The organism is Erythrobacter sp., assembly GCF_036351135.1.
Lineage (GTDB): Bacteria > Pseudomonadota > Alphaproteobacteria > Sphingomonadales > Sphingomonadaceae > Erythrobacter.
Genome location: NZ_JAZBON010000037.1, coordinates 53,290 through 110,960, shown reverse-complemented (window position 1 = coordinate 110,960; position 57,671 = coordinate 53,290). Strand labels below are relative to the sequence as shown.

The 57,671-nt window shown below is 63.5% G+C and carries 44 protein-coding genes and 1 tRNA gene (1 of these 45 running past the window's edge); 23 read left to right on the top strand and 22 right to left on the bottom strand.

Going from position 1 to position 57,671, the window contains the following annotated elements; translation table 11 throughout:
• Positions 1-3 precede the first annotated feature (3 nt).
• Positions 4-483, bottom strand: coding sequence for a (2Fe-2S)-binding protein (locus tag V2I30_RS14760; protein WP_330662946.1), 480 nt, complete (start codon positions 481-483; stop codon positions 4-6).
• A gap of 81 nt (positions 484-564) precedes the next feature.
• Here V2I30_RS14760 and V2I30_RS14755 point away from each other — a divergent pair, with 81 nt between their 5' ends.
• The 3 genes from V2I30_RS14755 to gdhA all read left to right on the top strand — a co-directional run bounded on the left by V2I30_RS14755 (position 565) and on the right by gdhA (position 3,112).
• A complete protein-coding gene (locus tag V2I30_RS14755) occupies positions 565-903 on the top strand; it encodes a tRNA-binding protein (RefSeq protein WP_330662945.1) in 339 nt (112 codons plus the stop codon).
• 90 nt (positions 904-993) lie between these two features.
• The gene (locus tag V2I30_RS14750) at positions 994-1,602 is read left to right on the top strand and encodes a hypothetical protein (RefSeq protein ID WP_330662944.1); all 609 of its coding nucleotides are present in this window, start codon (positions 994-996) and stop codon (positions 1,600-1,602) included.
• A gap of 154 nt (positions 1,603-1,756) precedes the next feature.
• Positions 1,757-3,112, top strand: coding sequence for an NADP-specific glutamate dehydrogenase (gdhA, locus tag V2I30_RS14745; RefSeq protein WP_330662943.1), 1,356 nt, complete (start codon positions 1,757-1,759; stop codon positions 3,110-3,112).
• A gap of 98 nt (positions 3,113-3,210) precedes the next feature.
• Here gdhA and V2I30_RS14740 read toward each other — a convergent pair whose 3' ends face one another.
• Positions 3,211-4,197 carry a tetratricopeptide repeat protein gene (locus V2I30_RS14740; protein WP_330662942.1) on the bottom strand — a complete coding sequence of 329 codons (987 nt, stop codon included), beginning with the start codon at positions 4,195-4,197 and terminating at the stop codon, positions 3,211-3,213.
• A gap of 186 nt (positions 4,198-4,383) precedes the next feature.
• Here V2I30_RS14740 and V2I30_RS14735 point away from each other — a divergent pair, with 186 nt between their 5' ends.
• The 4 genes from V2I30_RS14735 to V2I30_RS14720 are packed head-to-tail and all read left to right on the top strand — an operon-like array spanning position 4,384 to position 10,371.
• Positions 4,384-6,780 (top strand): cyclic nucleotide-binding domain-containing protein, encoded by a 2,397-nt coding sequence (locus V2I30_RS14735; RefSeq protein WP_442896945.1) that lies wholly within the window; start codon positions 4,384-4,386, stop codon positions 6,778-6,780.
• The gene (locus tag V2I30_RS14730) at positions 6,780-7,652 is read left to right on the top strand and encodes a hypothetical protein (RefSeq protein WP_330662940.1); all 873 of its coding nucleotides are present in this window, start codon (positions 6,780-6,782) and stop codon (positions 7,650-7,652) included. Before V2I30_RS14735 ends, V2I30_RS14730 begins: the two co-directional genes overlap by 1 nt.
• A 13-nt stretch (positions 7,653-7,665) precedes the next feature.
• A complete protein-coding gene (locus tag V2I30_RS14725; RefSeq protein WP_330662939.1) occupies positions 7,666-9,471 on the top strand; it encodes a cytochrome c3 family protein in 1,806 nt (601 codons plus the stop codon).
• A 36-nt stretch (positions 9,472-9,507) separates the two neighbouring features.
• Complete coding sequence (locus tag V2I30_RS14720; RefSeq protein WP_330662938.1) at positions 9,508-10,371, top strand: metallophosphoesterase; 864 nt, start codon at positions 9,508-9,510, stop codon at positions 10,369-10,371.
• A gap of 65 nt (positions 10,372-10,436) precedes the next feature.
• On the opposite strand, the gene V2I30_RS14715 is transcribed toward V2I30_RS14720, so the two are convergent.
• The 7 genes from V2I30_RS14715 to V2I30_RS14685 all read right to left on the bottom strand — a co-directional run bounded on the left by V2I30_RS14715 (position 10,437) and on the right by V2I30_RS14685 (position 26,167).
• Positions 10,437-14,918, bottom strand: a complete 4,482-nt coding sequence (locus V2I30_RS14715) for a multiheme c-type cytochrome (protein WP_442896942.1) — start codon at positions 14,916-14,918, stop codon at positions 10,437-10,439.
• 20 nt (positions 14,919-14,938) lie between these two features.
• On the bottom strand, positions 14,939-16,885 hold the full coding sequence (locus tag V2I30_RS14710) for a hypothetical protein (RefSeq protein ID WP_330662937.1): 1,947 nt from the start codon (positions 16,883-16,885) through the stop codon (positions 14,939-14,941).
• Positions 16,886-16,889: 4 nt separating this feature from the next.
• Entirely contained in the window at positions 16,890-18,809 is a 1,920-nt protein-coding gene (locus V2I30_RS14705) for a heme-binding protein (RefSeq protein WP_330662973.1), read from the bottom strand.
• Between the two features lie 41 nt (positions 18,810-18,850).
• Positions 18,851-20,203, bottom strand: coding sequence for a multiheme c-type cytochrome (locus V2I30_RS14700; RefSeq protein WP_442896944.1), 1,353 nt, complete (start codon positions 20,201-20,203; stop codon positions 18,851-18,853).
• 398 nt (positions 20,204-20,601) lie between these two features.
• A complete protein-coding gene (locus V2I30_RS14695; RefSeq protein ID WP_330662935.1) occupies positions 20,602-21,741 on the bottom strand; it encodes an acyl-CoA dehydrogenase family protein in 1,140 nt (379 codons plus the stop codon).
• Between the two features lie 24 nt (positions 21,742-21,765).
• Complete coding sequence (locus V2I30_RS14690; RefSeq protein ID WP_330662934.1) at positions 21,766-22,968, bottom strand: acyl-CoA dehydrogenase family protein; 1,203 nt, start codon at positions 22,966-22,968, stop codon at positions 21,766-21,768.
• 223 nt (positions 22,969-23,191) lie between these two features.
• A complete protein-coding gene (locus tag V2I30_RS14685) occupies positions 23,192-26,167 on the bottom strand; it encodes a TonB-dependent receptor domain-containing protein (RefSeq protein WP_330662933.1) in 2,976 nt (991 codons plus the stop codon).
• Between the two features lie 295 nt (positions 26,168-26,462).
• Between V2I30_RS14685 and edd the strand changes: the two genes are divergently transcribed.
• The 6 genes from edd to V2I30_RS14655 all read left to right on the top strand — a co-directional run bounded on the left by edd (position 26,463) and on the right by V2I30_RS14655 (position 31,208).
• Complete coding sequence (gene edd / locus V2I30_RS14680; protein ID WP_330662932.1) at positions 26,463-28,277, top strand: phosphogluconate dehydratase; 1,815 nt, start codon at positions 26,463-26,465, stop codon at positions 28,275-28,277.
• 73 nt (positions 28,278-28,350) lie between these two features.
• Positions 28,351-29,004 (top strand): bifunctional 4-hydroxy-2-oxoglutarate aldolase/2-dehydro-3-deoxy-phosphogluconate aldolase, encoded by a 654-nt coding sequence (gene eda / locus V2I30_RS14675; RefSeq protein ID WP_330662931.1) that lies wholly within the window; start codon positions 28,351-28,353, stop codon positions 29,002-29,004.
• 77 nt (positions 29,005-29,081) lie between these two features.
• Positions 29,082-29,513, top strand: a complete 432-nt coding sequence (locus V2I30_RS14670) for a PA2169 family four-helix-bundle protein (protein ID WP_330662930.1) — start codon at positions 29,082-29,084, stop codon at positions 29,511-29,513.
• 54 nt (positions 29,514-29,567) lie between these two features.
• Positions 29,568-29,843: a hypothetical protein gene (locus V2I30_RS14665; RefSeq protein WP_330662929.1), complete on the top strand. Its 276-nt coding sequence runs from the start codon at positions 29,568-29,570 to the stop codon at positions 29,841-29,843.
• A 55-nt stretch (positions 29,844-29,898) separates the two neighbouring features.
• On the top strand, positions 29,899-30,627 hold the full coding sequence (gene gntA / locus V2I30_RS14660) for a guanitoxin biosynthesis heme-dependent pre-guanitoxin N-hydroxylase GntA (protein WP_442896943.1): 729 nt from the start codon (positions 29,899-29,901) through the stop codon (positions 30,625-30,627).
• Positions 30,624-31,208 (top strand): urea carboxylase-associated family protein, encoded by a 585-nt coding sequence (locus V2I30_RS14655; protein ID WP_330662927.1) that lies wholly within the window; start codon positions 30,624-30,626, stop codon positions 31,206-31,208. The genes gntA and V2I30_RS14655 overlap by 4 nt, the downstream gene beginning before the upstream one ends.
• Positions 31,209-31,233: 25 nt before the next feature.
• Here V2I30_RS14655 and V2I30_RS14650 read toward each other — a convergent pair whose 3' ends face one another.
• Genes V2I30_RS14650 through V2I30_RS14640 form a run of 3 tightly spaced genes read right to left on the bottom strand, consistent with a single transcriptional unit; the run spans position 31,234 to position 33,666 of the window.
• Entirely contained in the window at positions 31,234-31,962 is a 729-nt protein-coding gene (locus tag V2I30_RS14650) for a Crp/Fnr family transcriptional regulator (protein WP_330662926.1), read from the bottom strand.
• A 52-nt stretch (positions 31,963-32,014) separates the two neighbouring features.
• A complete protein-coding gene (locus V2I30_RS14645) occupies positions 32,015-32,893 on the bottom strand; it encodes a sulfotransferase family protein (protein WP_330662925.1) in 879 nt (292 codons plus the stop codon).
• Entirely contained in the window at positions 32,890-33,666 is a 777-nt protein-coding gene (locus V2I30_RS14640; RefSeq protein WP_330662924.1) for a Crp/Fnr family transcriptional regulator, read from the bottom strand. The genes V2I30_RS14645 and V2I30_RS14640 overlap by 4 nt, the downstream gene beginning before the upstream one ends.
• Before the next feature lie 158 nt (positions 33,667-33,824).
• Between V2I30_RS14640 and V2I30_RS14635 the strand changes: the two genes are divergently transcribed.
• Positions 33,825-34,940, top strand: a complete 1,116-nt coding sequence (locus tag V2I30_RS14635; protein WP_330662923.1) for a glycosyltransferase — start codon at positions 33,825-33,827, stop codon at positions 34,938-34,940.
• Here V2I30_RS14635 and V2I30_RS14630 read toward each other — a convergent pair.
• From V2I30_RS14630 to V2I30_RS14620, 3 genes are read right to left on the bottom strand one after another with little or no spacing between them, the layout of a single operon-like run.
• Positions 34,883-35,785, bottom strand: a complete 903-nt coding sequence (locus V2I30_RS14630; protein ID WP_330662922.1) for a glycosyltransferase family 2 protein — start codon at positions 35,783-35,785, stop codon at positions 34,883-34,885. The two genes, V2I30_RS14635 and V2I30_RS14630, sit on opposite strands and share 58 nt — an antisense overlap.
• Positions 35,782-36,933, bottom strand: a complete 1,152-nt coding sequence (locus V2I30_RS14625) for a hypothetical protein (protein WP_330662921.1) — start codon at positions 36,931-36,933, stop codon at positions 35,782-35,784. Before V2I30_RS14625 ends, V2I30_RS14630 begins: the two co-directional genes overlap by 4 nt.
• On the bottom strand, positions 36,930-39,005 hold the full coding sequence (locus tag V2I30_RS14620; RefSeq protein ID WP_330662920.1) for an HAD-IIB family hydrolase: 2,076 nt from the start codon (positions 39,003-39,005) through the stop codon (positions 36,930-36,932). Before V2I30_RS14620 ends, V2I30_RS14625 begins: the two co-directional genes overlap by 4 nt.
• A 186-nt stretch (positions 39,006-39,191) precedes the next feature.
• Between V2I30_RS14620 and V2I30_RS14615 the strand changes: the two genes are divergently transcribed.
• From V2I30_RS14615 to V2I30_RS14605, 3 genes are read left to right on the top strand one after another with little or no spacing between them, the layout of a single operon-like run.
• A complete protein-coding gene (locus V2I30_RS14615; RefSeq protein ID WP_330662919.1) occupies positions 39,192-39,710 on the top strand; it encodes a 2Fe-2S iron-sulfur cluster-binding protein in 519 nt (172 codons plus the stop codon).
• On the top strand, positions 39,707-40,693 hold the full coding sequence (locus V2I30_RS14610; protein ID WP_330662918.1) for an FAD binding domain-containing protein: 987 nt from the start codon (positions 39,707-39,709) through the stop codon (positions 40,691-40,693). Before V2I30_RS14615 ends, V2I30_RS14610 begins: the two co-directional genes overlap by 4 nt.
• Positions 40,690-42,855, top strand: coding sequence for a xanthine dehydrogenase family protein molybdopterin-binding subunit (locus tag V2I30_RS14605; RefSeq protein WP_330662917.1), 2,166 nt, complete (start codon positions 40,690-40,692; stop codon positions 42,853-42,855). The genes V2I30_RS14610 and V2I30_RS14605 overlap by 4 nt, the downstream gene beginning before the upstream one ends.
• A 10-nt stretch (positions 42,856-42,865) precedes the next feature.
• On the opposite strand, the gene ligD is transcribed toward V2I30_RS14605, so the two are convergent.
• The 3 genes from ligD to V2I30_RS14590 form a co-directional block, all read right to left on the bottom strand.
• Positions 42,866-45,349: a DNA ligase D gene (gene ligD / locus V2I30_RS14600; protein ID WP_330662916.1), complete on the bottom strand. Its 2,484-nt coding sequence runs from the start codon at positions 45,347-45,349 to the stop codon at positions 42,866-42,868.
• A gap of 1 nt (position 45,350) precedes the next feature.
• Positions 45,351-46,196, bottom strand: a complete 846-nt coding sequence (ku, locus tag V2I30_RS14595; RefSeq protein WP_330662915.1) for a non-homologous end joining protein Ku — start codon at positions 46,194-46,196, stop codon at positions 45,351-45,353.
• Between the two features lie 171 nt (positions 46,197-46,367).
• Positions 46,368-46,458 (bottom strand) — tRNA-Ser (locus V2I30_RS14590).
• Positions 46,459-46,555: 97 nt separating this feature from the next.
• On the opposite strand from V2I30_RS14590, the gene V2I30_RS14585 reads away from it, so the two are divergent.
• A complete protein-coding gene (locus V2I30_RS14585; RefSeq protein WP_330662914.1) occupies positions 46,556-47,560 on the top strand; it encodes a peptidylprolyl isomerase in 1,005 nt (334 codons plus the stop codon).
• Positions 47,557-47,874, top strand: coding sequence for a DUF1905 domain-containing protein (locus tag V2I30_RS14580; RefSeq protein WP_330662913.1), 318 nt, complete (start codon positions 47,557-47,559; stop codon positions 47,872-47,874). Before V2I30_RS14585 ends, V2I30_RS14580 begins: the two co-directional genes overlap by 4 nt.
• 6 nt (positions 47,875-47,880) lie before the next feature.
• On the opposite strand, the gene V2I30_RS14575 is transcribed toward V2I30_RS14580, so the two are convergent.
• A complete protein-coding gene (locus V2I30_RS14575; RefSeq protein WP_330662912.1) occupies positions 47,881-49,764 on the bottom strand; it encodes a methyl-accepting chemotaxis protein in 1,884 nt (627 codons plus the stop codon).
• A 148-nt stretch (positions 49,765-49,912) separates the two neighbouring features.
• The gene (locus V2I30_RS14570) at positions 49,913-52,003 is read right to left on the bottom strand and encodes a RelA/SpoT family protein (protein WP_330662911.1); all 2,091 of its coding nucleotides are present in this window, start codon (positions 52,001-52,003) and stop codon (positions 49,913-49,915) included.
• 127 nt (positions 52,004-52,130) lie between these two features.
• Between V2I30_RS14570 and V2I30_RS14565 the strand changes: the two genes are divergently transcribed.
• Positions 52,131-54,050, top strand: coding sequence for a PAS domain-containing hybrid sensor histidine kinase/response regulator (locus V2I30_RS14565; RefSeq protein WP_330662910.1), 1,920 nt, complete (start codon positions 52,131-52,133; stop codon positions 54,048-54,050).
• Positions 54,051-54,066: 16 nt separating this feature from the next.
• Here V2I30_RS14565 and hemF read toward each other — a convergent pair whose 3' ends face one another.
• Entirely contained in the window at positions 54,067-54,936 is an 870-nt protein-coding gene (hemF, locus tag V2I30_RS14560; RefSeq protein WP_330662909.1) for an oxygen-dependent coproporphyrinogen oxidase, read from the bottom strand.
• Between the two features lie 105 nt (positions 54,937-55,041).
• Between hemF and pdeM the strand changes: the two genes are divergently transcribed.
• From pdeM to infC, 3 genes are all read left to right on the top strand, one after another.
• Positions 55,042-55,746: a ligase-associated DNA damage response endonuclease PdeM gene (pdeM, locus tag V2I30_RS14555; protein ID WP_330662908.1), complete on the top strand. Its 705-nt coding sequence runs from the start codon at positions 55,042-55,044 to the stop codon at positions 55,744-55,746.
• A gap of 77 nt (positions 55,747-55,823) precedes the next feature.
• A complete protein-coding gene (locus V2I30_RS14550) occupies positions 55,824-56,189 on the top strand; it encodes a hypothetical protein (RefSeq protein WP_330662907.1) in 366 nt (121 codons plus the stop codon).
• Positions 56,190-56,295: 106 nt separating this feature from the next.
• Entirely contained in the window at positions 56,296-56,814 is a 519-nt protein-coding gene (gene infC / locus V2I30_RS14545) for a translation initiation factor IF-3 (protein WP_330662906.1), read from the top strand.
• A gap of 264 nt (positions 56,815-57,078) precedes the next feature.
• Here infC and V2I30_RS14540 read toward each other — a convergent pair whose 3' ends face one another.
• A protein-coding gene (locus tag V2I30_RS14540) for a GNAT family N-acetyltransferase (protein ID WP_330662905.1) crosses the window boundary here: on the bottom strand, positions 57,079-57,671 show its 3' portion. Its footprint extends 13 nt past the window's final position; 593 of the gene's 606 nt are visible here — the last part of the coding sequence; its start codon lies off the right edge, out of view; its stop codon occupies positions 57,079-57,081.

The window sequence follows — 57,671 nt, the reverse complement described above, 5'->3', positions numbered from 1 at the left end:
GCCTCAAGCCTCCTCGTCGCGCGGTTCGAGCTGGCCCGAGGCGACCTTTATCGCGCGGCGGATGCGGGTGTAGGTGCCGCAGCGGCAGATATTGCCGCGCATGGCTGAATCGATGTCGGCGTCCGAGGGCGAAGGGTTGTCGCGCAGCAGCGCGCTGGCGCTCATGATCTGGCCGGACTGGCAATAGCCGCATTGCGGGACCTGCTCGCTGACCCACGCCTTTTGTACGGGCGTCAGTTCACCATTCGGCCCGCCGATGCCTTCTATCGTCGTCACCTCACGTCCCTCGGCATCGGCGATCGGGGTCGAACACGAGCGCACCGGCTCGCCGTCGAGATGGACGGTGCAGGCGCCACATTGCGCGATGCCGCACCCGAACTTGGTGCCCGCAAGTCCCGCTTTCTCGCGCACCACCCACAGGATCGGCATGGCAGGATCGGCGTCGATAGAGACGCGCTCCCCGTTGAGGATGAAGTCGGCCATGACTGAAATTTCCCGTCGCGCTACCCGGTTGCTATCCGCAATCTATCGAAAAGACTGCGTCAAGGAAAGGGAGCGAGGACGATGGAGACGATTGCGATAGAGGATTTCGAAAAGGTCGACATCCGCGCAGGCACCGTGACGCGAGCAGAGCCTTTTCCAGAAGCGCACAAGCCCGCACTCAAGGTGTGGGTGGATTTTGGCAATAAGATCGGGGTCAAAAGAAGTTCTGCGCGAATTACCGAACACTACAAGCCTGAAGATTTGGTGGGGCGGATGGTTATGGCCATTGTGAATTTTCCGCCCCGCCAGATCGGCCCGTTCATGTCGGAAATCCTCGTTCTGGGCTTTCCGGATATCGATAGCGCAATCGCGCTGGCTGCGCCTGATAGGGATGTGCCGAACGGGGCGCGCCTTATCTGACGTCGCCCTGCGCAATTAACCGAAGTTAGTTTCGCTCCTTTACCCCAGCCGCATCATCTGCCAATCCTGCCGTACCGGGGGGTGAGGAAAATGGTCCTTGATGAAGGCCTTGTGAGCCTTTTTGGCGGTATAATCGCCGCGCTCATGGCTTTATACACTGTCACATCGGCGATGATCAAACGCCGGGTCGACCAACGAAACCGCGCGGCGGAATTGTTCGAAAATTTCTACTCTGGCGACTTCTACCGGTTTTCGGTGCTCCCGACATATCGCCTGCTGGTCAAACTTCGCGCGATGGACAAAGCGGAAAGATCGCAATATTTCGACGCGATCGTATGTGGCTGGGTTCCCTCGCACGACCCCAAAGTGGACTACGATCATTTCATCACGGTCGAGGAGCAGTCCCAATCTGCGTCGGTATCCCATTTCCGATATTTTCACCCGATGGAAGAGCATACCGAGCATGATGCCCTGACCATGTTTTTGTATTTCTGGGTGAAAGTCGACAAGCTTCTGTCGGCGAGGCTGATCGAACCGAAACTGTTCGTCGAGCTGTTTGCTTCATCCTTTTGCTATTACGATGAATTCATGAGTGAGCTGGCCGAGGCAACAGTTGCTAAGGCGTCTGCTGAAAACGCTCCTTCGTGGATTGGCGCGATACGCAGAATCGAAGCCCGGATCGAAAAGCTGGCAAGATAGGCGCGTGGTCCTGGTCTCGTTAGCTGCAATACGCATCATGCGCGGTCACTTTAGTGGGCGGCGAACAAGCTCTTGCGCAAGGACCGCTTTGCTAGGATAGAGACGCGAAAATCCAGATTTTAGGTCGCGTTGTTTTCAAAGGGGGGAAGAGACAATGCCGGTATCCGATCATGTAAATCTCGAACAGTTCATGGAAGGCGTCAAGAAGCGCAATCCGGGACAGACCGAATTCATCCAGGCCGTCCATGAGGTGGCCCAGGACATTTTCGATTTCATCGACGACAAGGAGGAATATCACGAGGCGCAGATCCTGCGCCGCATCGCCGAGCCCGATCGGATTGTCTCGTTCCGCGTTTGCTGGGAGGACGACAACCACAACATCCGCGTGCAGCGCGGCTGGCGCGTGCAGAACAACAATGCGATCGGCCCCTACAAGGGCGGCATTCGCTTCCACCCTTCGGTGACCGAAAGCGTTCTCAAATTCCTCGCTTTCGAACAGACCTTCAAGAACTCGCTCACCGGCCTGCCGATGGGCGGCGGCAAGGGTGGCTCGAACTTCAATCCGAAGGGCAAATCCGACGCAGAAGTCATGCGTTTCTGCCAAAGCTTCATGACCGAACTTTACCGTCATATCGGCCCGGAGACGGACGTGCCGGCGGGCGATATCGGTGTCGGCGGGCGCGAGATCGGCTATATGTTCGGGCAGTACAAGCGCATCACCAATCGCTGGGAAGGCGTACTGACGGGCAAGGCGCTCGAATATGGCGGCTCGCAGATGCGGCCCGAGGCGACGGGCTATGGCGCGGTCTATTTCCTGCGCAACATGCTGAAGCACAAAGGGCAGGATGTCGAAGGGCATACCGCGGTCATTTCCGGCTCGGGCAATGTCGCAACGCACGCGGCGGAAAAGATCACCCAGCTTGGCGGCAAGGTCCTGACCCTCTCGGATTCGGGCGGATTCGTTCACGATCCGGACGGGATCGACCAGGAGAAGATCGACTGGGTAAAACACCTCAAGAACGTGAAGCGCGGGCGGATCAGCGAATATATCGATGAATTCAAGAATGCGGAATATCACGACGGCAAGCGGCCCTGGGGCGTCGAGTGCGACCTCGCGCTCCCCTGCGCGACGCAGAACGAATTGAACGAGGACGAGGCGAAGACGCTTGTCGACAATGGCTGCAAAGCCGTGTCAGAAGGCGCCAACATGCCGACCACGCTCGAAGGCGTGAAGGTCTTCCACGATGCGAAGATCCTTTACGGGCCCGGCAAGGCCGCGAATGCCGGCGGCGTTGCTGTCTCCGGCCTCGAAATGAGCCAGAACTCGGAGCGCATCAGCTGGAACCAGGAGCGTCTGGGCGACATGCTGACCGAGCTGATGCAAGGCATCCACGAAAAATGCACCGAATATGGCGATCAGGGCGATGGCTATGTCGACTATGTGAAGGGCGCGAATATTGCGGGCTTCAAGAAGGTCGCCGACGCGATGCTGGCATTCGGAGTGGTCTGAGCCCCTTGCCAAACGACTTGAAAGGGCGCCTCGCGGGGCGCCCTTTTCTTTTCCAGTCGTCCTTGCGAAGTACCAGACTCTGCGGGGACAAATCCGATCTACTGAATTCCCAGCTGCGCGGCCTGGCGCCGCAATTCCTCGGCATTGCCCGGATTTGCCGCAACCGCTTTCGCCAGGGCCTCCCGCGCTCTGCCGGTCTCGCCCAGGGTCATGCGGCTGCGCATCAGCATCACCCAGCCATCGAGATTGCTCGGATCGTCTTCGAGGCGTGCTTCGAGCCCGGCAACCATCCCGGCCACCATGTTCTCCTGTTCGCCCGGTGTCATGCGGCTTGCATCGGCGACCTGTTGCGCGGTGGGGCCGCGGACATTGGGCGAGGCGGCATCGCCTGCCGCGCTGCCCGATCCAGGGATCGCAATCTCGGGCGAACGCGCCGCGATGACGGTCTGCAACCGATCCTCTACCGCGATGTCGTGGATCGCGCCGACCTGCTGGATCGTACGCACCACGTCGTTCTCCCAAGGTGCTCCCGGCGGGGTGTCGGCAAGCAGATCGAGCCAGGCGGCGATAGCGCCCCGGTGGTCGCCGTCGAGATCGCGCTTCACCGCGAGGAAATAGCGCGCGCGCGGATCGCTGGGATCGCGCTTCAATGCCTTTTCGAAAGCATCGATCGCGCTGGCCGGCAGCGGATCGGCCGCGGCGCTCGCCGCGTCGACCGCCATCACCCACGCCTCGCCCAGCGCCGACCACAATTCTGCCGCATCGCCGTCGATCGCGACCGCGCGTTCATAGGCGCTTGCCGCGTCGGCGAATTCGCCGCGTTCGAAATGCGCAAAGGCAAGCTCGCTCCACTGCCGCGCATCGTCGTCGGACGCTTCGGCAGCGGCACGCAATTCCTCTATCGTTGGCTCGGCATTCGCCGCGAGCGGTTCTTTGCCCTCGCCCGTATCGCCGTCATAGATATTGTAGCCGATGGAACCCGCCGCGAGCACGGCAGCGCCGCCCAGTAGCCACCATCCAGCCTTGCTCCCGCCGCGCTCTGCCGCCCGCGATTCGCCTGAACTTTCTGCCGTCTCTTGTGTCACTTGTTTGATGCCCGTCCCATTAATTCCCCAAACGGTCGACTAGCATCCGGGGCACAAGCCAGCAATTCTCTCTGGTCTTTGAAACCACAGCGCTTATGGTAAGGGTTAGTGGGGATATCTATCCAAGGGGGGGATAGATTGGCGGAGAAGTTCAAAGTTGCCATTATCGGTTCCGGCCCGGCCGGGATGAGCGCGGCCGGTCGTGCCGCCGCGCTCGGCATGAGCCATGTGCTGCTGGAAAAGACCGATCACCTTTCCGATACGATCTACAAGTATCAGAAGGGCAAGCACGTCATGGCGACACCCTCCAACCTTGTGCTGCGTTCGGACATGGATTTCGACGCGGGCAAACGCGAGGCGATCCTCGGCATCTGGGACGAACAGACCGCGGGGCACGGCGTCAACGTCAAGAAAGACGCGGAGGTCGTCAAGGTCGAGGGCCAGAAGGGCGATTTTACGATCAGCCTGAAGAACGGCGAAAAAGTCGAGGCCGAAACGATAGTGTTGTCGATCGGGACGCAGGGCAATCCCAACATGCTGCGCTGTCCGGGCGCGGACCATCCGATGATCCAGTATCAGCTGGACGATCCAGGCGAATATTTCGACGAGCATATCACGGTTATCGGCTCGGGCGATGCGGGAATTGAGAACGCGCTCGGCCTCGCCGCCGACGATGCGCAGCGCAACGTCGTCACCATCCTCAACCGCCGCGACAGCTTCGCACGTGCCAAGGCGGCGAATGTCTCATTGCTCGAAGAAGCCGAGAAGGACGGGCGGATCAGCGTTCGGCGCGAAACCAGCCCGGCCGAAGTGCGCGACGGCGAGCTCGTGCTCGAGACGCGCGACGGCCAAGAGACGATCAAGTGCGACCGGATCATCGCGCGCACCGGATCGCAGCCGCCGCGCAAGTTCGTTGAGGAAATGGGGATCGAGTTTTCGAGCGACGATCCCGGCGCATTTCCCAAGCTGACGCCGGCTTTCGAAACGACCACGCCTGGCATCCATGTGATCGGCGCTCTGGCGGGCTATCCGCTCATCAAGCACTGCATGAACCAGGGCTACGACGTCATCGAGTTCCTCAACGGCAACACCGAGCTGAAGCCCGCTGACGAGCCGATTCTGGAGGAGAAGTTCGCACCTCTACCGGGCAATCACTCGGTCGATCACTGGCTCGAAGTGTTCAACACCAAAGTGCAGGTGTTCCAGGATCTCTCGCCTCTACAACTGCGCGAGCTGATGCTCGATTCGACGGTCCATTCCTACGAGCCGGGCGAAGCGATCTTCCGCCGCAACGAGCCGGGGTCCTCGCTCTTCACAATCGCGCAAGGGTCCGTCGCGGTCGAGGTCAATCCCAACGATCCCTCGATCACCGTGCCGATCGAGGAAGGCTCGATCTTCGGCGAGGTCGGTCTCATTTCCGGGCGCCGTCGCGGCTCGACGATCCGCGCGGCCGAGCCAGTTGTCGCGGTCGAGCTGGCGCGCAACGCAGCGCTGAAATTGATCGCCACCTCCGCCGGTGCCGCCGCCGCGGTCAACCGGATCGCGATCGAGCGCCAACTGCTGCAGATGTTCGGATCGGGCTTGACGCCGCGCGACATCGCGCCGCTGGTGGAGGCCGCAGAAGTGCTCGAGGTCAAAGCCGGCCAGGTACTGATCCAGGAAGGCGACGAGGACAAGGACGTCTACATTATCCGTCGCGGTTCGATGATCGTCGAGAAGGACATCGGCGGGCGCCCGGTCTTCCTCTCCTACCTCCCAGCGGGCAGCTATGTCGGGGAAATGGCCGCGATCGACGGATCGAAACGCACCGCGACCGTGAAAGCCGCGATCAAGGCCGAAGCGATCCGCCTGCCGGGCGAAGCCTTCGTCGCGCTGCTCGACAGCAATCCGAAGCTGCGCGAAACCGCGCTCACACAGATGGAAGGGCGGCGCAAGACCAACGCCTTCATCGAGAGCCGCAAGGACAAGTTCGAGGACGTGGTCGATCTTTATTCGCAGACCGCGCAATTCCTCGTCGACGAAGGGCTGGGCGAGGCGACCGACGTGCTGCTGATCGACGAGAAGCTATGCATCGGTTGCGACAATTGCGAGCGCGCCTGCGCCGACGCGCATGAGGGGCTTTCCCGGCTCGACCGTGAAGCGGGTCGCACCTATGCGCATCTCCACGTCCCCACTTCCTGCCGCCACTGCGAGCACCCGCATTGCATGGCGGATTGCCCGCCCAACGCAATCAAGCGCGGACCGGACGGCGAGGTCGTGATCGACGACACCTGCATCGGCTGCGGAAATTGCCAGCGCAACTGCCCGTATGGCGTGATCCGCATGGATCCGGCGCCGCCGAAGAAGCCTTCGCTTCTCTCCTGGCTGTTTTTCGGGGCCGGCCCGGGTCCGGGCGAAGCGTCCTACAAATGGCGCAAGACCCATGGCGATCCCGAACAGCCCAAACAGGCAATCAAGTGCGACATGTGTTCAGGCATTGACGGCGGCCCGGCCTGTGTGCGGGCGTGTCCGACGGGCGCCGCGATCCGTGTCTCGCCCGACAAATTCCTGACCTTTACCAAGCTCACCGAGGAGGTCGAATAATGGCCACCGCAGCCTCGGGAGGCGGCAATCGCTACGCGCAAGACGAGCGCCGGCGCAGCGCCGACCATGTCAGCTTCCTAAAGCATAAGAAGTACCGCTATCTATGGCTGGCGCTGCTTTTATGCATCGTCACCGGCCTCGGCTACGCGCTGATTGATCAGGAGCCGCGGCCCAATGGCGGCAGCTGGTATGGCTATGCGCTGGGCACGATCGGGCTCGGCCTGATCGTTTGGCTTTCGCTGCTCGGCATCCGCAAGCGCAACATCACCGCGGGGCAATGGAGCCTCAAGGCGTGGACCAGCGCGCATGTCTATCTCGGCCTGGCCCTGATCGTCGTTGGTACGCTGCATACGGGCTTCCAGATCGGCTGGAACGTGCACACCCTCGCCTATGTCCTGATGCTGATTGTCATCGTCACCGGGATTTACGGCGTCATCGCCTATGCGACCTTGCCGAGCGCGCTGTCCTCCAATCGCGGCGAGATGACGCGCGCGCAAATGCTCGAAGCGCTCACCGCGCTCGACCGTCAGCTCGAAAGCGCCGCGCAGCCGCTGGACCGGGCGCAGTCCGATCTTGTCATCGCGGCGCTCGGCCAGGACGTGTTCTACGGCGGCGCCTGGGGGCGGCTCACCGGCACCTATCCCGGCTGCAAGACCCGCCGCGCGCTCGCCCACTTCGCGGGCGCCGAGGGCGAGGCCGAAGCCCGCACCCGCGCCCTCCTTGAAAAGCGTCTGGAACAGCTCGGCCAGATCCGCCGCCATCTGCGAATCAAGGCGCTGCTCGAGATCTGGCTCTTCATCCACATCCCGGCGACGATCGCCTTGCTCGCCGCCCTGCTCGCGCATGTCGTGAGCGTATTCTACTACTGGTAAGGACGCTCACGTCGTGGCTTTCCTGATCCGCACCATCGATTTTACCGCCGCCGGCCGCGAGATCGTCCGCGATCGCACGCTCGATCAGAGCGCGGTTACGATCGGACGCGCGGCGGACAACGACATTCACCTGCCCGACCTCGCGGTCGAACAACGCCACGTGCGGCTGACCGATGCGGGCGGCGGCATGATTGGAGCCGAGGCGATTACGGGGCTGGGCTTCGCGATCGACGGTAAGACGCGGAAAAGCGCGACGATCGACCCGGCGGTCGGTGCCGAAATCGCACTTGGCTCCGCGCGCCTCGCGATCGGACGCGCTGGGGAGGATGGCCCGGTCCAGATCACCGTCAGCCAGGTCGAGGCGAACGAAGGCGCTGCCGACGCGCTTCAGAACTTCGCGCTCACCAGCGCATTGCCGAGCAAGCGGGCGATGGCCTGGGGCTTCGCCGCGACGATCCTCATCCTGCTGCTGAGCGTGCCGATCTTCACCCATCTGACGCGCACGCCGGTGACCAACGATCCCGAGAACGTCGAACAGGGCCAGGTCCTGTTCGATGCCGCCTGGAGTTCGGGCGAGCTCAGCATGGCGCATCACGATCTCGAGGACAATTGCGAGGCGTGCCACCAGACCGCTTTCATCTCGGTCCAGGACAAGACCTGCCTCACCTGCCACGAAGACCTCAACGATCATGCCGAAATGCCGCGCCAGCGGCTCGGCATGCCGGCGATGAGCTGGGGCGACCAGGCGCAGTGGACGATCGCCGAAACGCTTGGCAAGGAGGGGCCGCTGGGCTGCGTCTCGTGTCATTCTGAGCATGAAGGTCCGGTCAAGCTCGAAGCCTCGAGCGAGCAATTCTGCGCCGATTGCCACGACAATCTCGATGCGCGGCTGACCGACGTCTCGTTCGGCAATGCGGACGATTTCGGCGACAAGCACCCGCAATTCCGCCCGCTCATCTACACCGCCCATTTCTCCGACGAGCCTATGCGCGTGTCGCTCGATCGCGACCCGGTTGAAAAAAGCGGACTGCTGTTCCCGCACGACATTCACGTCTCGGAAGATGGCGGCGCCGCTCGCATGGCGATCAGCCTACCGCAATATGGCGCGCCGCTCGAATGCAGCGACTGCCACGAGGAGGATGCAGGCGCGCCCGGCGGGTATGCCCCGGTGGTGATGGAGGATTCGTGCGAAGCGTGTCACAGCCTCGTCTCCGGTCGCAGCGGAGCAGGCTTCACCCGGCTGCGCCACGGCAATGTCGTCGAGCTGATGGAAGACCTCGCCCGCGTGGACCGCGGTCCGCGCCGTCCCGTCACCTCAGGGCGCTATCGTCCGGGACAATATGCGTCGGGTGGACGCTATTTCGCGAATTTCGGACGGCCGATGAGCGCCTATATCGCGATCAACCGTGCGCTCGAGAGGGGCGGCACCTGCGGCGACTGCCATATCCGCACGCAGACCGAGGGCCGGCCCGACCTGGTGCCGGTGAACATACCGGACGAATATCTCCACAAGGGCTGGTTCCCGCATGACGCGCATGACGGAGACGTCGCCGAATGCGCCGATTGTCACGCCACTGCGACTTCGGACGAGGCGACCGACCTGCTGATCCCGGGGCTTGAAACCTGCCGCGACTGTCATCTCGGCGAAAGCGCGATCGAGACCGAGGAGATCGTCCCGTCGAGCTGCGCCATGTGCCACAGCTATCACACCCCGACCATGCCCTGGCGCCCCGAGGACCACCCCGCCGGCATGCCCGGCGCGCCTGGGGACGGGCGACGCGACACGGTTGCATCCATCCTCGGCAGCCTGCGACGATAGATCATGCAAGGGGCGCATACGTCACATCCGGAACCTATGGTGTTGATCGCGCAGATCACCGATACGCATATCGGTTTCGAACCCGAGGCGGGCGAGAACGAGTTCAATTTCGTGCGCTTTCGCAATGTTCTCGGCCATCTGCTGTCGCAGCCGGTCCAGCCCGACCTGTTGATCCTGTCGGGCGACCTGACCGATGGCGGTCAGGCCGAATGCTACGAGCGCATTCGCGACACTGTCGCCGATTGCGGCTTTCCGGTCGCGGTCATTCCGGGCAATCACGACAATCGCGAAGAAATGCTGAGGGCATTCCCCGATTGCCCCACCGCCGATGGCTTCGCGCAATTCGCGATCGAGCTGGGCGAGGGAGACGATATGCTGCGCGTCCTGTGCCTCGACAGTTTCGAGCCTGGTCGCCATGGGGGTGCTTTCTGCGAAACCCGCGCCGCCTGGCTGGCGCGCGAGCTCGCCGACCATCCCGATACGCCAACCGTCCTGTTCCTGCACCATCCGCCGGTGGTCGCCGGGATCGAATGGATGGATCCGCGACCCGGAGAGGAATGGTATCGGCGGTTCCACGACACCGTGCGCGGCCATAGCCAGATCGCCTCGATCCAGGCTGGGCACCTTCACCGTCCGCTGCACTCGGTGGTCGAGGGCATTCCCCTGAGCGTGACCCCCGCGGTCGCGCCGGCCGTAGCGCTCGATCTTCGACCGATGGATGCGGATGTTGCCGACAGCCGCCCAATCGTCGCTGCCGAGCCGCCCTTCTACAGCCTCCATCTATGGCGCGGCGGTGCGCTGGTCTCGCACTTCCAGCCGGTCGGCCATTGGCAAACCCTCGCGCGCTTCGAAGAGCATCTGAAGCCGATGATTCGGGGCCTGTTCGCCGAGCGGCAATAGGAAGGCTTGCCAAAGCCGATGCGTCACCGCTCGTCAGGGTGAGCGGTTCGCCCCTGGCTCGAGCATCATCCCCCCAAATCGTCCGTATGGGGCTCGCTGTCCATCCCCGCATTGCGGCGCAACGGCCCTATTTCGCTCCCGACCCAGCGGTTCATGTCGACTTCGTCGCTGACTTTCCACGGAACGCCCGAGCGGGTCATGAAGAGCTTCTCCATTTCTTCGCGCGTGAAGGGCCGCGAGCCGAGCCGGCCGAAGACCGCCATCTGGCCGCCCGTTTCGTCCACCGCGCGGTCGCGGTCGAGCCCCTTGGACAGCGCCAGCGCGGGCGACGGGGTCCTGGCATAAGCGACAAGTTCGGGCATCGGCGCCGGGCTGAAGCCATAATAGTTGGGCTGGCTCTCCGGGCTCGTCAGTTGCAGCACCTTCATCCCGTTCCGCCCATCGGCGATATAGGCAAAGAGCGAGGCGTTGGTCGAACCTACGATGACGTCCTCGGCATCGTTGAGCGTGCCGTCCAGCGTCACTTGGTCATAGAGCCGGGGCGCGCGCGGGTTCTCGACATCGAGGATCAGAAGCCCGTCGGCCTTGGCCGCGACATAGGCATAGGTCCGCGCGACATAGAGGCGCTGCGCATCGGCGACCGGATAGGTTGCCTCGGGCACCGCCACCGGATTGCCGAGATCGGTCACGTCGAACAGCTTGACCCCGTCCGCATCTGTCACCCACAGATAGCGGAACTGCACCGTCGTCGCCCGCGCATCGGTGAGCGGCACGACCTTTGTCACACGCGGGGCAAGGCAGCTTTCGGCGCGGTTCGCCGGGTCGAGCTCGCATTCGTCGCGGTAGGGCGTTGCCGGATCGTCGGCGACGTCCTTGGGCAGGTAGACCGTCACCAAGCCTGCATTGGCGGTGATGTAGGCATAGTCTCCCGCTAGAGTGATGTGCCGCGCGCCGTCGAGTACGCCATCGGGGTTCCACGCCTTTGCGCCGCCCGGGAAGATCGCCCGCTTGAAGAAATTGTCGCGGAATTCGCCATCGGCGAGCGTGTTGACGTCGACTGCGATCAGCCCTTCCTCGCTGTCGGTGATGAAGGCGTAATCGTAGATCGGGCTGAAGGGTTGCTCCTGGTTGACCTCGCGCGTGCGCGCCGTGTTGCGTTCCGGAGCAATGGGCTGGTTGGTGGCGAGCGCCATGCAGGTCGCGTCTTCGGTCTCGATATGCGTGTCATGGCCGAGGGGCGAGAAGGGCGCGGTGATGATCCGCTCCGAGATACCCTTGTTCGCGATCGAGGCGATGTCGTAGGCGCGGAACCCGCCCTTCCCTTCTGCGACGAACAGATATTCGCCGCGCATCTGGAGACAGCGGACCGCATCGCGCGTGCCTTCGTGCACGTTGACGAATTCCTCGAACGGCTTGGTTTCGCCCGAAATGTCGCCATCGAAGGCCTCGCCGCGGACCCAATTCTTCAGCTCTCGATCATTGTCCTCGACATGGCGGCGCCAGTATTCGGGATACGAATAGCGGTGCAGGTAGGAGCCGAGCACGGCCTGCGGTTCGTCATATTCGGTGACGCGCACCGCGCTGATTCCGCCTTCGAGACCGGTGAAGGCATGCATGCCGACGAAATTCACGTAATTCGTACCGAGCAGCAGCAGCTGCGCCATGATCGCATTGTTGTCTTCGGCCTCGGACAGATGGCAATCCGAGCACTGCTTGGTCTCGGTCTTGCGCACGGTGTGGGGGAAGTGCGGTGCGAAAGCCTGCGACGAAAAGCCGATCGCGCTAATCGGCGGTTGCTGCACGTAGATGCGCTCGCGGTTGATGTTGGTCGAGGAAAGGACCAGCGCCGAGGACGAGCGAACCGGTGCGGTCTGGTTGCCCTTGGTGGTCTGGTGCTTGCCGAGCTGGAACATCTGGTCGCGCGCGACTTGCGGGTTGTAGCTCGCCCAGTTGCGGGTCGAATCGCCTTCGTAGCGGTGGCTCTTGGTCTTCCAGTTGGCCTCGATCGGCAGGTGGCAGCCCGCGCAGGAGGTGGTCCAGGATAGGTGGCAGGTGAAGCACGCCATGTCGTCATCGTTATGCGCGCGGTCGGCCTTTTCGACGCCGCTGCCGAATTCGAAATTGCCGCTCTCCGCACCGTAGCGGCTCATCAGCTTCGAGCGCGCGGCCTTGGCGTTGAACACCGGCGCTTTCGGATCGACCGAATCCTTTACTAGGCTCATTTCCCAGGTGAGATCAGGATCGACGAGGCTGCGCTGGATCAAGACGCGGCGGCCTTCCTCGTTCTCCATCCATTCGAATCGGCGCTGGCCATCCGGGTTGCGAAGCAGCGCCAGGTTGTGGCCTTCAGGCGGTGCGGCGGGGCCGCTGGTGCGCAGCGTCGGATAGGCGTCCGCGGTGCCATGGCAATCCTTGCAGCCGATCTCGATCGCATTGGCGACCTCGCCATAGATGAGGCCGTTGCCATGCGTGTCCTGTTCGAAGTGACAATCGACGCATTGCATCCCGACTTCGGCATGGATGCTCATCATGTGGACCGCGGTGCCCGGATTGTTCGAGCCGTTCTTGGCCGGATCCTTCTCGACCTCGACGAACAGCTCCTCACCGTCCTTGCGCCAGCGCTGGCGCCAGCGATCGTTGTGGCGCGCGAACTCTTCCGGACTGTCGGTCTCGGCATTGCCCGGGCGCAGGATTTCTCCCTCGGCATCGAGCAGATTGCCGTCGCGATCGCGCTTGAAGATACCGCGGAAGTTCCAGCCATGGCCGTGATAATCCGCAAACTGCGTGTGTTCGAGCTCCGGGTTCAATTCATAGACATTGCGCAGAAAATCGATATCCGCCCACATGCCGCGCGCGGCGGCGGCTTCGGGATTGCGATCGAGGATCGCGCGCACCTGTTCGGCTGTAGGGAAGCGCTGCTCTTTGTAGAACGCCTGGTAATCCTCGTCGCTCATACCCTCGGGGCGCGGCGTCGTGTTTTCCGGCCCGGGCCACATCATGGGTGCGTCGCTCTCGTAGTCCCACATCGTGTAGCCGAGATACGAGTTCAGGAAGATGTTGGGCTGATGCATGTGGCAGTTCATGCATTGCGAGGTCGGGATCGAACGGGTGAAGACGTGGCGCAAGGGGTGGCCCTTTTCGCGCTTCGGCATGTCGCCGCCAGCCTGATCGTTCGGCCCCTTCAGCGCGCCATGGCCCGAACCCTTGGCGGCGAGATCGCCGGTGTAGTCGCCGTCCTCGACATCGCCGTCATAGCCGCCATTCTTGAGCCCGCTCTTGGGGAGCCCTTCGAGGCCCTTGTCGTAATCGCCGGTGGCGACGCCCGGAATGCGCGAATGCTTCGCGTCATGACTGCCGGCGCTGACTTGCGCGTAGCATTGGAGCGCCGCATTGGTGTTGGCCTGCGGGTTGATGCAGGGATCGACCGTCACGGTCTGCCCATCGCGGCCATATTGCGCGTAGATAAGCGAGTGGCGCGGCTCGCGGTCATTTGCGTAAACCACATGGCACGAAGCGCAGCCCGAGTGGCGATAATCGCCCGGCTGATCGTTCGTCCCCATGAACCACGTAAAGGGATCGTTGAGGCGGGTCTTGTGGATGTTGAGCGCAGGGATCGCGACGCGAAGGCCGGTGCCGGGGCCGCGGTTCGATTGCTTGAGGTCGGGCCGGCCCGGCTCTTCAAGGCGTTGAATCTGCCCGGTCGGACTGGGCAGGCCGATCTCGGGGAATTGCGAGTTAATGGTGCGCCCGCCGCGCTCGAACACGCGGAAGACATCGGCGGGCGGAATCACGTGCCAGGTCGGTAGCGGATAGAGCTGCGCAAGCACCCCGCGCTCTTCCTGAAGCGGCGACAATCCGCCATCGGGCAGTTCGCCAGGTGAACTGAGCACCGCGCCGATGCCTGCGACCGCCGCCGGATCGCCCGAGCGCGTGTAGGCTTCGCCCAGAATATAATTCTTGAAGGGCAGGATGCCGTTATTATAGGTCGCCCCGCCCCACAGCATCGCGCCGGTCGCCATGATCGAGCGCTCTGCCGCCTCGATGGACTGGATGTGGCACGACCCGCAGGCCTCGCGCGCAACGCGGTAGTCCGACGGGTTCACGAACTTCACGAATTCCGGCGATTCTTTGTTGAGCAGCGCATAAGAGCGCTTGGGGTTCGCCGAAGACGGGAAATGCCAGCTGTCGGGATATTTTGGCAGCACATGCGCCGCATCGCGGGCGCCCACATAATCCGGATGATCGTAGGGCAGCTGCGGGTTGCCCGCGATGGACGCATTGCCACCATGGCAATCCGTGCAGCCGAGCACCACCGCGGGGGTTTCGTGCATGGTTGGCGCATCGCTCGCGCGGTGGCAGGTCAGACAACCTTCCGACTTCGCATCGGCCATCGCCTGCGACTGACGTGCCGGCGCGGGCGGCGCGATCACGCTCGCATAATCGCGCTTGACCGGCTTTTCCTTGTCGGCAGCCTGCGTTTCCGCCTGGAACATCGACACGCCGAGCAACAGCGCGGCGAAGGCGAGAAAGGCGGCGCGCAGGTTCATCGAGATGCTCTTTTCAGCCATCAATAGGTCAGTGTCACATTGGCGAGGATCGAATAGTAATTCCCCTCGCTACCCAGATTATCGAACAGGTTCTCGAAACCGGCCCCCGACAACAGCGCCGCGCCCGACAGGCGGAAGACAATGTTCTGGTTCGCCTTGGGCCGCCAGATCGCCGAGGCCGACACGTCGTAGCCGATGTCCGACGGAATCGAGCCTTCGATCCGCAGGTCTTCGAGCGTCGCGGTGTCTTCGAACCACAAGTGATTGGCATTGGCGCTGACGCGCACTTCGGGGGTGAGGTCGAAATCCGCGCCTACCCCGATCAGCCACAGGCCCGGATTGTTGAAGTTCGACTGCCCCTGTTCCTTCGACGGACGCAGATTGTTCAGGATACCGTTGCGGCTGTTGACGTTGATCGCGCGCCCGCCGCCTGCAAAGGGGATTGTCTGGCGAATCCAGTAGGAGGTGTCCGCACCCGCGAAGATCGGGTTCTCGAAAATCGCGTCGAACCCGTTTTCCTCGTCGTCGTAGGGATCGCTGTCGCCGCTTTGATAGAGACCGGAAAGGCGGAAACGGATCCAATCGCGGTCGTAACTGAGTTCGACAGCGGCGAATTGCGCGTCGATATCGGCCGGTTCGCTGGTGAAGAAGTTGTTGCGATCCTCTCCCAGCGCCCAATAGGCGCTGCCCGTCACATTGATGCGCCCGATGCGCCCGTCGACATTGTAGCCCAGGTAGAACACGTCGTATTCTCGCCCGCGCAGATCGCCCAGCAGCGCCGGGCGCACGGGGAAGCCATTGTCATCGATCTCGACGTCGTCGGCCTCGCGATTGCGATTGTAGGCGAGGGTGAACTGGCTGGTCAGCGCCGGGATTAGGAAGTCCTGGCGATAGACATTGGCGATGAAGACGAAATCATCGCGCGGGCTCTGCACCACCGAATTGAGGCCGCTATTGGTGTCCTTCTCGAGCCGCCAGAAGGCGCCGAGGTTGAACTGGAAGCGATTGTTGTCGCGATTGCCGAACAGTCGCACGCCGAGCTGCTGATCGTTGAACAGAAAGCCACGGAAATCAGCCTGGAAAGGCTGGATGCCGGCGCGGATCGAGATGAAGTCGAACCGGTCGCGGTCGAACTGGGTGAAGTGATAATCGACGAAGGCTTCCTGGACGCCCAGGAACTGATCGAGACGCTCGCTGTCGCGCGAAGGCTCCACGAACAGAACGCGCCGTTCGGGCACATCCACGTAGTTGACATTGTAGGCGAAGGTCAGCCGATATTCGACGCTCGGCGGCTTGTAGGCGGTCGAGCCCTTAAGGAGCGCTGCGCCGAGAATAAAGGTCTGCGAGAGAACGGTCGAAAAATCGTTGCCAAACACATCGAGCCGGTCAGGGTCCTCGGTGGTCTGGATGCCCACGGGAATGGGAAAGGTTCGCGGTTCGACCACGGTGTCGCTGATTGCGTTGACGACGAAGAACCAATCGTCGCCCGTGATCGGCAGCCACGGCACCTTGTCCGGATTGATCGGGCGATCGCCCTTGTAGGTGTTCTGATTGTAGGGATCGAGAATCGAATGGCGCACCACCGGTGTGCCGTCGATGTCGGTCACGTTGTCGATCAGCCGCCAGCGATCGGGGATCGGCACCTGATCGGGCGAAAAGGCCTGCGGTGGCGGCGCGCGCACGGCGCCGGGGTTCTCCTGTTCAATCCGCTCGGGCAGCGGCGAATTGAAGCCGGGACGCTCGCGGCCTTCGAGAATCTGGTTGTCGAGGTCCTCCGCCTCTTCGCGCGCGCGCACGTTCAGCCCTTCGCGGTCGATACTCTGATTGCGATCCGCCTCAACCTCGGCGTCCTGCGTCTCGCCGACCTCGTCCCCGACCTCGCCCGCAGCCGTCGCCACGGGGTCGGGCTCTTCGGCCTGCACCGGCTGCGCAAGGACCACCAGCGGGATGAGGGGAACAGCGCTCATACCGCTACAGCCCCTCGCAGACATTTTGCGCCGGATCGTCGAGGAACGGCGCGAAGGGGCAATTGATGTAGCGCAGGCGCACGTCGCGCGTCCCCACCGAGACCACGATCCGGTCGGCCCGGATTTCGCGCGGGGCATTGCCGATCGTGCCGGTGCGTACGCCGGCATTGTGCAGGCCGAGGAAGCTGATCATGTCGTCCTGATCGATCCCGTCGCCGGACACGCCGATCCCGCCGACGAGCTGCCCGCCGCGATAGACGGGGACCGAACCGGGGAATATCTGGAAACCGTTGTCGACGCGGGTTTCGCCGGGCGTGATCTGAGGCAGGGTTCCGCAAAAGCGCGGCGTGTCTTCGGCGACCAATCCGCTGACGAACCCGACATGGCGCGCGAGATTGCCGGCGACGAGCGCGGATTGCAGTCCGGTCGAGAAGACGTTGAACTGCTCGATCGGGCGCGATAGCGGTCCGTGCGGGAGGCCGACCTCGCCATCGGGGAAGTAGGGCCGCGACAAATTACCGCCCGAGCGATCGGCAAACGCGAACTCGCCGGTCAGCGCGTTGGGATCACCCAGGAATTCGCGCACGCGGCCGACGAACAGCGGCACTTCGTTATTAGCCGCCAACATGTCGGATGCCGCGAAGGTGCCCGAGAAGAAATTGGCCGTCCGCGCCTTTTGCAAGCTGACATCGGTGCCGAAGATCGGCGCATCGGGGGACCGCACGATGCCCAGGATCTGCCCGCGCGTATCGACCAGGCTGATGGTCACCTGCGCGCGGCTGTCCACCGGGCGGCGGATTTGCGCGCGCGCCCGGGTCATCACAGTGAAGGCTTCCTCCAGAATGGTGCGCGCTTCGCCTTCGGTCAGCGGCGAGGCGATATCCCCGCCGTCGGTGCCGCCGCGCACCGGGTGGCGAATGGAGCCCGTCCCGTCGGACAGGACGAATGCGTCGCGCAGGGCGAATTCGGACGCGGTAGAGGGCCGGATGCCCGAGTTTTCCGTGCCGTAGATTGTCCCTGCCCTGATCGAGCCGTCGAAATATCCGCGCACTGCGAGCAGCGATCCCGCCGTATTCGCAAAGCCGGCGCCCGCGACGTCGGTAAGGCCGCCATAGGTCGCATCGGTGAAGCGCAGCGACGTGCCGTCTACGAGAATGCGGTTGGCGCGGATATCGATCGGCGCCTCGAACCCGACCGTGCCGGCGAGCGCAATGAACTCGTCGAGATCGAGATCGACGTCGAGAATGTTCGGGTCGAAGCCGTAGGTGTCGTCCGCCGCTACGCCGACGCCGCCGACGAGCACGCCGTTCTTGTAGAGCGGAAAGCCGCCCGGGTCCGCCGAAAGGCCGAGCGGCGAGCGCTGCGGACCAATCATCCCGTCCGAAGCCCGCCGCGACAGGTCCGAACACGGCAATTGGCTGAACTGCACGCCGAAAAGCGGCCCGCTTTCGAGCCCCACTGTCGTTGGAGCGGGCGGGAAGTGCTCCTGGATGATCTGCGAGGCGACCCGGGTCGAAAAGGCGTTGCCGCCGCTCGAGAGGTAGGCGCCGGTCACCGCCTTGGCGATCGCCGCAGCTTCGGAAGGCACGTCGATGCCCTGAATGTCGGCATTGTTGCCATTGGGTGCGCGCGGTATTCCCACGGTCAGGCGCGCTCCCGGTGTGCGGTAGACGGCGAGGATGTTACCGACCCGGTCGGCGACCGCGATCGTCGCGCCCTCGCCCATGGCGCTTGACTGCGCGGCGGCCTGCGCGATGACCTGCTGCACATCGCCCACCGAGAGGTTTTCCTGCCCCGGAAAGGCGAAGAATTCGCCCGTCGTCGGAGGGGGTGTTGGCGGTGTCGGAGTGGGCGGAGGATTGCCTCCGCCACCGGTCGGCGCGGGCGGCGGACTGTCCCCGCCGCCGCAGGCCGCGAGAAGCATCAACGGCGCCGCCAGCAGAATTTTCCATCCCCCCGCCACGATTATTGCAACCTGCGGATCGAGGCGAGCGCGCTCGCTAGCGCGGTGCGGAAATCGTCGGGGCGATAGGCGTTGGGCTCCTCGACCGCAGCATAGGCGCGATTGATGCTGGTACGGATGCCCGCCGCCGCTCCGGGCGTGACGCGGCCATTGGTGACCAGGCCGTTCAACAAGGTGTCGATCGCCATCACCGCCTGGACCGAGCCCGAATAGTCGGTGAAGCGCGGACGGGTCGCATTGTCGCCGATGATGTCGATGATCCGGAATGCGTCCGCATCGGCATAGGCGCGCTGGCCAAGCGCGTCCGACAACTGCGCCGCCCGCCGCGAGAGGGCAGCCGCGGTCTCGCGCGGGTCGGCCCCGCTTCCACCGAGGCTGGCGTGGAAGTCGCGGCTCGCCTGCTTGAACTCGTCAGCTCGCCCGGGAACCAGCGCCCCAGCCACGGCGGACAGCATGATGATGTTCTCGTCGTTGAACGGCGCATTGCCGAAGGGAATCGGACGGCCTGGATTCTCTTCGAAGGTCAGACGGCGCCGATCCGAATCCTGAATTTCGCGGTGACACGAATGGCAATCGAAGAAGTAATATTGCGGGAACGCGCCGGCCATGGCGAAGCGCGGCTGCGAATAGAGCCCGGTCGCGCGGCGCACCGCCTCGGCCTGGCCCACCGCCCAGAACCGCACCGGATCGGGCCGGCCCTTGCGACGCGCATAATCGGCGTCGATGTCGTGATGCTGCTGCAGCGCGCTGAAAAGGTCGAGCTCGAAGGAGATGCGCGGATGGCCCGCCGCCATCATCGAATGGGTGACGAACTGGCCGGTCTTGGTCGAGCCGTAATGGCAATCGAGACAGACATTCGCGCGCACATCCGGGATCTCTAGCGGAATCAGTCCATCAGCGACGTTGGAGGCATGCGTTGCAGGGCGCGCATAATGCGTGGCAAGCCACCCATCCGCTGCACCGTGGCAGCTTTCGCAGCCGACCCCGTCGGAAAGCTGGAACCGGGCGCCGCGCTGCGATGTCGGCACATAGGTGGCGTGGCAGCCGAGGCATTCTTCCGCCCGCGTCGCATCGCCTAGGCCAAGGGTGCGGGTGATCTGCTGTCCGCGGCGGCCGGTGAGTACGGCATAGGCGCGGCTATGAGCGCCGCTGGCCGAAGAAGGCTCCTGCCAGGTGGCGATCTCGTCCTGCCTGACGATCGCGCCATTGCCTTCGGCCCGGCCGTGACAGGTCGATCCAGCACAGCTGGCGACGCCTTCGAAGGTGGCGTTGCCCGAAGCGGTGGCGGCGGGATAGGCGGCGACGAGGCCAACCGCCGCGACGATGCGAAGTATAGCGGACTGGCGAAGGCGCATTCGGACACTGCGCAGCAGGCTGCGACCCGGTCGGTCCGCCTGCGACCCGTCACGATAAGGGGACGCGATAATCCCCCAAATCGGCTTTTCAAACGCCATCTCATACCCCCCACGAGATGCTTTAGCTTTGCCTTTTCGAAGCCGGCGCGCAAGTCTTGCCTCTCGCGCTGATCCCGGCTTTTCCCGAACGACACGTCGCCTATTCCATGGCGAATTTCGACCGGCAAAGCTTGTATGGTCCCGTCAAAACGGCGCGGCCTGCGCCGACTCCCGACGATCCCTGACTTCCCTCAAGCGCGCGTTCTTCCAATCTTCGCCGCGCGATGCAACCTTCAATGCGAGTTTTTTGGGGCGAGTTGCCGAACTATGCCGCGCAGCCCGCCCGCCCATTGCTTCGCTCAGCGGTTTGCTGACAGGGCGATATGCCGCTTCATATGATGCGCGACATTGCCGAACTCGCTGTCGAAGATGGTCAATCGTTTGAAGTAATGGCCGATTGCATACTCGTCGGTCATGCCGTTGCCGCCATGGATCTGGATCGCTTCCTGTCCGACCATATGCGCCGCCTGCCCGACCCGGACCTTGGCGGCGGAGACGGCGAGCTTGCGTGCGCGTTCGTCGGCGTCGAGCCGTAGGGTTGCGAGATAGGTCATCGAGACCGAGCTTTCATACTCGGTATACATATCGACCATGCGATGCTGGAGCACCTGGAACGAGCCGATCGGTACGCCGAACTGCTTGCGCTGCTTGGAATATTCGAGCGTCATCGCATTGGCGACCTTCATCGCTCCGCATGCCTCGGCGCATTGCGCGGCGATGGCTTCGTCGGTGACGCGCTCGATCAGGGGTAGCGCCCCGCCCTCTTCGCCGATGAGCGCGTCGGCCGGCACGCTCACATTCTCGAAGTAGACCTCCGAAGCGCGCCGTCCGTCGACCGTCGAATAATCGCGAGTGACGACCCCGTCCGCCGATTTGTCGACCACCAAAACGGAAACGCCGTCCCGGTCGCGCCTCTCGCCCGAAGTGCGCGCGGTGACGACGAGGTGGCTCGCCCACGGCGCGCCGATCACCACGGCCTTGTGACCGTTCAGGACATATCCTTCGCCGTCTTTCTTCGCCGTTGTCTGAAGGTCGGCATAGTCGTAGCGCCCCTGCGGTTCGGCATAGGCAAAGGCGTAAACCCGCTCGCCCGAGACGATCGCGCCGATATGCTCGTCCTTCTGCGCCGCGCTCCCGGCATGTTTGAAGAAGCCGCCGGCGCAAACGACTGTCGGCACGAAAGGTTCGACCACCAGCCCCTTGCCGAACTCCTCCATCACAACCATCGCGTCGACCGCGCCGCCGCCAAAGCCGCCATCCTCCTCGCTGAAAGGCATGCCGAGAATGCCGAGCTCGGCAAGCTGCGCCCAGATTTCGGGACGCCAGCCGGCATCGCCCGCGATCACTTCCCGGCGGGTCTCCGCGCCATATTCCTCGCGCACCAGCCGCGACAGGCCATCGCGCACCATCTCCTGTTCTTCGGTGAAATTGAAGTCCACGTCTTCTCTCTCCCGCTCGAGCTTTTAAAGGCCGAGAATCATTTTCGTTATGATGTTGCGCTGGATCTCGTTCGATCCGCCATAGATCGAGGTCTTGCGCATGTTGAAATAGGTCGCCGCGGAATGCGGCGCGTAGTCGGGGCCGATCGGATATTCGTTCGAGCCCAGCTGCGCATCGGCGATGCTGCCATACATCGGCGTGCCGTAGCTGCCGACCGCCTCGAGCGTAAGCTCGGTCAGCCGCTGCTGGATTTCGGTGCCCTTGATCTTGAGGATCGAGCTTTCCGGCCCCGGCCCCTTGCCCGCCTGTTCGCCGGCCAATGTCCGCAGTTCGGTCATTTCGAGCGCGGCCAGGTCGATCTCGAGCTGGCTGACCTTGCGCGCGAAAGCCTCGTCCTCGATCAGCGGCTCGCCGCCAACGGTTTCGCTGCGGGCAATGTCGCGCAGCTTCTCGATCCCGCGCTTCGAGCGCGCGACGCCCGCGATCCCACTGCGTTCGTGCGCGAGCAGGAACTTGGCATAGGTCCAGCCCATATTCTCTTCGCCGACAAGATTTTCGACCGGCACGCGCACGTCGGTAAGCCAGGTCTCGTTGACCTCGTAGCCGCCGTCGATGAGCTTGATGGGCTTCACTTCGACGCCCGGCGTGTTCATGTCGATGAGGAGAAAGCTGATCCCCTGCTGCGGCTTTTCCGCATCCGGATCGGTCCGGCACAGGAAGAAGCCCCAATCGGCATATTGCGCAAGCGTCGTCCAGGTCTTCTGGCCATTGACGACGTAATGATCACCGTCGCGAACGGCCGTGGTTTTCAGGCTCGCTAGGTCCGAGCCGGCGCCCGGCTCCGAATAGCCCTGGCACCACCAGACATCGCCGGACAGGATGCCGGGCAGGTGTCGTTGCTTCTGCTCGTCATTGCCGAAAGTGTAGATCACCGGGCCGACCATCGAGATACCAAAAGGCAGCGGCATAAAAGTGCCGACACGGGCATTCTCTTCGGACCAGATGTAACGCTGGGTCGGGCTCCACCCCGTGCCGCCATATTCGACCGGCCAGGCAGGCGCCGACCAGCCCTTCTTGCCAAGGATTTTGTGCCAGGCGGTCATGTCTTCGGGCGACATGTCCTCGCGGTTGCCCATGCCTTCGAGATGCTTGGGGTGGTTCTCTTCGATGAAGGTTCGAACTTCTTCGCGAAAGGCGATTTCCTCGGGCGTGAATTCCAGGTTCATGGGCGGGTGACCTCCAATGAGAGCGGCGTTTCGGTGCGCATTCCTGCCACGCCGAACGCCATCGCGCAAAGTGCTTTTGCTCGCATTTATGCAAGCCGGGTTGCCCCGCAATCAAGTGCGATGCGGCCTATGAGCGGCGCGACAACGACCTTGCCGTTACGGCATGGCGGCCGGGCCCATTCGCACTGAGGGCCCGGCCGGCATGATGACCGCTACTGTCCGGTCAGAACCGCGTGCGCAGCGAGACGCGGTAATTGCGCCCGATAGCGTTGCCGATGAACGGATTGAAGCCCAGCGGCAGCTGCGCTTCGGCTGGTTCCTCGTCGGTGAAGTTCTCGACCGCGCCCTGCAACTGGACCTCCGCCCCGCGGATGTCGAGATCGATGGTCACTGCGATGTCGTGCTGCGTGTAGGAGCCGCTCTCAATGCCGAAATCGGTCGGGCCCTGCGAGGTCTGGAAGCAGACCTCGACCCCGATGCAGCGATCGTCGGTCACCCCGTCGATATGGGTGACGTCGTAGCGGATATTGACCGGCTCGAAATTCACGTTGACGAAGCCGTTGGCGCGCCATTCGGGCAACGTGTTGGGATCGCGGAAGTAATTGCCAAAACCCACCGCATCGTAGCTTTCCTGCACGATCACGCCCTGCAGCTCGAAATCGTCGAATTCGTATTCGAGATTGTAAACTGCATTGCCGCCGAAGGAGAGCAGCACATCGTTGGTAACAGGAAGATCGACGTTCAGCGCGAAGTCCAGTCCCGCGATGTCGACATCGGGCCCGTTCACGAAATCGGTCCGCACGCGGCTGATGTCGATGCCGGTGGTCTCTCCCTGTATGCACTGATTGCCGGAGAAGGTGACGAGGTTCACCAGCGGGCTCGAACAGTCGACCGGTTGGGTACCGGTGGTCTGCCCGTTGCCGACCAGGTTGGCGATCGCCTCACCCGGCGTCGTGGTGATCTGATCTTCCAGCAGGATAGCCCAGTAGTCGGCGGAGAAGGTGACATTCAAATCGCCGAACCCGGTACTGAAGATCGCGCCGACATTGTATGTGAGCGCGGTTTCAGGTCCGAGATCGTCGGGATTGCCGAAGATGTCGAGCGACTTGAAGTTGCCGCCCGCCGCGGTGAAGCCCTGCAAAGCGGTGGTGCTGTTATCGGCGACGTTGCTGGCGAGCGGGCCGCGGAAGGTGGTGCCGATCGAACCGCGCAAGGTTACCCAGTCGGTCGCCTCGAAACGGATCGATCCCTTGGGGTTGAAGGTCGAACCGATCGTCCCGCCATAATCCTCGAACCGTGCCGCCGCGCTCACCTCCAGCCGGTCGGTCAGCGGCGCTGCCAGTTCGGCGAAGACGGCGTAGACGCTCTGTTCGACGGCCACCGGGCGGAACACGCCGAGGAAGATGAACGGGCCGACCCCCTCGGTAGACGTGCCGACGCAGCTCGTGTCGCCTTCGATAAAGCACGGATTTCGCAGTGCGTCCGATTCCTCGTTGATCGGGTTCTGACGGAAATCGTTCTGGCGATATTGCGCACCCACCGCGAAAGCGAGCGGGCCGCCGCCCAGTTCGATCCCGGTTTCGCCCGAGAGGACAATATCGGCGATAAATTGCGATTCGTCCTCGCGGATGCCGTTGGGGATTTGGATAAAATTGACGAGCTCCTCGCTATTCTCGTTGCCCACCACGAAGAACGGATTTTCAAGCTCGAATGCCGGATTGCGCGGACCGGCGTTGGCGAAGGGATTGAAGAATTCGCAGCCGTTCTGCCCCGGCACGTCGCCCGTGCAATTCGGCCCGCCGAAGCCACTGAGCGCCGCCTGAAGTCGCGAGCCGACAATGCCTTGCGAGGTCTGGAATCGCTTCGCCTCCCAGAACGTCCCGTCGACATTGAGCACCAAGGCCTCGCCGACATCGAATTCAAGCCCGCCGCTCACGCGCCAGCCGTCATTGACCGCCGCGCCTTCGCTGGCGCCTCGGCTTTCGTCGGGGTTGAGCGGATTGCCGAGATAGCCGAACGGCCGGAAGAGCACGTTGGTAACGGCGACGATCGGATTTTCCGGAGTGGATTGTGGCAGGCCGACCTGGTCGAGGAAAGGGACTAGGCCGGGATTGGCCGGCGAGGTGGAGAAAGCGTTGAGGAAGCCCGAACCGCGCGGCCCTTGCGTTGGCGGGAAGGCCGGCGACTGGTTGAACGACAAAAGTTCGGTGCGCGCCCACAATCCATCGAGATGAAAGCGTGCCCGATCGCTCAGATCGACGTTAAACTCGCCATAAACCTGGAAGCGGTCCGTATCCTCAATGAGGTTGTTGAACGGCACGAAGGAGAACCGGCACAGCGCCCCGTCCTGAAACCCGCCCAGCGCTTCGCACCCGACGTCGGGGCGGACCTGCGTGTCGAGATCGCCGGTCGCGGCGTCGAGATAGGTGACGGCGAACAGGCCCGGTGTCGACAGCGCGGAGAAGCGCGAGGGGTTCACTTCGAACGGCAGGTTGACGAAATCGCGCTCGGTGGTCGGCAATTCGGAGCGTTGCTGCCACCCGGCGCCCAGCACCAGGTTGGCATCGCCGAATTCGAAGCCGGTCAGCGCGCTGACCTGAAAATCGCCGTCGGAGCCGGGTATGAAGTTGTAATTGCCGGCAAGCTCGACACCGACGAAATCGCTGCGGGTGATGAAGTTGGCCACACCGGCGATCGCATCCGAACCGTAGGTCGAGCCGGCGCCGTCCTTGAGGATCTCGATCCGCTCCAGCGCGAACAGCGGCATGAGCTGCGTGTCGGCAAAGCCTTCACCGGGCGCATTGATGGTGCGCTTGCCGTTGAGCAATGTCAGCGTCCGGGTTGCGCCGAGGCCGCGAAGGTTGATCGAACCGAGGCCGCGGAACCCTTGCGCGGCGGTGGAAAACTGGTTGGTATCGCCAAGCACCGCGCCGACCGAGGGCAGGTCCTTGATGAATTCGAGCGGGCTGTCGACGCCCTGTTGGCGCAGATCTTCGGCGGTGAATACGTCGACCGGGAGCGCGGCGTCTTCGGGCGTGCCGCGGATAAGCGAGCCGGTGACGATGATCTGGTTGTCGCGCGCACTCGGCTCGGACCCTGCGGTCGTGACCTCGGACTGGGCGAAGGCGGCGGCGGGTGCGCTCAGCAAAGCGATGCACAATGCGCTGCGGGCGATCGAGCTGGTCAGACGTGTTTTCATGTTCTCTCCCGAAAGTTTTCTTGTCCGGAAAGAGAAGGTCGAAAGCCGCACCGCCTGCCGACCCTTTGGTCTGACAAGTGGCATAATCCGTGGCGATCCCCTCCCGGACCAGGTCGAAACCTGCGCTTATGACGGTTTTATTGCAAGTGGCCTTTCGCGCTTTTCGTCCGACGCCGATGCCGGGCCGCGGCAACCCATGCGCGCGCGCCCTTCCCTGCCGCTTTCAAACGGGCATGGAAAGCGGCGCGCGGGCGGGTTAAGGCGGTGCCCGGTCTGGCGAGGCGGAAGGACGGATATGAGCGAGCTTCACCCGGTGATCGAAAAGGTCACGCAGCGCATCGTTGAACGTTCGCGCAAGAGCCGCCGCGCCTATCTCGATCTGATCGCGCGCGAGGCGGACAACCAGCCAGAGCGTTCGCAGGTCGCCTGTTCGAACCTCGCCCATGCCTTTGCCGGTGCGCTCGAGGATCAGGAAGCGCTGAAGCGCATGGCTGGCCCCAACCTCGCGGTGGTCACCAGCTACAACGACATGCTGTCCGCGCATCAGCCCTATGGCCGCTATCCCGAACGCCTGAAAATCTATGCACGCGAGGTCGGCGCGACGGCACAGGTTGCAGGTGGCACACCGGCGATGTGCGACGGGGTGACGCAGGGCGAGACGGGAATGGAGCTCTCGCTCTTCAGCCGCGACGCGATCGCAATGGCGACCAGTGTAGCGCTCAGCCACGCAATGTATGACGGCATGCTGCTCCTCGGAATATGCGACAAGATTGTGCCGGGCCTGCTGATCGGCGCCTTGCGCTTCGGCCATCTTCCGGGCGTCTTCGTGCCGAGCGGACCGATGCCTTCCGGCGTTTCGAACAAGCAGAAACAGCATGTCCGTCAACTCTATGCCGAGGGCAAGGCGAGCCGCGAGGAACTGCTCGAAAGCGAACTCGGCTCCTACCACTCGCCCGGCACCTGCACGTTCTACGGCACGGCGAATTCGAACCAGATGATGATGGAAATGATGGGCCTGCATGTGCCGGGCGCGGCGTTTTTCCAGCCGGGCACGAAGATCCGCCAGGCGCTCGACCGGGCGGCGGTTCACCGCGCGGGCGCGATGGGGCGCGGCGGCAATGATTATCGCCCGCTCGGCCACTGTGTCGATGAAAAGGCGATCGTCAACGCCGCGGTCGGCCTGCTCGCGACCGGCGGATCGACCAATCACGCAATCCACATCCCCGCCTTCGCCAGAGCCGCGGGAATTGCGATCGACTGGGACGATCTCGCCGAACTTTCGAGTGTCGTTCCGCTGCTCGCACGGGTCTATCCCAACGGGTCGGGAGATGTGAACCATTTCCACGATGCGGGCGGCATGGGCTTCGTCATTCGCGAGCTTATCGCTGCAGGGCTCGCGCATGGCGACGTGCCGGGCGTTGGCGATCAGCGCGGGCTGGCCGACCACGCGCGCGAACCCTGGCTCGACGAGGGCGAGCTCGCATGGCGCGACATCGGCGAGACGGGCGATGCCGAAATGCTGCGCCCGGCCAGCGATCCGTTCCAGGCCGATGGCGGAATGCGCCTCGTCGAGGGCAATTTGGGACGCGCCTGCTTCAAGTCCTCGGCGGTGACGCGCGAGCGATGGACGATCGAGGCGCGCGCGCGCGTCTTCGAGGCACAGGGCGCGGTGGCCGAGGCATTCAGGGCGGGCGAGCTCGACCGCGACGTCGTGGTCGTGGTCCGTTTTCAGGGGCCGCGCGCTAACGGGATGCCGGAACTGCACAGCCTCACCCCGCTCTTGGGTGTTTTGCAGGATCGCGGCCACCGCGTCGCGCTGGTCACCGATGGGCGCATGTCCGGGGCGAGCGGCAAGGTGCCCGCTGCGATCCACTGCTCACCCGAAGCCTTCGGCGGCGGCCCGCTCGCCCGCCTGCGCGATGACGACGTTGTGCGCGTGTGCGCGGCGAGCGGCACCCTGTCGACCAAGGCCGACCTTGCCGCCCGCGAGCCCGCCCCCGACCCCGCACCCGCCTTCGGCACCGGACGCGAACTGTTCGCCATGTTTCGCGCGCTGGCCGACGAAGCGGAAAAGGGCGGCAGCGCGATGCTCGCATCCGCCGGCCTTTGAGTTTGCAGCGAACCCGAACCATCGCCGGACGCGGCGAGGCCCACGCCTTCTTACAGCATTACGGAGTACGACAATGAGCGATACACAGGCGTTTCAGCCCAGCGAGATCGAGCGCATCATGCTCACCGCGCCGGTCATTCCCGTCCTCGTGGTGCATGATATCGGCCGCGCGCGCGAACAGGCCGAGGCGCTCGTCGAAGGGGGGCTCAGAGTGCTCGAAGTGACGCTCCGCACGCCCGATGCGCTGGAAGCGATCAAGCGCATGAACCTTGTGCCGGGAGCCATCGTCGGCGCAGGCACCGTCGCCAATCCGCGCGAGCTCGACGAGGCCCTTGCCGCCGGCGCAGAATTCATCGTCTCGCCCGGGCTAACGCACAACCTCGGCGAAGCGGCGCTGCAATCGGGACTACCTTTCCTGCCGGGCATCGCCACGGCCGGCGACATCATGCGCGGGCTCGACCTCGGGCTGTCGCACTTCAAGTTCTTTCCGGCGATGGCGGCGGGCGGCGTTCCGGCGCTGAAGGCGCTTACCGGGCCGTTTGCGCAGTGCCGCTTCTGCCCCACCGGCGGCATTACCGAGGCCAACGCCTCCGATTGGCTGGCGCTCGATACTGTGCTGTGCGTCGGAGGCACCTGGCTGGTGCACGAGGGCGCCTCACCCGAAGATATCAAGGCTAGCGCGCAGGCCGCCGCCGCTCTCGATGCAGGAGCGCAGGCCACCACCTAAATATTTGTTGGTTAAGGCGCTGCGCGCGTTGCGGCGGGGTTTGATCGTGGTCTGAAACCCCTGATGGAGCGCGCGGAATGATATCTTGGCTCACAGAATGTGCGCGCCATGTGCACGATTCGATAGAAGGCTACCGGGCAGCGGTGGAGAAGGCGGAGAATCCGCGCCTGGCCGAGATTTTCGCCATCCGCCTCGCCAAGCGCGAAGAAACGTTCGAGCGGTTGAACACGGCGCTTACCGATCTGGGCGAGGAACCGGTCGAGAGCGGCTCGGCGCTCGGCACCCTGCACGAATTATGGTCCTGGGTTACCGCCGGCTTCGACGATGGCGACGAGGCGATCGCCGACCGTGTCGAGGAAGGCGAAGACTATCTCAAGGAACGCATCGAGGAAGCGCTCGAAGACGATGATTTGTCGCCGCCCGAACGCGAAGCGCTGGCGATGGCGCTCGAAGAGGTTGCGCGCGGCGAGTTCTTCGCCGGCCAGCTGCTCGCGGATCTCGACGCCTGACATGAGCAGCCAAATAGACGACTACGCAATCCCGCGCTCCGGCGGAGTGTCGGCGTGAATGGTCCGCTGGAATGGGCGGCGTCGATCGGCACGATCCTCGCCGCGACTCTCATCGCGATCGACCTATCGCGCAAAGTGACCGGGTGGGGCTTTGTCCTCTTCAGCGTTGTCTCTATCCTTTGGATAATATCGGGCTTCGTCGAGAACGCGATGCCGATCGCGATCATGAACGGCGTCTTGCTGCTGATCAACGCTTGGGGAGTGTGGCGTTACCTCCTCGATCCAACGCGCCAGCAAATCATTTCGAAAACGGCCGCAACCACCCAATAACAAAGATCAAATCAGGCCATACTGTCCGATAGCGACCGTTTCCTCGTGCATGACGATGTGCCCCAAAACCACCACCGAGGACCCGCTGATCGCGCTCGACAAGACGCGGATGCAGCGTGAGATCGAAGACCATATCCGGGCGACCGACTTCCCCTGTGTCGGTGCGAAATCCGCGCTCGCCCGCGGCGGTCTTCATATCGAGTGCGCCTGGTCGCTGACAAGTGGTTGGGACGATCTTCGGATTCACGATCGCCTGCTTGAATGGAGCCGCGCTTATGCCGCCGATGACAGCGGGTTACGCTCCTTCGTTGTTGCGTTCGATGGGCCCGGCGATCTTGGCGAAGAGAAGTTCGAGGAAGCGATGTGGACGCGAATTCAGTCGCTCGCGGACAAGGATGCCTGGCGCGGACAGGATTACGACGCGCGGGTCAGCGCCGACCCAGCAAACCCGCATTTCTCGTTGAGCTTTGGGGGTGAGGCTTATTTCGTCGTCGGCCTGCATCCGAACGCCTCGCGCCCCGCCCGACGCGCGCCGCGACCGACACTGGTCTTCAACCTGCACGATCAGTTCGAGAAATTGCGGGCGGACAACAGATACGAAAAAATGCGCGCCGCCATCCTTGCCCGCGACGAAGCGCTGGCCGGATCGGTCAATCCAATGCTGGCGCGCCATGGCGAAGTCAGCGAAGCCCGGCAATATAGCGGCCGCGCGGTGGGCAACGACTGGCAATGTCCCTTCACCGATACGCGCGCGGATGACGGAAAGGAAAATCCTTACGCATGAACCGGATCGAACCACGCAGCGGCACGGCTTTCACTTTGGCGAAAGGCGAGCTCTTGACGGTTGCTGATCCGAAAGGCGGACAGGTTTCCGATATGCTGGCCTTCAATGCGAAAGACGTAGGGGAGGTGATTTCGAACGGGCGCACCTTCGACTACGAGGAGACGATCAATCTGACCGCGGGCCACCGCCTTTGGTCGAACCGATCGAACCCGATGCTGACCATAGTCGAAGACGATGTCGGCCGTCACGATTTCCTGCTGACCCCGTGCAGCAGGGCGACCTTTCGGCACTTCTACCCGGACAAACCAATGCATCGCGGCTGTTTCGGCAATCTTGCAGAAGCGCTGGAACCTTACGGCGTCGTCCCGGACGCCATTCCCACCGCCTTCAACATCTTCATGAATGTGCCGGTCGACGCCGCCAGCGGCGCGCTCCGTGTCGATCCGCCGACCAGCCGCGCCGGCGACGCGGTCGTGATGCGCGCAGAGATGGACCTGGTCATCGGCCTGACCGCCTGCTCCGCCTATGCCTCCAACGGGGGCAGCTTCAAGCCGATCGACTACGCTGTCTCGAAAGCGTGATCTGCCGGTTGGCGCTTGAGGCCCGTCACCACCCCTCGCCAAGCTTTAGCGGGCCGTCGCCGTAAAGATAGCTCGGATCGAATTGCGCATATTTTCTGAGCGCATCCCAGTCCCGCGTATACAGCGTGCCGCGGCGTATTTCGGCAAGCTCGATCTCGCGCAGCTTGCTGACGGCGCGGTTGGCATGAACCGCGCTGACCCCGCACATGTCGCCCAGATCGAGCTGTGTGAACGGGGCCCGCAATGCACGGGGCACCGCTCTGCCGACGAGGCCCAATCGCGTCTGCAGCTCGCAATAGATATGCGCAATCCGCCGCGGTGCGTCGAGGCGTTCGAGCATTTGTATCCATTTTCGATGAATTGCCGCGTCGAGCAGGGTGGCAAACCACATCGCCCGTGCAAGGCCCGGTCGCTCGCGCATGGTATTCGTCAGGCGATCGTGCGGCACAACGCCGATCCGTGTTGCGCCCACCGAGACGAGGTTGTGGTCGAGCGATTTCAAGGCAAAGCCGTGCAGATCAACGAAATCGCCCGGCACGTGAACCCCGACGATAAAGCGCCGATCGTCCTTGCAGATGGTGCGGAACATGAAGCCGTCGACGAGGATCGCACTATGTGCCACCCGTTCGCCGCGCGCGACGAGAACCTCGCCCCCGCTGAGCGAGCGCTGTTCGGAGACCAGTTTCTCGACATTGCGCAGATCGTCCTTGCTTAGATGATGGCGTAGCCGGCCGGCCAGGAAATTCCCGGTCATCGGATACTCGCCGTCTCTTATTTCATCCGATCCTCTAGACATCGAGGCGGGGCTACATGCCTTCGCCGCCACTTAAACTGACAAATGTTGTTTCATTATTGTTTTTCGCCGAAGAGCTTCGGTGAACGGTTCCATTAGTAGGGCGGTTCGCTCTTAGCGCGGCAAGTGTTGCCTCACGTACCGCGCGCAAGGGATGGCGCACGACGGTATCGATGGGCTGCGCCGTTCCGTCGCCATCATATCCGAGGCGGGGCACCTCACCCTGCGGACTCGTGCCGATCTTATAATCCGTATTCCCGTCGCGCACCTCGCCCGCTTCCATGCCCTGGTCGACCCCCAAAAAGGCTTCGAAAGCACGGGTGTGGGCGTCCGGACGAGCCACGAAATCTTCGTAGCGCACGACCATCGCCGCGTGCAGATAGTCGAGGTCATCCAGCATCAAGCGGTAGGCCCGGGCCCCGTAGCGCGCGAGGTTCACGGCGCTGTCGTCCGACCATTTTTGCAGCGCCTGCGCCATGAACAGCGGATGGCGGGTCACGACGATGAACTGCGCGAGCGGGAACAGCGCTTGAAGCAACCGCATGCGCGTCAGATTGACCGGTGACTTTTCGACCCGCCAGGATTTCGCCGGATCGAACCAGACGCCCCATTCAGCCTCTAGCCGCTCCTTGGTGGCAAGCGTATTGAGCGGATCGGTCTCGGTCCGGTGCTGCGCCGGGTCGAGGGCGTAGGCGCCCGGAATGCCATCCTTCGCCGTATGCGGTATTGCCCCTTGCAGGTAGCACCCCTCGTTCTCGGGAACGGGCGCCCCTTCTATCGCGGCGACGTCGCGGTGAGAGCCGATAACCCGCGCGATGAGGCTGGTCCCCGTGCGATGGAGCCCCGCGATGAAGATATAGCGATGCCTGGCCCGCACTGGGAATGCATTCATTCCGGGCCCTCGCGATGTGCCAACGTGCCTTCGCCGTAGAGATAATCGGGCTCGAACTTCGCAAACGCCTCCAACGCGTCGCGGTCGGGAATATCGATCCGCCCGCGCGTCATCTCGGCAATACCGCGCTCGCGCAGTTCCTTGATTGCGCGGTTCGCATGGATCGTAGTCGAGCCCGACATTTCGGCAAGATCCGACTGGGTCAGCGGGGTATCGAACCCGCCCGCATCGCCCAACCCCACCATTTCCAGCCGCCGCCAGATCTCGGCAAAAATATGCGCGAGCCGGCGCGGCGCAGTCAGCTGTTCGAGCTTCATAACCCATTCGCGGTGCATCGCCGCATCGAGCAGCGTCGAGAACCAGAAAAGCCGCGCAAGGTGAGGCTCATCGCGCATGATTTCGGCCAGGCGGTCATGCGGCACATAGCCCAAAGTGACCGATCCGATCGTATCGATATTGTGATCGAGCCGCTTGAGTGCGAAACAATGCAGATCGACGAAATCGCCCGGCACATGAAAGCTCACGCCGTAACGCTGCTCGGGCCCGTCCAGCGTGCGCAGAACGAAACCTTCGATAAGCATGCTCGAACGATCGTAGACCTTTCCACGGTGCACGATGCGACGCGGCTCTGTGATCGTCTCGGTTTCGGTGATCGCGTTTTCGAGGATCCGTTTCTCGCGGTCGCCCATTCCCCGGCGCAGCCGTCCGAGCAGGAAACGTCCGGTGTGCGGGTATCGCGTCAATTCTTCGTTGGCATTCGCAGATTTGCGCATGTCTTCCCCTTTGATCTGGAAATCGCACTAGCAGCGCGGCGGTTCCCGCGCGAATGAATGTTAGATTGCGGGCTGCGAGAGGCGGGCGGGCGTTGACACGGCATTCCCTGCCAAGAGCCCCCTTGATGTAGGGCATTAATCGGGTTGCAGTACTCCGCATGAAAATCGCCGTCTTCGCCCATATTCGCCATGCGATTGCTGAGCCCTTCATGGGCGGCATGGAAGCCCATTGCCGAATGCTGTGCGATGGCCTTCGCGCGAGCGGGCACGACGTTACGCTGTTTGCCGCCGCAGGCTCGCGCGATGCGCAATTGTTCGAAATTTGCGACGCACCCTATGACAGCGTTCTGCCCTGGGCGGTTTGGCGCGGCACGCCCGAACTTGCCGCCTATCAACGGGAGGCCTTCGCCCGCGGCTGGGCCGAGGTTCTCGCACGCGATTTCGATGTCGTGCACAACAATTCGCTCTGCCCCGCGATCATCGAATGGGCGGCGCGCGACGGCGTACCCCTCGTCACTTCGCAGCACGTTCCGCCGTTCGGCGCGATGCGCGACGCAGTGATCGACCATGCTTATCACCCCGGCATGATGACGACCGTTACCTCGCACAGCCAACTCGAGGCGTGGGATCCGGGACCGGGGGCCAATTTGCGCGTCGTTCACAACGGCATTCGCTGCGACCAGTGGATTCCGGCGGCGCGAGCTGAGGATCATTTTGTCTGGGTCGGCCGTATCACGCCCAACAAGGGCACGGGCGAGGCAGCCCGCGCTGCGCGTATGGCCAGAGCGAAGCTCAAGATCGTCGGACCGGTCGAGGATGCGCGCTATTTCATGGAACAGGTCGAACCGCATCTGACCGACGGGATCGAATATCACGGTCATCGCACCACCGATGCGCTGCGACCGATTGTTGCCCAGGCCCGGGGCGCACTTGTAACCCCGCTTTGGGACGAGCCGTTCGGACTAGTCGCAGCCGAGGCGCTTTCCTGCGGCACGCCGGTCTGCGCCTATGGCAGCGGCGCGCTGGCCGAAGTGGTTGGCGATTGCGGCTTTATCGTGCCGCCGCGCGATATCGGCGCGTTGGCGGTGGCGATGGGCAGAATCGACGAAGTGTCGCGCCGGCGCTGTCGCCAACGTGTGCTCACCCGCTACTCCGTGCCAGCGATGATCGAGGGATACCAGGCGTGTTATCGCCGCGTTGTCGACACCCGCGCGGATCAAGCCGCTTCAGCATTCGCTTCCAGCCAGTCCAGCACCACGGCGCTGCTCGCATAGGGCTGGTGTTCCTGTTGGCGGGTTAGCGCCAGATCGGTCTCCTCAGCTTCGCGCAATTTGCGCCAACCATGCTCGGTGCGTTCGATCAGGCCCATTAGCACGAAGGCGCGCAGCCAGTGCTGCATAGTCGGCTCGCCCCATTTTTCGGCGAAGGCCATGGCATTGGCGAGCACGCTGTCGAGATGGTGCACCGGCGGCATGTGGTGCGGATGATATTGGTGATAGGCCTTGGCCCCCTTCACCCACCACAAGGGCAGCCCTGCCTCGACCACCATCCGGCCGAAATCGGTATCCTCGCCGCCATATCCGTCATAGCGCTCATCGAACCCACCAATGGTTGCGAAGTCACGCGCGGGGAGCGCGAAATTAAGCGACCAGAAGCAGCGATAATCCTCGCATGCGCGAAGGCCGGAAGGTGGCGGTCCGGGGCGTTCGGAATGGGTGACGCCGAGCCGATCGAAGGCGGGGAAGTCGATGCCGCCATCGGTCGCGCCTTTGGGCAAGTAGGCGACTTCGCCCATGATGACGCCCTCATCTTCGTTTCCAGCGCGCGCGTAATCGCCGACAAGCGAGGGGGCGGGAATGCAATCGACATCAAGGAAGATCAGGAACTCGCCACGCGCCGCGCCCGCCGCCGCATTGCGCGCGGCGGCGAGCGGAATGTCGCTTGTCCCCATCATGATCTGTCGAATGGGAAAGGGCGCCTCGGGAAGGTCGTAGCGCAGCGGCTGCATCACGGCGATGACGAGTTCGTCCGGCCGCCGCTGCGATCGCGACAGTCCGGCGATGAGGTTTGCAAGATGAGTCTCGCGGCCATGCGCGAGGGTGCAGACCGAAATCGTCATGCAAGGGCTTTCGTTATTGGGACGATATGAGCGGGACCATCGTGCGTGGGTTCGGCCCATAGACTCGTCGCGAGCCCATCGATCCAGGCGGCTGCATCGCGCGCGGCTTCCGCATCGACGAAGGCCCCACGCTCAGCAGGCGTTAGCTGGCTCGCCGTTTCCCAGAGCGCGCGCCATGCGCTCCCATGCGAGGGCCAGGTCTGCATGACGGCGGCAAGGCCGGCATGTTCGAGGACGGCGGCCTTGGCGATCTGCTCGTCGAAATAGCGCCATTCGGGTACGACAACCCAGGGCTTTCGGGCGGCGAGGACCATATGGACGGTAGTGTTGCCGCAAGAGGAGACGATCCGGTCGGCCGCGGCGATCCAGTTCATCGGATTGTCGACCCACCCCTGGTGCAGAAGGTTGCCCGGCGGGGTTTCGTGCCACTCACTGGTGACCTTGCCGATCGTGAACCACAGGCTGTCGGGCTCGCACCGTGCACCTAGGGTCAGCGGCGCGCTCGGCATACCGGTGCCGCCGCCGCCCGCTACGACGCACACGATGTCGCGATCCTGCGGCAGGCCGAGCGTGCGGCGCGCTTCCTCGCGGCCGGGCATGGCGGGCAGATCGATGCCAACGCCGGGAGCGTAGTGGGTCTTGTCCTTCATCCAACTGGGCCGATCGTCCTGTTCGAGCGCCTTCGCATAGGGCGCGAGCAGGCCGACCGCGCTTTCGTAAGCCGCCATGTGCCCGGGATCGGAGCGATCGCCATGCTGGAGGACGGCGATATGCGGGACCGAGCAGAGCCGCGCAAACTGGCCGAGCTCGGCGGACACGTCTGTGACGAACAAGGCCGGGTCAACCTCGTCGAACCATGCGCCGAGGCGGGCCATTGCGCGGCGAATGCCGGGCCAGCCAAGCGGCGCGCAGTGGACATTGGACGGTTGCGGCAATGCCGCCATCAAGGGAGCCTCCTCGCCCGTCGGCTCGAACAGCGAGGGCAATTCGATGATCTCGATCCCGGGCTCTAGCAGTCCGAAAATGTCGGGGCGGGCACAGAATAGGGTTACCGGGCGGTGGCGGACCAGTTCGTTTGCGATTGCGCGGGCGCGTTCGGCGTGACCACGACCCTGGTGGTGGACGAAATAGCCGACAGCGCGCGTCATGGGCGCGCCCCCGAACGCGCTGTGCGTCGGGCGACCGTCTGCCGCTCCCCATGCGCCTCGATCCCTTCGACCGCACCGAGGCCATGCGCCTTTGTGGCAAGGTAGACGTTCGGGCGCTGGGTCAACCGTGCGATCTCCGCGGAATGGTTTTGAACGATGATCGCGTTCTCGCAGGCGGTGAGCATGTCCTCGTCATTGCCGCTGTCGCCTGCAGCGTAGATGTGTCCCGGTTCGATGCCAAGCGCCGCGCCGACATGGTTCATCGCCGCCGCTTTGCCTGCGCCTAACGGCAAGATATCGAGAAGCGAGCCATGGCTTGCGATGAGCCGAACCGGCAGGCAGGCCTTCCGCATGGCGACGCGTACCTGTTCGACGTCGGCAGCATCGGCGTAGAAGTAGCTGCGCTTGAAATCGCGCTGTTCGTAAATCGGTTGCGGGCGGAGCTGCGGGAGCTCGGCCATTACCGCCTCTACCGCTGCCGCGTCCCATCGCGCCTGCCCCAAGTTCGGAAAAGCCCTATCGCGCACCGGACCGGCGCTTCCGGACCAGTAGATCTCGCTGCCAACCGAAGCGATCCAGGCGGCGGGTTCGGGAATGCCCCATTCGCGCACGATCCGACGCGCCTCGATGACGGAGCGACCGGTGGCGATGACGAACGCGAAATCGGGATGAGCCTCGAGAAAGCCGCGCAGTCGTTCGACGCCGTTGGCGCAGCCGGTCAGCGTATTGTCGAGATCGCTAACGAACAGCGATGTGACACCGGGCCCGACCCGCGCGGCGCGCGCGTTTTCGGTCCCGCTCAGATCACGCGCAATCGCGACGAAACCCTGGGCATAGCGATCCCAATTGAGATCGGCCGCCCCGCGCGGACCGTTGGCGGCGCAGCGCGACCAGAGCTCGCGATCCGAAAGCAGGCGCTCGATCGCACCGCCGATCTCCGAACGATTGCGCGGATCGATCAGCAGGCCGTGCTCGATCTCGGACACGGTATCGAGCGGTCCGCCAACATTGGTGGCGATCACGGGAAGGCCATGCGCAGCGGCTTCGAGGATGGTAAGGCCATAGGGCTCGATCAGCGCTGGATTTACGAACACGCCGCGCGACTTGGCCGCAAGTGCGTAAAGCCCGGCGACATCGGCGCTCGAATGCGATTTGGGGTAAGCGACGCGGCCATAGAGGTCGTGGCGATCGATCAGGTGCAGCAGCTGCGTGATGACCTCGACCTGTTCAGGTTCGCCAGCGTCGCTCGCCTGGCGTTGGCCTGCGAGAATTACGAGGTTCGCTGGCTGCTCAATGCCTGCAAAGGCTTGGACGAGGGTATCGAGGTTCTTCTTGTGAACCGGCCGCGCAATGGCAAGGACGATCGGCAGCGAAGGGTCGCGCAGGAATGGTGCAATGAGATTGCGGGCGCCGCTGAGACTTTCAGCCGTCGCCGGTTCGAGCGAAATGCCGGGTACGACGCGGTGGATTTTCGCGGGCTCGGCGGTGGGGTAGGCTACCAGCTGACGCTCGCATTCGTCGCGAGAGGAACCGATCACCGCCGCCGCGCCCCCGATCGCGCGCGCCTCTTCCGAAATGCGCGCTTCCAATGCAGCGCACGGCGCCTCGAGGGTTTCGCGTTTGTCGAGGCCCAGCGAATGGGCGGTGTAGATATAGGGAATGCCCAGCGCGCGTTGCACCTGCGCGGCGACATCGGCCGCGTCGGCGAAATGAGCGTGTATGAGATCGGGCAGGCGCTCGCGGCTGCGCAATTCGGCGATCAGCGCGGCGACGAATGCCGCCCGGTCGGCGCGCAACTCTTCCTTGGCGAGGTAGCGCCGATTGCCGCTGTCGATGCGGGTGATGGCGAGCCCCGGCGCGATCTCTTCGCGCGCGCGGACGTGAACCTCGCCCAGATGCGGTTCGTTGAACAGACGTGTGACGATCTCCGCCTGAGACACCCGGGGATGCCGCGCAAGAGCCCGCATCTCGCCCAGAATATAGGTGATATGACCGCCCGTGTCTTCGGTGATTCCGTAGGACACCGGTTCGCTGCGCAAGCAGCCGCCAAGGGCGATCGAGACGATGTGCAATTCTCTGCTCTCACTATAGGGGTTTACCCAAGGACGAATGCCCGCGATGCGCGGCTATCAATGCAACATCTATTGATATGGCTGACGCGCCTCCGCGGAGACGGTGGGCCCGCCCCGCATGCTCATGGGTCGATGCGTACAAAGAGCGGTTTCGGACCCTTACGCCGCCCCGCGTGTTGGGAGGTCATGCAACACCAGTCCCGCTCAATCAGCGTTAACGGCACCGCGCACCCCCTTCCTTCCGATCCGCGCCGAAGTTTGCTCGATTTCCTGCGCGAGGATTGCGGGCTTACCGGCACCAAAAAGGGTTGCGACCACGGTCAGTGCGGAGCTTGCACCGTCCTTGTCGGGGGGCTCAGGATAAATTCCTGCTTGTCGCTCGCGGTCATGCATGACGGCGACGAGGTGACCACCATCGAGGGATTGGGCACGCCCGAGAACCCCTCCCCGCTACAGCGAAGCTTTCACGAGCACGACGGTTTTCAATGCGGCTATTGCACGCCGGGCCAGATCTGTTCGGCCAGCGCGATGATGGACGAGATCACCAATAACTGGCCGAGCGATGCAAGTGAGAGCCTGACCGGCGACATCCAAGCGAGCGACGCGGAAATCCGGGAGCGCATGAGCGGCAATCTGTGCCGCTGCGGGGCCTATGCGAATATCCTCACCGCGATACGCGATGCGGCTGCGGGAGCCGACCGGTGAGACCGTTCGACTATATCCGCCCCGACAGTCTCACCCATGCCGGCCAGCTCGTGGATGAAACCGGGCACAGGGCGATCGCCGGGGGTACGAACCTCATCGATCTGATGAAATTGCAGGTCGAGACGCCCAATGCGCTGATCGACCTGAATCAGCTTGGCATGCGCGAGATCGCGGAGCTGGACGATGGCGGGCTGAGGATCGGCGCGCTCGCCACCAACAGCGAAACCGCTGCACATATGCGGGTGCGCAGCGACTATCCCCTGCTGGCCCGCGCGATCCTGGCTGGCGCAACGCAGCAATTGCGCAACAAGGCGACCACCGGCGGAAATCTGTGCCAGCGGACGCGCTGCTACTACTTCACGAACCCGGACCAGCCTTGCAACAAGCGCGAGCCGGGTTCGGGTTGCGGCGCGATCGAGGGGGTGGCGCGGCTGCACGCGGTGCTCGGCACGAGCCCGCATTGCATCGCGACCTATCCCGGCGACATGGCGGTGGCGCTGAGCGCTCTAGACGCAAGCGTCGAGATCGCTTGCGAGGGCGAACGCACGCGCACCGTTCCAGCGCGAGATTTTCATTGCCTCCCTGGCGAAACGCCGTGGCAGGACAACGTTCTCGAACCCGGCGAAATCATTACCGCGGTCACCCTGCCCCCGCCGGTTCGCGGCACTCAGCTTTATCGCAAGGTGCGCGAGCGATCCTCCTACGCCTTCGCGCTCGTATCCGTCGCCGCCATCGTCGAAATGAAGAACGGCCGGATCGCGCGGGCCGAACTCGCCTTCGGTGGTCTCGCCCACAAACCATGGCACGATCCGCGCCTGTCGCCGCTCCTCCTCGGTAAGGAGCCGGGCCGTGCATTGTTCGAGGAAGCTGCCGACCTACTGCTCGAGGATGCACGCGGCTTCGGCGAGAACGACTTCAAGATCCCGCTGGCCCGCCGCACCCTCTGCGCCGTGCTTGCCGAAGCGACGGGGGTTGAGCTGTGAACGCATATCTGAAGCATGATGAGCCGGTGACCGAGAACTTCCTCGACCAGACCGGGCAAAATATCGTCGGTCAGCCGGTGAAACGGATCGACGGGCTCGCCAAGGTTACCGGAAGCGCGCCTTTTGCAGCGGAGTATCGGCTCGCCGATCGCGTCGAAGGCGTGCTCGTCCAGGCCACCATTACCAAGGGCGAGATCGCCCGGATCGACGCGAGCGAGGCGCTGACGATGCCCGGCGTCATCACTCTGATTGAAGACCACCGCCTGTGCACGAGAGCTGCGCAGGGCGGCCTTGGCGAGGCACCGCAGCAATCCCCTCGGCAGGTGTGCTATTGGGGGCAGCCGATCGCGCTGATCGTTGCCGAAACACTCGAACAGGCGCGCGATGCGGCGAAGAAGGTGAAGGTCGAATACCGCGCCGAAGATGGCGCCCCGCTCGATCCGAACGCGGTCGAAGCCGAGGAGCAGGAGGACGAAAGCGTCGATCAGGGCGATTTCGCCAAGGCAATGGCGGATGCGGCGCACAGCGTGGATTGCACGATCACCACCGCCGGCCATGCCAGCGCCGCGATGGAACCGCATGCGGCGGTGGCCGATTGGGACGGCAAGAGACTAACCGTGCGTGCGGCGCTCCAGATGCTTAACTACAACATCGCCGAACTTGCCGACGCGCTTGAACTGGAAGAGGATCAGGTCCGCATTCTCGCGCCCTATGTCGGCGGCGGTTTCGGATCGAAGCTGGGGGTGAGCCCCGAAGTTGTCGCCGCTTCGCTCGCAGCGATCGAACTGGGGCGCCCATTGCGCGTGGTGATGACACGCCAGCAGGTGTTCCAGACGATCATGCGCCGTTCGGAAACTACGCAGCGGCTGCGGCTCGCCTGCGACGCGAATGGCAAGCTCACCGCTTTCGGGCACGAAGCGCTGGTCTCGAACCTGCCGGGCGAACAATTCGCTGAACCGGTCTTGCAAAGCTCGCATTTCCTCTACGCCGCGCCCAACCGCAGGCTGAAGCTCGACGTCGCGCGCATCCACCGCATGACCGCAGGCTCGGTTCGCGCTCCTGGCGAAGCGGTCGGAATGCCGGCGCTCGAGGCGGCGATGGACGAACTCGCGCAGCAGGCCGGAATCGATCCGGTCGAATTTCGCCTTATGAACATTCCCGAGCGCAATCCGGAAGAGGACCTCCCGTTCTCCTCGCACAAACTCGCAGAATGCCTGAAACAGGGCGCCGACGCGTTCGGTTGGGAACATGGTGTGCGGACGCCTCGCCAAACGCGCGAGGGCGAATGGTGGATCGGCACAGGCATTGCGAGCGCGGCGCGGGTCCACAATGTCGGCGAGGCAAAAGCGCAGGTGACCGTCCGCCCCGATGGCAGCGTCATCGTGCGCACCGACATGACCGATATCGGCACCGGCACCTACACGATCCTCGCGCAGCTTGCCGCCGAAATGCTCGGTGTTCCTGTCGAGCGCGTGCTGGTCGAGCTTGGCGACACCGCCTTTCCGCGCGGCCCGGGTTCGGGCGGGAGCTGGGGTGCAGCTTCGATCGGTTCGGCGGTGTTTCTCGCCTGCAAGGAACTGCGCGAAACGCTCGAAGAGCGTTCGGGACAATCGTTCGACACGCTCGATCTGTCGGAAACGCTCGGCAATGCGGACCTGTCCTGCGAGGGCCATTACGAGCCCGGTGCGGCCCAGGACGACTACACCGCCTCGGGCTTCGGCGCCTTCTTCGCCGAAGTGCGGGTCAATCGCTTCACTGGCGAGGTGCGCGTCAGCCGCATGCTCGGCGCGTTCGGCTTCGGCCGGGTTCTCAACGAAAAGACCGCGCGTTCGCAATGTATCGGCGGGATCACGTGGAGCATCGGCGTCGCGCTGACCGAAGCTCTGATGTTCGATCCGCGCGACGGGCATCTCGTCAACCCGGACCTTGCCGAATATCACGTGCCGGTGAACCGCGACGTGCCCGATCTCAATGTAATTATGATCGAAGAACGCGATCCCGTCGCGAGCCCGATCCAGGCAAAGGGCATCGGCGAGCTCGGTATGTGCGGCGGCGCGGCGGCGATCGCCAATGCGATCTACCACGCGTGCGGCGCGCGGCTTTACGATTATCCGATGACACCCGACCGCGTGCTGGCCGCTCTGGACGCCGCGGAAGGGTAGAACCGCCGGATCAGAAGTCGGGCAAAGCCTGCCCGGCGAAACCCCAGCCCGCCAGCCGCTTAGATGCGGCGCGATCGATCAGGCGCTTGGCATCGTCGATCGAAAAGGGTTGCGCGCTTCCCATGTCCTTCAGCTCGTTCCAAGCGATCGGCACCGCCACCGGCGCCCCGCTGCGCGCTCTAGCGGAATATGGCAGGACGGCGGTGCTGCCGCGCTGATTTCGCAACCAGTCGATGAATATCCGCCGCTTGCGCTTTGCTTTGCTCATATTGGCGGTGAACCGCTCGGGCTCGGCTAGGCTGAGCGCTTCGGCAAAGCGGCGGGCGAAGGATTTGTGCGCTTCCCAGCTATGGCCGGTCGACAGGGGGACGACGACGTGGACGCCCTTTCCGCCCGAGAGCATCGCGAAGCTGACCAGCCCCAGGTCCGACAGACGCGCCCTGATGTCACGCGCCGCCTGCTTGACGTCGTCGAAATCGAGCCCTTCGTCCGGATCGAGATCGAAGACCATGCGATCGGGCGCTTCGACATCGTCGCTGCGCGCGCCCCAGCCGTGAAACTCGATCGTGCCCATCTGCACGCATTGCAGGATGCCGCGCGCATCCTCGACGTAAAGGTAGTCCTCGCTGCCGCCGTCTTTTTCACGGATCGGCACGTCGAGGACGGCATCGCCGAAAGCGCCGCTGTCGTGCTTCTGGAAAAAGCATTTCTTCGCCCGCCCCTGGGGACAACGAACCAGGCTGACCGGGCGGGTGGCCGCGAAGGGCAGCATGATGCCGGCGACAGCTGTGTAATAGTCGGCAAGGTCGCCTTTGGTCTGTCCGCTGTCGGGAAAGACAACACGCTCGCGGCTGGAGATGGCGACGTCGGCGGCGGGTTCCTGCGGCGAGGTGGCGACGCGCTCCGGCCTCACCTGCGCAGCGGATTGGTCGGCGCGCAGACCGAGATAGCTTGCGTGGCGCACATTTCCGTCCGCGGTGAACTCGGCGAAGGCGATTTCGGCGACGAGCTTGGGCGTCACCCAGCTGACATCCCGCGCCTTGGTCGCCGGGACTTCGAGCGGCGCAGTCTTGCGCGCCAGACGCTTTAGCTTGGCGCCCAGCTCGTCCATCTCCTCGGTGGTGAAGCCGGTGCCGACATTGCCCTTATACGCAAGTTCCCCGCCCTCGTGCTGCGCCAGAAGCAGCGAGGCGAAGGGGCGCCCGCGCGCACTACTCGCCTTCCAACCGACGATCACGAATTCCTGGCGCCGCGTGCATTTGACCTTCACCCAGGCTCGGCTGCGCCTGCCCGAATAAGGCGCGTCGAGCCGTTTGGAGATGATGCCCTCCTGCCCGGCGGCGCACATCGTCTCGAACAGCTGCTCGCCCGCGCCAATGACCTGATCGGCGACATGGATCGGCGGCTCGGCCCGCGCTAATAGCGCCTCGAGCCGTTCCTTGCGCTCGATATTGGACAATTCGGCAAGGTCTTCGCCCTCAAGCTCGACAAGATCGAAGGCGTGAAGCGCCAGCGCGTTCTCAGGCGACTGGCTGCCCTTGCCGCGTTTCAGCACCTTTTGCAGCGTCGAGAAATCCGGATCGCCGTTCGCGTCATAGGCGACGATTTCGCCGTCGATCAGGCTGGGGGGCAAGTCGAGCTCGGCGATCGCTTCTACAAGCGGTCCGAACTTGTCGGTCCAGTCCTTGCCGTTGCGGGTGAAGACGCGCACCTCGCGGCCCGCGACAGCAATCATCGCGCGGTACCCGTCGAACTTGATCTCGTGCATCCAGCCATTTCCGGTGGGCACCTCGTCGACCAGCGTGGCGAGCTGCGGCTTGCGGTAGGCGGGGAGCTTCGCCTTGCTCTTGCGGCGCGGTTTCGGCTTTTTAGCGCGAACTGCCTGCGCTTTCTTGCCCGCTGCGATCTCGGCCATGGAACGCCCGGTCGCGATGCTGGTGAGCGCGCGCTCTACCAGCACGTCGCCGGTCTGCGCATGATCGTCCTGCAATTTGCGCAGCAGCCAGTTCTCGCGCTTTTCGCCCGGTTTGCGCTTGAGTCGGACGAGCAGCCATTCGCCCTTCATCCGCTCGCCGGAGAGGGTGAAATGGAGGTGTCCGTCCTCGAGGTCGGCAGCGCTTTTGCCTGCGACCGGAGCCCAGCTCCCGCGGTCCCACAGCATCACCGTGCCGCCGCCATACTCGCCCTTGGGGATGGTCCCCTCGAACGTCGCATAACTCATCGGGTGATCTTCGGTGCGAACGGCAAGCCGCTTGATGTCGGGATTGGGAGAAGGCCCCTTCGTCACCGCCCAGCTTTTGAGCACACCGTTCATTTCGAGCCGCAGGTCCCAATGCAGCCGGCTCGCGTCGTGTTTCTGGACGATGAAGAGATTGCCGTTCTCGCTCGCTTCGCGCGTACCCGCGGGTTCGGGGGTCGCGGCGAAATCGCGTTTTGCATTGTAAGCGGCAAGCGGATCGGACTTTGCCGCGGCCCGTTTGGCGCGCGCCGCCATATCAGGCGCTCTTCTTGCGCGATGCTTTGGCGCGACCGGAAGACTTCGCGCGCGGTTTTGTCTCGCCGACCGACTTCTTCAGCGCCGCCATCAGATCGATCACATTGCCGCCGCCGCTATCGGGCGCGTCGGCATCCTCGATCACCGCCTTGCCGCCCTTCGACTTGGCCTTCTTGTCGATCAACCGTCGCAAGGCTTCGACATAGCGATCTTCGAACTCGCTCGCATCGAACGGCGCACTCTTCTCCTCGATCAGCGTTGTCGCCAGATCGAGCAGCTCCTTTTTAGGCTTCGTCTCGTCGATATCGTCGAAGAATGCCTGGCCCGCGCGCACCTCGTCGGCATAGCGCAGCGTTTCGAGCAGCAACCCCTTCCCGCACGGCTTGATCGCCACCAGCTTCTCGCTCCCGCGCACCGACAACTGGCCGAGCGCCACCTTCTTCGCTTTGCGCAAGGCCTCGCGCAGGACGACGAAGGCTTCTTCGGCCAGCTCGTCCTTGGGCGCGACATAATAAGGCTTCTCAAAATAGAGCGGGTCGATCTCGCATTGTTCGACGAACTGGACGAGCTCGAGCGTCTTGCGGCTCTCGATCTTGACCGCCTCGATCTCCTCATCCTCGAGCAGGACATACTCGCCCTTTGATATCTCGTAGCCCTTGATGATCTCGTCGCGATCCACCGGTCCGACGCCCGCGACCACCTTTTCATAGGAGATGCGCTTGCCCGTCGGCTCGTGAATCTGGTTGAAGCGAATTTTCGAACCGCTCTTGCTAGCCGAATAAATCTCCACCGGGATCGAGACGAGGGCGAGCCTGATCTGGCCCTGCCAATATGCGCGCGCTGCCATGCCGATGCTCCTTGCCGTCTGTTCCTTTGGCAAGCACGGCTTGCCGGACCTCACACATCACAACGGCCGAGCGGGCGCCTTTCTCCCGCAAGGCGAACAGATATGTCGGTCGCGAAGCTCGCGAGGAGGCGTCGCCGCTTATTGTGCGAAGTCTTAGGAAGGGTAGAGAAGTGGCGGAGCAGGAGGGATTCGAACCCTCGATACGGGGTTACCGTATACACACTTTCCAGGCGTGCGCCTTCGACCACTCGGCCACTGCTCCGCGCGTCCCGCCTGATCATAGCGGGCGAGACGAAGGGGCGCGGATAGACGCGGTTTGGCTCTTTCGCAAGCCGCTTGGCGGTGGCACAGGTCAGGGCATGAAAATTCCCGCAATGCTCGCCTTCGCCTGCTCTCTTGTCGCCTATGCTTCAGCCGGGACGGCGCAGAGGGCACCGAGCCCCGCCGCCAATGCGAGCCCGAGCGAGATCGTCGCGGCAGCGCCGCCGAGCGATTGGCAGTCGATCGCTCCCGAAGACCTTTTGGTGATGACGCTCGCTCCCGATCGCGACGGGCGGGGACGTGAAATCGTGATCCAGCTGATGCCCGAGCCGTTCTCGCAAGGCTGGGTAGACAACATCCGCACCCTTGCCCGCGCGCGCTGGTATGACGGGGTGTCCGTGAACCGCGTGCAGGACAATTACGTCGTCCAATGGGGCGATCCGGGGCACGACAATCCCGAAGGCGAAGGGATCGAGACAAAGCCGCTCCCGGAGGGGCTGAACGTGATGGAGGAGCGTGACTTCGTTCATCAAATGAACGCCGTCGCCGCGCTGATCAACCCGTGCGGCGATCGTTCGATGGTGCCGGCGACGTGGCTATGCGACGCTTACGCATCGGGTGCGACCTTTCGAGATGGCTGGCCCATCGCGATCGACGGCGCGAGGCAATGGCCCATCCACTGCTACGGCATGGTTGGCGTTGGCCGGAACCTATCGCCCGACACCGGCACAGGCGCCGAACTCTACACGGTGATCGGCCATGCTCCGCGACATCTCGACCGCAATATCGCGTTGGTCGGACGCATAATCGAAGGAATGGAGCATATGTCTTCCCTGCCGCGCGGTTCGGGGCAGCTTGGCTTCTACACCGAGGGAGAAGCTAAGTTGCGCACGCCGATCCGATCCATCCGGGTCGCATCCGACCTGCCCGAGGATGAGCAGCCGCGCTTAGAATCTCTTTCCACCGAAAGCGAAACCTTTGCCCGTTACGCCGAAGCGCGCGCCAATCGCCGCGACCCGTTCTTCATCGTGCCGGCCGGCGGGGCGGACATCTGCAATATCCCGGTCCCGTTGCGTGAAGTGACGGCGCCGCAAAGCGGGTGAACGAGAGCATTTCCGCCGCCCTTCCCCTGCAGCATTGGCAGGGCGACCGGGGCACCTACCATCTCGTCACTTTCGCCGGGGCCGAAGCGGAAGCCCTCGCTGCCCACGCGGCGATGCAAAGGCTCGAACTGGGGCGCAGGCGCGGCTTCGGCTCGCTCAAGAGCGACGCACGGATCGGGGAGACGCGCTGGAAGACTTCGCTCTTTCCACAACACGGCCAGTCGGAATGGGTACTACTCGTGGGCCGCAAGGTCATGCGCGCCGAAGGCCTCGCCCCGGGCGACGAAGTCGACGTAAGCGTGACGCCGGTCTAGCCGATCCTAGATCGCCGCCTTTGCTCCTTCCGGATCGGCTTCGAGCTCGCGTGCCGAACGCCGCACATCGTCGATGAAGCGACCTGCCTTGGTGCGCAGATCCTCGGCATGCGAACCGAGCGCCAGCGCGCTTTCGACGACGTCCTTGGCCGCCTCGCCAGTGTCCTCGCTCGCCTGACGCAGCGCGCCCAGCCGCTCGCCGGCCTGGCTGGATCCGGTCGCAACCGTATCGATGTTGCGCGCGAGTTCTTCGCCCGAAACCGATTGCTCGTCGACCGCGCTCGCGATCATCACCGCGGTCTGTTCGAGCTCGGCGATCTGATGCACGATCGAGGTGAGATCGCTGGCCGAGCTCTTGGTGGAATCCTGCATCGCAATGATCTTTTCCGCGACGCTGCTGGTGGCGTTGCTGGTCTGCATCGCCAGCTCCTTGACCTCGCTCGCGACCACGGCGAAGCCCCGCCCCGCTTCGCCCCCGCGCGCCGCCTCGATCGAGGCATTCAATGCGAGCAGGTTAGTGCGCTGGGCAATGGTCTGGATGAGGCTTGCGATCTCGCCGATTTCATCCGCGGCCTGCGACAGGTCGCTCATTCGCGTATTGGCGGAGCTGACGAGCTGGCTCGCATCGCGCGCCAAGGTCGCCGAAGCCCCCGCCTGACGGCTGATCTCGCCAATCGACAGCGCGAACTGATCGGTCGCGGCGGCGGCGGCGGTGACGTTGGCGGTGACCTGCCCCATCGCTTCGGTCGCATCGTCGGCCTGCGCGCGCGATCCGGCGGCGACTTCCATCATCTGGCCCGAGGTTTTCTCGAGCTGCTGCGAAGCGGCGGAAACGGCGGTGATGACCTCGCCCACCGAGACCTCGAATCCGTCCGCCATGCTTTCGAGGAGACGGCTCTTTTCCAAACGCAGATCATGCATCTGGCGGGTGGCCACATTTTGCTCGGCAAGCTGCTCTTCGGCTTCGGCAGCGCGCTGGGCGGAAAGCGTACGCAGTTCGACCGTTGCGTCCCTGAACACTTCGAGTGCGCGGGCCATCGAGCCGATCTCGTCCGAGCGCTCGCGACCCGGGATGACCGTGTCGATCGCGCCGGAGGAAATCCGCTGCATCGCATCGGTCATATTGCTGATTTGATCGGCGATGCCCCTTGCCACCCGGCGCGAGGCGCCGAAGGCGAGGATGACCATGGCCACCGAAATGAGCAGCAGGATCAGAAGCGAATTGGCGATCGCGGCGAATACCGGTTCGGCGGCGGCGACCGAGCGCGCGTTGAGCCCGTCGACCGCCGTAGTGAGTTCGGCAATGGCGGCATCCACGCGGTCGGCGACAGCGGCGACTTCGGTGGGCTCGCTAATATCCCGAGCCAATTCTGCTTCAAGCGCCGTTACCGCGCGTTCGGCGCGGGCGAGGCCGGTCGCCGATTGCGGATCGGCGGCGGCCACGTCCACCGCCATGACCTCGGACAGCAGTCGGCTCGCTCGCGCGACATTTTCGCGCGCATCGACCAGCGCCGCAGAATCTTCGGCGACGCCATAGTCCTCAAGCGCATCGCGCGCTTCGTAGAGTGAGACGGCGGCATTGCTCGAATTGGCATCGGCGGTCGAAAGCACGCGTAGCGTCTCGCCGCGCTGTCCGAAATAGGCCATCGTCCCAAGGATTGCGCCGGCCAGCAGCGCCAGCACGACGGTGTTGGCGATAACGGTCGCGCGAAGCCTACCGGCGAGCGACAGGCTCTCATACCATGTCCGCCGCGGCGCTTCCGCCACTGGCGATGCCCCGATCCCGGCTTCGCGCAACATCTGCGCCTCGCCGGCGGAAAGCAGGTCCGGACCAGCCGGCACCGATGAGGCGGAACCCGGCGCGGCCGGTTGGGCGGAAATCATGTTCATCGCTGTCCCCCTGGCAATGCGCAGCGCATTGGAACGTCGCGCGACGTCTTAGACGGCGGCGTCCTAAAAAACCGTAAAGCGAAATTTAACCACGCAGCGGCGGTGAAAGGCCCTGCCAGGCGTTCCGACCCACGCCGTTCGGCGAAACCTAGATTCTATCAGCCTGCGCCACCGCGTCGCTGGCGCGCAAGGCGGAGAGGATGCGTGTTAGGTGGGCGAGATCGTTCACCTCGGCGTCGATCTCGTAGGTGGTGAAGGGATGGTCCAGCTGGGTCTGGATGAGGCTGGTCACATTGATCTTGTTCTGCGCGAAGATCCCCGCCATTTCGGCGAGCGTGCCCGGCCGGTCGTAGATCGTTACCGAAAAACGCCCGGTCGCGCCGTGCGATCGGCGACCCCAATTGAGGTCGAGCCAGTCCATATCGACCCCATTGGCGAGTTCGAGACAATCGATCGTGTGCACCTCGACCCGCTCGCCCTTGCGCCTGAGGCCTACAATCCGATCGCCGGGGACGGGATGACAACATTGGGCGAGTTCGAATGCCACGCCCGGCGTCAGTCCCCGGACGGAGATCTGCCGCTCGTGCCGCGCCCACTCCTCATCCTCGTCGAATTCCGCCGTGCAACCCGGGACCAGTGCCTCCATCACTTCGCGGTCGGTGATCTTACCCGATCCGATCGCGAACATGAGGTCTTCGGGCTCGTCCATGTCAAGCCGCTCGAGCGCGGCGCGTATCGCCTTCTTGCCGATACGTGCCGGCACCCGGGTGACGATTTCGTCGAACAGCTTGGAGCCGATCCCGGCGACTTCTTCGCGCTCCTTAAGACGCACCGCCCGGCGGATTGCGGCGCGCGCCTTGCCGGTAACGACGAAGCCCAGCCAGGACAGGCGCGGTTCGGCATCGCCGCCTTTGATGATCTCGACGACGTCGCCGTTCGACAACGGTGTGCGCAAAGGCATGTGCCGCCCGTTGATCTTCGCCCCTACGCAAGCGAGTCCCAGATCGGTATGAACCGCGAAGGCGAAGTCGACCGCAGTTGAACCCTTCGGCAACTGGAACAGCGCACCTTTCGGCGTGAAGGCGAAGATGCGATCCTGGTAGATCGCCATGCGGGTATGTTCGAGCAGTTCCTCGGCATCGTGGCTGGCATCAATGATTTCGATGAGATCGCGCAGCCAGCCGACCGCGCCGTCGGCCTTGTCCGCCTGTTTGTAGGCCCAGTGAGCGGCGAGCCCGAATTCGTTGCGGCGATGCATGTCGCGGGTACGAATCTGGACCTCCACCCGCATCGAATTCTCGTACATCAACGAGGTGTGCAAGGAGCGATAGCCGTTGTTCTTGGGCGTCGAGATATAGTCCTTGAACTTGCCCGGCAGGAACTGCCAGGTCGTGTGCAGGACGCCGAGCGCGCGGTAGCAATCCGCCTCATCCTCGGTCAGCACGCGAAAGGCCATGATGTCGGTCACCTGTTCGAAGCTGACATGGCGCTCGGCCATCTTCTTCCAGATCGAATAAGGATGCTTCTCGCGCCCGGTCACTTCGACGTTCAAGCCAGCTTCGGCAAGAGCCTGCTTGATCGACAGCGCGATCGCATCGACCTCGCCGCTGTCTTCGCCGCGCAGTGCCGCCAGTCGATCGGTAATGGTGACGAAGGCTTCTGGCTCCAACTCGCGAAAGGCCAGCGCCTGCATCTCCCGCATATACTCGTACATCCCCACCCGCTCGGCGAGCGGAGCATAGATATCCATCGTCTCGCGCGCGATGCGCTGGCGCTTTTCCTCGTTCTTGATGAAATGAAGCGTGCGCATGTTGTGCAGCCGGTCCGCGAGCTTCACCAGCAGCACGCGAATATCCTCGCTCATTGCCAGCAGGAACTTGCGCAGATTTTCCGCAGCGCGCTCGTTTTCCGGCATCTGCTCGATCTTGGAAAGCTTGGTCACCCCATCGACCAGCCGCGCAACCTCGGGGCCGAAATTGGCCTCGATGTCGTCGATCGTCGCCAGCGTGTCCTCGACCGTGTCGTGGAGCAGCGCGGTCATGATGGTTTCCTGATCGAGCTGCAAATCGGTCATCAGGCCGGCGACCTCGATCGGGTGCGAGAAATAGGGATCGCCGCTGGCGCGTTTCTGGCTGCCATGCTTCTGCACGGTGTAGACGTAGGCGCGATTCAGCGCCGCCTCGTCGGCGTCGGGATCGTAGGTCTTCACCTTTTCGACGAGTTCATACTGGCGCAGCATCGCGCCTTTGAATTTGCGGGCTCGCCTGCGATTTTGCAACGCCAAACAGCTTGGTGGACTAGGTGGTCTTGCGAGGTTGAGGCGCAAGGCTCGGCGCAGCACTGTCAGGCTAGGTCCAAGGCTGCCTATGCCCCGCTCCCGATCGCCCTTCCCCCCGCAAGCTTCGCCCGCTGCGACGATATACGCCATCGCGTTGGTCGGCGCGCTTGTCGGCCAGGGTGTCGCAAGCCTGATCGGCGGGTCCGTCTTTACGACGAGCGGTCTTATCACCATTGCGGTGCTGCTCGCCGTCGGAATGGCCCGCGAATTCCATCTGCGCCGCCACCATTTGCCGCAGGCCGCCACTTTCGCCGCCCGCTTGCGCGAGTTGGAAGAGACCAACCGCCTCCTCACGCTCACCGAGACGACCGCGAATGTCGGGCATTGGCGGCTCGATCTTGGCAGCAACAAAGTGTTCTGGTCCGATGGCTGTTGTTCGATCCACGGGCTTGTCCCAGGCACTCCCGGCGTCCCCCCGCCATTGGAAGATGCGATTAACTTCTACCATCCCGATGACCGCGCATTGGTCGCTCAGGCCGTCGAAACGGCCCGCGCGACGGGAGAGCCCTTCACCTTCCGCGCCCGATTGATCCGTGCCGACGGCGAATTGCGCGATGTCGAAAGCACCGCGCTGGTCGAATTCGACGACGAGGGAAAGGTCGGCGGACTGTTTGGCGTATTGTGCGATCGCAGCGGCGAGGAGGCAATGCAGCGCGAGCTGATCGCCGCGCGCGAGACGTCGGACGCGCTTGCCGATGCGCGCAGTTCATTCCTCGCCAAGATGAGCCACGAATTGCGCACCCCGATGAACGGCGTCCTTGGTTTCGCCGAACTGCTGTCGCTCAGCGCGCTGACCGACGAACAGCGCCGGCATGTCGATCTTATCAAAGATTCGGGCAAGACCCTTCAGACCATCCTCAACGACATCCTCGACCTGTCCAAGGTCGAGGCAGGCCATCTCGAGCTGCGCGAGGCACCTACCGATATCGTTCACCTGGCTGAGAAGGTGACGCGCCTGTCCCTACCTGCCGCGCAGGAGAAGAACCTCGATCTGCGGCACGACATCGCACCCATCGTCCCGAGCAGCGTCGTGATAGACGCCCTGCGCCTGCGTCAAATTCTCGGCAATATCATCGCGAACGCCGTGCGATTCACTGACAAGGGGACGGTCCGGCTTACGCTCGACAGCGATGGCCGCCACTTGATTTTCGCCATTAGCGACACCGGGATTGGCATACCGCCGACCATGCAGGCGGCGATCTTCGATCCTTTCACGCAGGATACGGAACGTATGCAGGCGCGGCGCGGGGGCACCGGGCTGGGCCTCTCGATCAGCAGGCAGCTCGCCAAACTCATGGGCGGGCATTTAACGGTAACCAGCGAGGTCGGCGCCGGTTCGACCTTCACCCTTACCCTCCCGCTGGTTCCCGCCCCCGCCGCGCCGGTCGAACAGGCCCCCGACAAGGTGCCGGTCACAAACCCATGTGCCGGCTGCTCCTGCCGCATCCTCCTGGCCGAGGATTTCGACATAAACCAGGAATTGATCACGGCGCAGGGCAAACAGTTGGGACTGACCTTCGAGGTGGTCGCCAATGGCGAGGAAGCGCTTGCGGCGGTCATCGAAGCGCGCAAGACGATGCGACCCTATTCGCTGGTGCTTATGGACCTGCAGATGCCGCAGATGGACGGGCTTACCGCTGCCCGCGCCATTCGCGAGGCGGGTTTTTCGGCCGAGGACCTGCCGATCGTCGCGCTTACCGCCAATGCCTTTGCCGACGATATCGAGGCCTGTCGCAAGGCAGGGATGCAGGAGCAGATGGCGAAGCCGCTGGAGCTCGCACGGCTTTCCGAGGTGATGCGGCGCTGGCTGCGCGGCTTCGAGACTTCGGATGGCGGGAATGTGGAGTCACACGGCGGCAAGACTTCGGAAGGGCCGCACTCGCCCTGCACCCTACGCCGCGACCGTCGCCGCGACCTCGCCCCAGCCGTGGTCAAGCTGCCCCGCTGAACTGGCTCCTATTCCACTAGCTCCAAGTTGCCCGCGGCGGGAGACTCATCAGGATCGCATCGATATTGCCGCCGGTCTTCAGCCCGAAGATCGTGCCGCGATCATAGACCAGATTGAACTCGGCATAGCGCCCGCGATATTCGAGCTGGCGGGCTTCGTCCGCCGGCGTGAACCCGCTTTCCATCCGTTTGCGCACCAGCTTGGGAAAAATGTCCAGAAATGCGCGGCCGACATCCTGCGTGAAGGCGAAATTGCGTTGCCAGCTCGCATCGTCCTCGCATTCGAGATGATCGTAGAAGATGCCGCCGACACCGCGATGGACCTCCCGGTGGGGGATGTAGAAATATTCGTCCGCCCACTTTCTGTATCGCTCGTAATAGGTCGGATTGTGCGCGGCGCAGGCGGCGCGCATGGCGGCGTGAAAGGCCTCGGTGTCCTCTTCGTAGGGGATCGGCGGATTGAGATCGGCCCCGCCCCCGAACCATGCCTTGCCCGTCGTCAGGAAGCGCGTGTTCATATGCACGGCGGGAACATGCGGATTGCGCATGTGCGCCACCAAGCTGATGCCGGTCGCGGTGAAGCCCGGATTGTCGGGATCGGCGCCGTTGACGCTCGCGGCGAATTCGCGTGGAAAATTGCCGCGTACGGTCGAGACGTTGACGCCGACCTTCTCGAACACCTCGCCCTTCATCAGGCCCTGGACACCGCCGCCGGGATCCTCGTGCCCCTCCTCCGTCCGCTCCCACGGAGTATATTCGAACGACGCATCCGAGCCCGCCTCGCGCTCGATCTCCTCGAAGGCGGCGCAGATCCGGTCGCGCAATCCTTCGAACCAGGCCTTGGCCTTCTGCGTGTGACCTTCGCCGATTTCAGCGCTGTCGCTCATCGAAATTCCGTCCCCTCGTCCTGATAATGCATTGCCCGATGGCACTGTCGGTGTCCACACGCTTCGACACTTGTCAAACCGTCCGTCAGCCGTCACACAGGAGGCATGGTTCCCGTTTCGTTCGCTCCGCTGGATTTCGCCGGTGAAGAGCTTGTCCTGACGAAGGGCAACGCGCTCTACTGGCCGCGCGAGCGCGCGCTGCTCGTGGCGGACCTGCATCTCGAAAAGGGCAGCTGGTTCGCAAAGCAGGGGCAGATGCTCCCACCCTATGACAGCCGCGAAACTCTGGAACGGGTGGCCGATGCGGTGAAGGCGACAGGCGCGCGGCGCGTCATCACTTTGGGCGACAATTTCCACGATGACGAGGGCACCTGCCGGCTCGATCCCTATGCCTGCGGAATGCTCGAATCGCTTACACGCGCGCTCGACTGGGTGTGGGTCACCGGCAATCACGATCGGGAAATGCCGCGCGCCTTCGGGGCGCAGCTGGTCGAGGAGCTCGAACTGAACGGCATTGTCCTGCGCCACGAAGCGAGGCGCGGCGAGACGAAGCCCGAACTGTCCGGCCACTACCACCCCAAGATGCGCCTCACCGTGCGCCATCGCCGCATTGCACGCCCCTGCGCGGTGGTGAGCAGAGGCGAAAGCGCCGATCGCATGATCCTGCCCGCTTTCGGTGCCTATACCGGCGGTATGGATGCGGGCGCGCCCGAAATTCTGAAAGCGCTGAGCCCCGCGCGGGAAATCGACGCGGTGCTTCCGGCCAAGGGCAAACTGGTCCGCTTCCCGCTCTGGAGAGAGGCGGCCTGACCGACTTTGCTCCTCTTAATTATGTAGCCGAAACCCTGACCATCTGGCATGTCGCTGTTTGGTTTGGCCTTGCTGTCTTGATCGAGATTATTCTTCTGAGAATGCAGGGCCATTCAATAGTTTGGTCTCGGATACCCCTAGTCCTTTGGATTTTTGCCGGCCTGTATGCGATTTTCGCTCTGCTTCTCGGACAGGTTTTCGGCGAATTTTTTCCGTTCTCGAGTTTGTGGCCGAGCGGCTTGATTGTGGGAGCCGCGTTCGCCGCCCCGGTTTTGGCGATGTCATTCCCGCCGCGCACGTCAAAACAAGCGCCGCGTTTGTTTCGGGCCTTCGCCATACTCGTAAGCGCCTTGTTCTTCACCTTTGCCCTCTGGCTGCTGCCTCGCATGGTTGGCCTCGGACTTATCGACTTACCGAACCTTTCATGGGGCGTGCGTTTGTGAATGCACCAGACTCCGCTGGCAAAATTCGCGCGCAAGCCCTACGTTGTGCGCTTTCAGAATCGGCTACACCAGGAGAACACACATAGCCCGTCCACCCCGGCGATCGATGGCCCCGCCTACGAAAAGCGGCCCTCGCTACGACAATTTCATCCAGGTTCCCAAGGTTCGCGTGATCGATGACGACGGCGAGAACCTGGGCATCATGTACACCCGCGAAGCGGTCGAGCAGGCGCAGGAGAAGGGCCTGAATCTCGTCGAAGTGTCCCCCGGAGCGGACCCGCCGGTGTGCAAGTTCCTCGATGTCGGGAAATATCGCTTCGAGGCTCAGAAAAAGGCGAACCTCGCGCGCAAGACGCAGAAGACCCAAGACATCAAAGAGGTCAAGATGCGTCCCAACATCGACACGCACGATTACGACGTGAAGATGCGCAACGTGAACAAGTTCATCGACAATGGTGATAAGGTGAAGGTCACCTTGCGCTTTCGCGGGCGCGAGATGGCGCACCAGCATCTCGGCATGGATTTGCTCAAGCGGGTTCAGGAAGACGTCGAGGAAATCGCCAAGGTCGAGGCTTTCCCGCGACTCGAAGGCCGTCAGATGCTGATGGTGCTGGCGCCGAAATAAGCGCGCCGCGCGCCTTCCGGAAGCCGTGGTTTTCGTTCGGCCGGTCGCGAACCGAGCAGGAATGGCTTTTGCGGTTTGGCCAGTTGGCGGTTCGGATTGGGGGATCGGCGCGCCCTAAACGCCGGCCGCGCAAACCCTCACCGCCCGCGAGCGGCATGCCAGCTGATCCGCCGGACAGGCCGGGGAACCCGCCGATGGCGGGCGGTGCGGCCGCCCCGCTCGATCTCGGAGAGGAGCGGCGCGGGCTGTAGGCTTGCGACCCGCTCATGGCGCCGGGTGGATCATGGTCCAGAATTCAGGCCCGCCTCCCGGCACCCGCCATTCCTCGGCGATTTCGAAGCCCAGCCGGGTGTAGATTGCGACATTGCTTCGCGTCGCCGTTTCCAGAAGCACGCCGCGGCCCTGCCTCGCCGCTCGCTCGATCCCTGCGCGCACGATCGCCCCGCCCCATCCCTTGCCCTGCGCGGCTTTCGAAACGCCGACATAGCGCAGATAGTCATAAGGCTGTGGATCGGGATGGTGTGCGTGCATCGCAGCGGCGACCCTGAGCCCGCGCGGCAAAGCTCGCCCGAACTGAGTCGCAAGCCGCAGATTGTCCCTGAGGAGCGCCAGCGCTCCGTCCTTCACCGGGCCGGGCGGGTAATACAGCGAAACCGCTTCGCCGCCCGGTGACGCCAGAACCTCGCCGCCTCGAAACGACTGCGCGATCATCACCGCGAAGAAGCGCGGGAGCATAGCGCGTCGCCTTTTGGCTTCGGGAACCACGTAGGAGAGGCCAGGATCGTCCTGAAACGCATCGGCCATAGTGCGCGCGAGCGGGGCCACCGGAGCAGACCGCGCGAGGACATGGATGGGGC

Bases quoted from the DNA above. Each gene is read 5' to 3' on its own strand.
- V2I30_RS14760 (WP_330662946.1), bottom strand. From the start codon at position 483: ATGGCCGACTTCATCCTCAACGGGGAGCGCGTCTCTATCGACGCCGAT.
- V2I30_RS14755 (WP_330662945.1), top strand. From the start codon at position 565: ATGGAGACGATTGCGATAGAGGATTTCGAAAAGGTCGACATCCGCGCA.
- V2I30_RS14750 (WP_330662944.1), top strand. From the start codon at position 994: ATGGTCCTTGATGAAGGCCTTGTGAGCCTTTTTGGCGGTATAATCGCC.
- gdhA (WP_330662943.1), top strand. From the start codon at position 1,757: ATGCCGGTATCCGATCATGTAAATCTCGAACAGTTCATGGAAGGCGTC.
- V2I30_RS14735 (WP_442896945.1), top strand. From the start codon at position 4,384: ATGAGCGCGGCCGGTCGTGCCGCCGCGCTCGGCATGAGCCATGTGCTG.
- V2I30_RS14730 (WP_330662940.1), top strand. From the start codon at position 6,780: ATGGCCACCGCAGCCTCGGGAGGCGGCAATCGCTACGCGCAAGACGAG.
- V2I30_RS14720 (WP_330662938.1), top strand. From the start codon at position 9,508: ATGGTGTTGATCGCGCAGATCACCGATACGCATATCGGTTTCGAACCC.
- V2I30_RS14715 (WP_442896942.1), bottom strand. From the start codon at position 14,918: ATGAACCTGCGCGCCGCCTTTCTCGCCTTCGCCGCGCTGTTGCTCGGC.
- V2I30_RS14710 (WP_330662937.1), bottom strand. From the start codon at position 16,885: ATGAGCGCTGTTCCCCTCATCCCGCTGGTGGTCCTTGCGCAGCCGGTG.
- V2I30_RS14705 (WP_330662973.1), bottom strand. From the start codon at position 18,809: ATGCTTCTCGCGGCCTGCGGCGGCGGGGACAGTCCGCCGCCCGCGCCG.
- V2I30_RS14700 (WP_442896944.1), bottom strand. From the start codon at position 20,203: ATGCGCCTTCGCCAGTCCGCTATACTTCGCATCGTCGCGGCGGTTGGC.
- V2I30_RS14690 (WP_330662934.1), bottom strand. From the start codon at position 22,968: ATGAACCTGGAATTCACGCCCGAGGAAATCGCCTTTCGCGAAGAAGTT.
- V2I30_RS14685 (WP_330662933.1), bottom strand. From the start codon at position 26,167: ATGAAAACACGTCTGACCAGCTCGATCGCCCGCAGCGCATTGTGCATC.
- edd (WP_330662932.1), top strand. From the start codon at position 26,463: ATGAGCGAGCTTCACCCGGTGATCGAAAAGGTCACGCAGCGCATCGTT.
- eda (WP_330662931.1), top strand. From the start codon at position 28,351: ATGAGCGATACACAGGCGTTTCAGCCCAGCGAGATCGAGCGCATCATG.
- V2I30_RS14670 (WP_330662930.1), top strand. From the start codon at position 29,082: ATGATATCTTGGCTCACAGAATGTGCGCGCCATGTGCACGATTCGATA.
- gntA (WP_442896943.1), top strand. From the start codon at position 29,899: ATGTGCCCCAAAACCACCACCGAGGACCCGCTGATCGCGCTCGACAAG.
- V2I30_RS14655 (WP_330662927.1), top strand. From the start codon at position 30,624: ATGAACCGGATCGAACCACGCAGCGGCACGGCTTTCACTTTGGCGAAA.
- V2I30_RS14650 (WP_330662926.1), bottom strand. From the start codon at position 31,962: ATGACCGGGAATTTCCTGGCCGGCCGGCTACGCCATCATCTAAGCAAG.
- V2I30_RS14645 (WP_330662925.1), bottom strand. From the start codon at position 32,893: ATGAATGCATTCCCAGTGCGGGCCAGGCATCGCTATATCTTCATCGCG.
- V2I30_RS14640 (WP_330662924.1), bottom strand. From the start codon at position 33,666: ATGCGCAAATCTGCGAATGCCAACGAAGAATTGACGCGATACCCGCAC.
- V2I30_RS14635 (WP_330662923.1), top strand. From the start codon at position 33,825: ATGAAAATCGCCGTCTTCGCCCATATTCGCCATGCGATTGCTGAGCCC.
- V2I30_RS14630 (WP_330662922.1), bottom strand. From the start codon at position 35,785: ATGACGATTTCGGTCTGCACCCTCGCGCATGGCCGCGAGACTCATCTT.
- V2I30_RS14625 (WP_330662921.1), bottom strand. From the start codon at position 36,933: ATGACGCGCGCTGTCGGCTATTTCGTCCACCACCAGGGTCGTGGTCAC.
- V2I30_RS14615 (WP_330662919.1), top strand. From the start codon at position 39,192: ATGCAACACCAGTCCCGCTCAATCAGCGTTAACGGCACCGCGCACCCC.
- ligD (WP_330662916.1), bottom strand. From the start codon at position 45,349: ATGGCGGCGCGCGCCAAACGGGCCGCGGCAAAGTCCGATCCGCTTGCC.
- ku (WP_330662915.1), bottom strand. From the start codon at position 46,196: ATGGCAGCGCGCGCATATTGGCAGGGCCAGATCAGGCTCGCCCTCGTC.
- V2I30_RS14585 (WP_330662914.1), top strand. From the start codon at position 46,556: ATGAAAATTCCCGCAATGCTCGCCTTCGCCTGCTCTCTTGTCGCCTAT.
- V2I30_RS14575 (WP_330662912.1), bottom strand. From the start codon at position 49,764: ATGAACATGATTTCCGCCCAACCGGCCGCGCCGGGTTCCGCCTCATCG.
- V2I30_RS14570 (WP_330662911.1), bottom strand. From the start codon at position 52,003: ATGCTGCGCCAGTATGAACTCGTCGAAAAGGTGAAGACCTACGATCCC.
- V2I30_RS14565 (WP_330662910.1), top strand. From the start codon at position 52,131: ATGCCCCGCTCCCGATCGCCCTTCCCCCCGCAAGCTTCGCCCGCTGCG.
- hemF (WP_330662909.1), bottom strand. From the start codon at position 54,936: ATGAGCGACAGCGCTGAAATCGGCGAAGGTCACACGCAGAAGGCCAAG.
- pdeM (WP_330662908.1), top strand. From the start codon at position 55,042: ATGGTTCCCGTTTCGTTCGCTCCGCTGGATTTCGCCGGTGAAGAGCTT.
- infC (WP_330662906.1), top strand. From the start codon at position 56,296: ATGGCCCCGCCTACGAAAAGCGGCCCTCGCTACGACAATTTCATCCAG.